Origin of the sequence: Neorhizobium sp. R1-B, assembly GCF_004368875.1 — a bacterium.
GTDB classification, from domain to species: domain Bacteria; phylum Pseudomonadota; class Alphaproteobacteria; order Rhizobiales; family Rhizobiaceae; genus Neorhizobium; species Neorhizobium huautlense.
In genome coordinates, this window is the sequence record NZ_SOEM01000008.1 from 108028 (window position 1) to 162910 (window position 54883).

General features: G+C 61.2%; 58 protein-coding genes and 1 pseudogene (1 of these 59 cut by a window edge). 22 read left to right on the plus strand and 37 right to left on the minus strand.

Translation table 11 applies throughout. The annotated features are described in order from the left end of the window. Positions 1 to 5: the 5' end (the start) of a metallophosphoesterase gene (locus tag EDE05_RS13660; protein WP_134101474.1), read on the minus strand. Its footprint begins 838 nt before the window's first position; 5 of the gene's 843 nt are visible here — the first part of the coding sequence; the start codon lies at positions 3 to 5; the stop codon falls past the left edge of the window. A 240-nt stretch (positions 6 to 245) separates the two neighbouring features. Beyond that, positions 246 to 848, minus strand: a complete 603-nt coding sequence (locus EDE05_RS13665) for a superoxide dismutase (protein WP_134101476.1) — start codon at positions 846 to 848, stop codon at positions 246 to 248. A gap of 172 nt (positions 849 to 1020) precedes the next feature. Here EDE05_RS13665 and EDE05_RS13670 point away from each other — a divergent pair, with 172 nt between their 5' ends. Together EDE05_RS13670 and EDE05_RS13675 are read left to right on the plus strand one after the other, a co-directional pair. Continuing rightward, complete coding sequence (locus tag EDE05_RS13670; RefSeq protein ID WP_134101480.1) at positions 1021 to 1344, plus strand: hypothetical protein; 324 nt, start codon at positions 1021 to 1023, stop codon at positions 1342 to 1344. 105 nt (positions 1345 to 1449) lie between these two features. Continuing rightward, positions 1450 to 2181, plus strand: coding sequence for a sulfite exporter TauE/SafE family protein (locus EDE05_RS13675; RefSeq protein ID WP_112802907.1), 732 nt, complete (start codon positions 1450 to 1452; stop codon positions 2179 to 2181). A gap of 174 nt (positions 2182 to 2355) precedes the next feature. On the opposite strand, the gene EDE05_RS13680 is transcribed toward EDE05_RS13675, so the two are convergent. After that, positions 2356 to 3243 carry a branched-chain amino acid aminotransferase gene (locus EDE05_RS13680; protein ID WP_112802683.1) on the minus strand — a complete coding sequence of 296 codons (888 nt, stop codon included), beginning with the start codon at positions 3241 to 3243 and terminating at the stop codon, positions 2356 to 2358. A 300-nt stretch (positions 3244 to 3543) separates the two neighbouring features. Here EDE05_RS13680 and EDE05_RS13685 point away from each other — a divergent pair, with 300 nt between their 5' ends. Further along, positions 3544 to 5001: a phospholipase D-like domain-containing protein gene (locus tag EDE05_RS13685; RefSeq protein WP_134101483.1), complete on the plus strand. Its 1458-nt coding sequence runs from the start codon at positions 3544 to 3546 to the stop codon at positions 4999 to 5001. Positions 5002 to 5034: 33 nt separating this feature from the next. Here the strand turns inward: EDE05_RS13685 and EDE05_RS26830 are convergent, their stop codons facing one another. Together EDE05_RS26830 and EDE05_RS13690 are read right to left on the minus strand one after the other, a co-directional pair. Then, positions 5035 to 5202, minus strand: a complete 168-nt coding sequence (locus EDE05_RS26830; RefSeq protein WP_165924158.1) for a hypothetical protein — start codon at positions 5200 to 5202, stop codon at positions 5035 to 5037. Between the two features lie 38 nt (positions 5203 to 5240). Next, positions 5241 to 6128, minus strand: a complete 888-nt coding sequence (locus tag EDE05_RS13690) for an alpha/beta hydrolase (RefSeq protein WP_134101632.1) — start codon at positions 6126 to 6128, stop codon at positions 5241 to 5243. 174 nt (positions 6129 to 6302) lie between these two features. Between EDE05_RS13690 and EDE05_RS13695 the strand changes: the two genes are divergently transcribed. The 3 genes from EDE05_RS13695 (at position 6303) to EDE05_RS13705 (ending at position 9180) form a co-directional block, all read left to right on the plus strand. After that, positions 6303 to 7025, plus strand: coding sequence for a gamma-glutamylcyclotransferase (locus tag EDE05_RS13695; protein WP_134101486.1), 723 nt, complete (start codon positions 6303 to 6305; stop codon positions 7023 to 7025). A 74-nt stretch (positions 7026 to 7099) separates the two neighbouring features. Continuing rightward, positions 7100 to 7759, plus strand: coding sequence for a glutathione S-transferase family protein (locus EDE05_RS13700; protein ID WP_134101489.1), 660 nt, complete (start codon positions 7100 to 7102; stop codon positions 7757 to 7759). A gap of 98 nt (positions 7760 to 7857) precedes the next feature. Next, positions 7858 to 9180 (plus strand): alpha/beta fold hydrolase, encoded by a 1323-nt coding sequence (locus EDE05_RS13705; protein ID WP_134101492.1) that lies wholly within the window; start codon positions 7858 to 7860, stop codon positions 9178 to 9180. Positions 9181 to 9198: 18 nt separating this feature from the next. On the opposite strand, the gene EDE05_RS13710 is transcribed toward EDE05_RS13705, so the two are convergent. After that, positions 9199 to 9534 carry a hypothetical protein gene (locus EDE05_RS13710; protein ID WP_134101496.1) on the minus strand — a complete coding sequence of 112 codons (336 nt, stop codon included), beginning with the start codon at positions 9532 to 9534 and terminating at the stop codon, positions 9199 to 9201. 86 nt (positions 9535 to 9620) lie between these two features. Next, positions 9621 to 10514: a LysR family transcriptional regulator gene (locus EDE05_RS13715; RefSeq protein ID WP_112802670.1), complete on the minus strand. Its 894-nt coding sequence runs from the start codon at positions 10512 to 10514 to the stop codon at positions 9621 to 9623. A gap of 157 nt (positions 10515 to 10671) precedes the next feature. Here EDE05_RS13715 and EDE05_RS13720 point away from each other — a divergent pair. The 3 genes and pseudogenes from EDE05_RS13720 (at position 10672) to EDE05_RS13730 (ending at position 13854) form a co-directional block, all read left to right on the plus strand. Further along, positions 10672 to 11864, plus strand: a pseudogene (locus EDE05_RS13720) (MFS transporter). A 22-nt stretch (positions 11865 to 11886) separates the two neighbouring features. Beyond that, positions 11887 to 12924 carry an aldo/keto reductase gene (locus EDE05_RS13725; protein WP_134101499.1) on the plus strand — a complete coding sequence of 346 codons (1038 nt, stop codon included), beginning with the start codon at positions 11887 to 11889 and terminating at the stop codon, positions 12922 to 12924. A 102-nt stretch (positions 12925 to 13026) separates the two neighbouring features. Further along, complete coding sequence (locus EDE05_RS13730) at positions 13027 to 13854, plus strand: aldo/keto reductase (RefSeq protein ID WP_134101502.1); 828 nt, start codon at positions 13027 to 13029, stop codon at positions 13852 to 13854. Between the two features lie 40 nt (positions 13855 to 13894). On the opposite strand, the gene EDE05_RS13735 is transcribed toward EDE05_RS13730, so the two are convergent. From EDE05_RS13735 to EDE05_RS13750, 4 genes are all read right to left on the minus strand, one after another. Continuing rightward, entirely contained in the window at positions 13895 to 15289 is a 1395-nt protein-coding gene (locus tag EDE05_RS13735) for an Ig-like domain-containing protein (RefSeq protein WP_134101505.1), read from the minus strand. Between the two features lie 167 nt (positions 15290 to 15456). Beyond that, entirely contained in the window at positions 15457 to 16518 is a 1062-nt protein-coding gene (locus tag EDE05_RS13740; protein WP_245519908.1) for a magnesium transporter CorA family protein, read from the minus strand. 205 nt (positions 16519 to 16723) lie between these two features. Further along, entirely contained in the window at positions 16724 to 17113 is a 390-nt protein-coding gene (locus EDE05_RS13745; RefSeq protein WP_105371760.1) for a hypothetical protein, read from the minus strand. Positions 17114 to 17194: 81 nt separating this feature from the next. Further along, on the minus strand, positions 17195 to 18196 hold the full coding sequence (locus EDE05_RS13750; protein WP_245519909.1) for a YihY/virulence factor BrkB family protein: 1002 nt from the start codon (positions 18194 to 18196) through the stop codon (positions 17195 to 17197). Between the two features lie 127 nt (positions 18197 to 18323). On the opposite strand from EDE05_RS13750, the gene EDE05_RS13755 reads away from it, so the two are divergent. Then, positions 18324 to 19892, plus strand: a complete 1569-nt coding sequence (locus EDE05_RS13755) for a helicase HerA-like C-terminal domain-containing protein (protein ID WP_132410536.1) — start codon at positions 18324 to 18326, stop codon at positions 19890 to 19892. A 288-nt stretch (positions 19893 to 20180) separates the two neighbouring features. On the opposite strand, the gene EDE05_RS13760 is transcribed toward EDE05_RS13755, so the two are convergent. The 4 genes from EDE05_RS13760 to EDE05_RS13775 all read right to left on the minus strand — a co-directional run bounded on the left by EDE05_RS13760 (position 20181) and on the right by EDE05_RS13775 (position 22803). Continuing rightward, positions 20181 to 20483: an alkylphosphonate utilization protein gene (locus tag EDE05_RS13760; RefSeq protein WP_132410534.1), complete on the minus strand. Its 303-nt coding sequence runs from the start codon at positions 20481 to 20483 to the stop codon at positions 20181 to 20183. 180 nt (positions 20484 to 20663) lie between these two features. Next, positions 20664 to 21479 (minus strand): VOC family protein, encoded by an 816-nt coding sequence (locus EDE05_RS13765; protein ID WP_134101510.1) that lies wholly within the window; start codon positions 21477 to 21479, stop codon positions 20664 to 20666. A 57-nt stretch (positions 21480 to 21536) separates the two neighbouring features. Further along, complete coding sequence (locus tag EDE05_RS13770; protein ID WP_132410726.1) at positions 21537 to 22007, minus strand: DUF1579 domain-containing protein; 471 nt, start codon at positions 22005 to 22007, stop codon at positions 21537 to 21539. A gap of 43 nt (positions 22008 to 22050) precedes the next feature. Next, positions 22051 to 22803, minus strand: a complete 753-nt coding sequence (locus EDE05_RS13775) for a thioredoxin family protein (RefSeq protein WP_132410530.1) — start codon at positions 22801 to 22803, stop codon at positions 22051 to 22053. Between the two features lie 54 nt (positions 22804 to 22857). Here EDE05_RS13775 and EDE05_RS13780 point away from each other — a divergent pair, with 54 nt between their 5' ends. Continuing rightward, positions 22858 to 23313 (plus strand): MarR family transcriptional regulator, encoded by a 456-nt coding sequence (locus EDE05_RS13780; RefSeq protein WP_166675462.1) that lies wholly within the window; start codon positions 22858 to 22860, stop codon positions 23311 to 23313. A gap of 49 nt (positions 23314 to 23362) precedes the next feature. On the opposite strand, the gene EDE05_RS13785 is transcribed toward EDE05_RS13780, so the two are convergent. Then, a complete protein-coding gene (locus tag EDE05_RS13785; RefSeq protein ID WP_105371767.1) occupies positions 23363 to 23785 on the minus strand; it encodes an organic hydroperoxide resistance protein in 423 nt (140 codons plus the stop codon). Between the two features lie 137 nt (positions 23786 to 23922). Here EDE05_RS13785 and EDE05_RS13790 point away from each other — a divergent pair, with 137 nt between their 5' ends. Both EDE05_RS13790 and EDE05_RS13795 read left to right on the plus strand, forming a co-directional pair. Then, entirely contained in the window at positions 23923 to 24387 is a 465-nt protein-coding gene (locus EDE05_RS13790; RefSeq protein ID WP_112802646.1) for a MarR family transcriptional regulator, read from the plus strand. 139 nt (positions 24388 to 24526) lie between these two features. Beyond that, positions 24527 to 25729 (plus strand): MFS transporter, encoded by a 1203-nt coding sequence (locus tag EDE05_RS13795; RefSeq protein WP_134101516.1) that lies wholly within the window; start codon positions 24527 to 24529, stop codon positions 25727 to 25729. Positions 25730 to 25736: 7 nt separating this feature from the next. Here EDE05_RS13795 and EDE05_RS13800 read toward each other — a convergent pair whose 3' ends face one another. The 4 genes from EDE05_RS13800 to EDE05_RS13815 all read right to left on the minus strand — a co-directional run bounded on the left by EDE05_RS13800 (position 25737) and on the right by EDE05_RS13815 (position 28979). Then, entirely contained in the window at positions 25737 to 26621 is an 885-nt protein-coding gene (locus EDE05_RS13800; protein ID WP_134101519.1) for an aminoglycoside phosphotransferase family protein, read from the minus strand. 51 nt (positions 26622 to 26672) lie between these two features. Further along, positions 26673 to 27395, minus strand: a complete 723-nt coding sequence (locus EDE05_RS13805; RefSeq protein ID WP_132410520.1) for a L,D-transpeptidase — start codon at positions 27393 to 27395, stop codon at positions 26673 to 26675. A 218-nt stretch (positions 27396 to 27613) separates the two neighbouring features. Continuing rightward, positions 27614 to 28327 carry a L,D-transpeptidase gene (locus EDE05_RS13810; protein WP_245505130.1) on the minus strand — a complete coding sequence of 238 codons (714 nt, stop codon included), beginning with the start codon at positions 28325 to 28327 and terminating at the stop codon, positions 27614 to 27616. Between the two features lie 184 nt (positions 28328 to 28511). Continuing rightward, positions 28512 to 28979 (minus strand): Rrf2 family transcriptional regulator, encoded by a 468-nt coding sequence (locus EDE05_RS13815; RefSeq protein WP_112802899.1) that lies wholly within the window; start codon positions 28977 to 28979, stop codon positions 28512 to 28514. A gap of 136 nt (positions 28980 to 29115) precedes the next feature. Between EDE05_RS13815 and EDE05_RS13820 the strand changes: the two genes are divergently transcribed. After that, positions 29116 to 30000: an NAD(P)/FAD-dependent oxidoreductase gene (locus EDE05_RS13820; protein ID WP_134101523.1), complete on the plus strand. Its 885-nt coding sequence runs from the start codon at positions 29116 to 29118 to the stop codon at positions 29998 to 30000. Positions 30001 to 30007: 7 nt separating this feature from the next. Here EDE05_RS13820 and EDE05_RS13825 read toward each other — a convergent pair whose 3' ends face one another. Then, positions 30008 to 30613: a LysR substrate-binding domain-containing protein gene (locus EDE05_RS13825; RefSeq protein WP_134101527.1), complete on the minus strand. Its 606-nt coding sequence runs from the start codon at positions 30611 to 30613 to the stop codon at positions 30008 to 30010. Positions 30614 to 30737: 124 nt separating this feature from the next. On the opposite strand from EDE05_RS13825, the gene EDE05_RS13830 reads away from it, so the two are divergent. Beyond that, positions 30738 to 31391 (plus strand): outer membrane protein, encoded by a 654-nt coding sequence (locus EDE05_RS13830; protein ID WP_105371775.1) that lies wholly within the window; start codon positions 30738 to 30740, stop codon positions 31389 to 31391. 502 nt (positions 31392 to 31893) lie between these two features. On the opposite strand, the gene EDE05_RS13835 is transcribed toward EDE05_RS13830, so the two are convergent. The 4 genes from EDE05_RS13835 to EDE05_RS13850 all read right to left on the minus strand — a co-directional run bounded on the left by EDE05_RS13835 (position 31894) and on the right by EDE05_RS13850 (position 37141). Next, the gene (locus EDE05_RS13835; RefSeq protein ID WP_132410514.1) at positions 31894 to 32847 is read right to left on the minus strand and encodes an alpha/beta fold hydrolase; all 954 of its coding nucleotides are present in this window, start codon (positions 32845 to 32847) and stop codon (positions 31894 to 31896) included. 85 nt (positions 32848 to 32932) lie between these two features. Next, a complete protein-coding gene (locus EDE05_RS13840; RefSeq protein WP_134101532.1) occupies positions 32933 to 34564 on the minus strand; it encodes a cisplatin damage response ATP-dependent DNA ligase in 1632 nt (543 codons plus the stop codon). Further along, a complete protein-coding gene (locus EDE05_RS13845) occupies positions 34564 to 35574 on the minus strand; it encodes a ligase-associated DNA damage response exonuclease (RefSeq protein WP_134101535.1) in 1011 nt (336 codons plus the stop codon). Before EDE05_RS13845 ends, EDE05_RS13840 begins: the two co-directional genes overlap by 1 nt. A gap of 43 nt (positions 35575 to 35617) precedes the next feature. Beyond that, positions 35618 to 37141 (minus strand): MDR family MFS transporter, encoded by a 1524-nt coding sequence (locus EDE05_RS13850; protein WP_134101539.1) that lies wholly within the window; start codon positions 37139 to 37141, stop codon positions 35618 to 35620. A gap of 117 nt (positions 37142 to 37258) precedes the next feature. Here EDE05_RS13850 and EDE05_RS13855 point away from each other — a divergent pair, with 117 nt between their 5' ends. Further along, positions 37259 to 37798, plus strand: a complete 540-nt coding sequence (locus tag EDE05_RS13855) for a MarR family transcriptional regulator (RefSeq protein ID WP_134101542.1) — start codon at positions 37259 to 37261, stop codon at positions 37796 to 37798. A gap of 21 nt (positions 37799 to 37819) precedes the next feature. Here EDE05_RS13855 and EDE05_RS13860 read toward each other — a convergent pair whose 3' ends face one another. Next, positions 37820 to 39337 (minus strand): diguanylate cyclase, encoded by a 1518-nt coding sequence (locus tag EDE05_RS13860; protein WP_134101546.1) that lies wholly within the window; start codon positions 39335 to 39337, stop codon positions 37820 to 37822. 225 nt (positions 39338 to 39562) lie between these two features. Between EDE05_RS13860 and EDE05_RS13865 the strand changes: the two genes are divergently transcribed. Together EDE05_RS13865 and EDE05_RS13870 are read left to right on the plus strand one after the other, a co-directional pair. Continuing rightward, positions 39563 to 40930 (plus strand): TIGR03808 family TAT-translocated repetitive protein, encoded by a 1368-nt coding sequence (locus EDE05_RS13865; protein ID WP_134101550.1) that lies wholly within the window; start codon positions 39563 to 39565, stop codon positions 40928 to 40930. Between the two features lie 103 nt (positions 40931 to 41033). Then, positions 41034 to 41681, plus strand: coding sequence for a glutathione S-transferase family protein (locus EDE05_RS13870; RefSeq protein WP_112802620.1), 648 nt, complete (start codon positions 41034 to 41036; stop codon positions 41679 to 41681). 6 nt (positions 41682 to 41687) lie between these two features. On the opposite strand, the gene EDE05_RS13875 is transcribed toward EDE05_RS13870, so the two are convergent. Beyond that, entirely contained in the window at positions 41688 to 42584 is an 897-nt protein-coding gene (locus EDE05_RS13875) for a LysR substrate-binding domain-containing protein (RefSeq protein WP_134101554.1), read from the minus strand. 104 nt (positions 42585 to 42688) lie between these two features. Here EDE05_RS13875 and EDE05_RS13880 point away from each other — a divergent pair, with 104 nt between their 5' ends. Beyond that, positions 42689 to 42889, plus strand: coding sequence for a hypothetical protein (locus EDE05_RS13880; protein WP_112802895.1), 201 nt, complete (start codon positions 42689 to 42691; stop codon positions 42887 to 42889). 1 nt (position 42890) lies between these two features. Here the strand turns inward: EDE05_RS13880 and EDE05_RS13885 are convergent, their stop codons facing one another. Both EDE05_RS13885 and EDE05_RS13890 read right to left on the minus strand, forming a co-directional pair. Beyond that, positions 42891 to 43514 carry a glutathione S-transferase family protein gene (locus EDE05_RS13885; protein ID WP_134101558.1) on the minus strand — a complete coding sequence of 208 codons (624 nt, stop codon included), beginning with the start codon at positions 43512 to 43514 and terminating at the stop codon, positions 42891 to 42893. Positions 43515 to 43583: 69 nt separating this feature from the next. Beyond that, positions 43584 to 43940, minus strand: a complete 357-nt coding sequence (locus EDE05_RS13890) for a DUF4406 domain-containing protein (RefSeq protein WP_134101561.1) — start codon at positions 43938 to 43940, stop codon at positions 43584 to 43586. A 126-nt stretch (positions 43941 to 44066) separates the two neighbouring features. On the opposite strand from EDE05_RS13890, the gene EDE05_RS13895 reads away from it, so the two are divergent. After that, positions 44067 to 44822 (plus strand): DeoR/GlpR family DNA-binding transcription regulator, encoded by a 756-nt coding sequence (locus EDE05_RS13895; RefSeq protein WP_134101638.1) that lies wholly within the window; start codon positions 44067 to 44069, stop codon positions 44820 to 44822. On the opposite strand, the gene EDE05_RS13900 is transcribed toward EDE05_RS13895, so the two are convergent. Continuing rightward, positions 44819 to 45826 (minus strand): asparaginase, encoded by a 1008-nt coding sequence (locus tag EDE05_RS13900; RefSeq protein ID WP_134101565.1) that lies wholly within the window; start codon positions 45824 to 45826, stop codon positions 44819 to 44821. The two genes, EDE05_RS13895 and EDE05_RS13900, sit on opposite strands and share 4 nt — an antisense overlap. 84 nt (positions 45827 to 45910) lie before the next feature. Here EDE05_RS13900 and EDE05_RS13905 point away from each other — a divergent pair, with 84 nt between their 5' ends. After that, positions 45911 to 46648: a DUF3750 domain-containing protein gene (locus tag EDE05_RS13905; protein WP_134101569.1), complete on the plus strand. Its 738-nt coding sequence runs from the start codon at positions 45911 to 45913 to the stop codon at positions 46646 to 46648. Positions 46649 to 46721: 73 nt separating this feature from the next. Here EDE05_RS13905 and EDE05_RS13910 read toward each other — a convergent pair whose 3' ends face one another. The 4 genes from EDE05_RS13910 to EDE05_RS13925 form a co-directional block, all read right to left on the minus strand. Beyond that, positions 46722 to 46868: a DUF1127 domain-containing protein gene (locus tag EDE05_RS13910; protein WP_105371790.1), complete on the minus strand. Its 147-nt coding sequence runs from the start codon at positions 46866 to 46868 to the stop codon at positions 46722 to 46724. A gap of 204 nt (positions 46869 to 47072) precedes the next feature. Further along, entirely contained in the window at positions 47073 to 48122 is a 1050-nt protein-coding gene (locus EDE05_RS13915) for a class I SAM-dependent methyltransferase (protein WP_134101572.1), read from the minus strand. 165 nt (positions 48123 to 48287) lie between these two features. After that, on the minus strand, positions 48288 to 49355 hold the full coding sequence (locus EDE05_RS13920) for an alpha/beta fold hydrolase (RefSeq protein WP_132410488.1): 1068 nt from the start codon (positions 49353 to 49355) through the stop codon (positions 48288 to 48290). A gap of 133 nt (positions 49356 to 49488) precedes the next feature. Beyond that, entirely contained in the window at positions 49489 to 49941 is a 453-nt protein-coding gene (locus tag EDE05_RS13925) for an Lrp/AsnC family transcriptional regulator (RefSeq protein WP_132410486.1), read from the minus strand. A 119-nt stretch (positions 49942 to 50060) separates the two neighbouring features. Between EDE05_RS13925 and EDE05_RS13930 the strand changes: the two genes are divergently transcribed. Then, entirely contained in the window at positions 50061 to 51041 is a 981-nt protein-coding gene (locus tag EDE05_RS13930) for a nucleoside recognition protein (RefSeq protein WP_132410484.1), read from the plus strand. 366 nt (positions 51042 to 51407) lie between these two features. Here EDE05_RS13930 and EDE05_RS13935 read toward each other — a convergent pair whose 3' ends face one another. The 3 genes from EDE05_RS13935 to EDE05_RS13945 form a co-directional block, all read right to left on the minus strand. Next, complete coding sequence (locus EDE05_RS13935) at positions 51408 to 52412, minus strand: NAD(P)H-quinone oxidoreductase (protein ID WP_132410482.1); 1005 nt, start codon at positions 52410 to 52412, stop codon at positions 51408 to 51410. Positions 52413 to 52490: 78 nt separating this feature from the next. After that, positions 52491 to 54296, minus strand: a complete 1806-nt coding sequence (locus tag EDE05_RS13940) for an EAL domain-containing protein (protein ID WP_112802599.1) — start codon at positions 54294 to 54296, stop codon at positions 52491 to 52493. A gap of 162 nt (positions 54297 to 54458) precedes the next feature. Next, positions 54459 to 54851: a VOC family protein gene (locus tag EDE05_RS13945; protein ID WP_134101576.1), complete on the minus strand. Its 393-nt coding sequence runs from the start codon at positions 54849 to 54851 to the stop codon at positions 54459 to 54461. Positions 54852 to 54883: the final 32 nt, after the last annotated feature.

A 54883-nucleotide genomic window follows, 5' to 3' on the forward strand; every position in this document is an offset into this window, starting at 1 on the left:
GGCATGAAGCGGGAATAGACCGGCGTTAAGACAGGTATGTGACAGGTACGTCGATAGCGGGGACGCAGCGCCGCCGCAACAGTCAGAAGGCAAGTTCGTCGGGCGACTTCACCGGCACCTCGAATGGCCTGAAGTGCTTCAGGTTACGGGTGATGATCGTCAACCGCCCGGAACAAAAACACCCGGCGTTGGAAAACGCCGGGTGCGGTCATCGGGGTCAAACCCGAGGTGACGACTTTTAAAGGTTACTTCGCCGCCGCTTCGTAGCGTTCCAGCACGTAATCCCAGTTGATCAGGCTGTCGATGAAGGCTTCGAGGTATTTCGGGCGGGCATTGCGGTAGTCGATGTAATAGGAATGTTCCCATACGTCGACGCCGAGGATCGGCTCGGCGCCGTGCACCAGCGGATTTTCGCCGTTCGGGGTTTTCGAAATGACGAGCTTGCCGTCCTTGACGGAAACCCAGGCCCAGCCGGAGCCGAACTGGGTGGTGCCGGCGGCAATGAGATCGGCCTTGAACTTGTCGTAGCCGCCGAGGTCGCTATCGATCGCGGCCTGCAGCTTGCCCGGCAGCGAGGTGCCGCCACCGCCCTTCTTCATCCACTTCCAGAAATGGATGTGGTTGTAGTGCTGGGCGGCGTTGTTGAAGAGGGTCTGATGGGTGCCGAAGGACTTCTTGACCACTTCCTCGACCGAAAGCTCGCCCATGCCGGCTTCGGCCGCGAGCTTGTTGCCCGTGTCCACATAGGCCTTGTGGTGCTTGTCGTGATGGAATTCCAGCGTCTCCTTCGACATGTAGGGCGAAAGCGCTTCGTAGTCGTAGGGGAGTTCGGGAAGTTCGAAAGCCATTGTCTTACTCCTTTTCGGCAAACACCTTGAATAGAGGTCGTGCGGGAACATAGGAGTGCTGCGGCCAAGAGGCAACGGTGAACTTGCCAAAAATCAAGCAGATCAGGCCACGACCTTGCGGAATTTAGGGCTTAGAAGAAAAGAGCCACATCACCGATTCGGAGCCCCCGCCATGACGTCTCGACTTGCCATTGCCACCCTCATGATCGCAGCCGGCCTCGCCCCTGCATACGCCTCCTCGGACGACGCGTGGACAGAGTTCTCAAAGGAGGTCGGGCAGAAATGCGAGGCCGCCGCCAAGGGCATGATCGAGGCCCCGAAAGCGGTCGTCGATCCCTTCGGCAGCGAAAAATTCGGCCTTGCGATCGTCACCGGCGAGGCGAAGGGCGCCAAGGTTCAGATCAGCCATATTTGCGTCATGGACAAAAAGACCAAGACCGTCGAACTCGGCAGCGAGCTGGGGCCGGACGTGCTCAAGGTGGCCCTGCCGAAATAAGGAGGGGCAATATGCTGGTTCCGCCAAACGGGAACCTTTGATCCTATCCGTGAATTGGGAGCGACCGCAGGCGATAAAAGAGGAGGCTGCATGCCGCTCGATTTCCTGACGTCGGACTTTCTGATTTTCATCGCCATCGGCTTCCTGGCGCAGATTGTCGACGGAGCGCTCGGAATGGCCTTCGGGGTGCTGACCACCACCAGCCTGCTCGCGGTCGGCGTGCCGCCTGCCGTGGCAAGCGCAATGACGCATGTCACCGAATGCTTCACGACCGCGGCCTCCGGGCTTTCGCATCTCTACCACCGCAATGTCGACTGGCGGCTTGTCGTGAGGCTGGCCCCGGCCGGCATGATCGGCGGGGCGATCGGGGCCTATATGCTCTCCAACATCGACGGCGAGGCGATCGAACCCCTGGTTTCGGCCTATCTGATCGCTGTCGGCCTGTTCATCTTGTACAAGGCATTTCAGCCGAGATGGCCGCGCGACGTGCGCGACTGGATCGTGCCCTTCGTGGGCGCCGGCGGCGGCGTGCTGGACGCCATGGGCGGCGGCGGATGGGGGCCGATCGTCACAAGCAGCCTGCTCGGCCGCGGCCATGATCCGAAAAAGGTCATCGGCTCGACCAATCTCACTGAATTTGCCGTCACCACCGTCATTTCGGCGACCTTCATTGTGGCGCTCGGCTGGTCGGAGCTTTCCTCGGCCGTCGGCTTGATCATCGGCGGCGTGCTTGCCGCTCCCCTTGGGGCACTGATCGTCAGGAGGCTGCCGGTAAAGCCGCTGATGATCGCTGTCTCGCTCATCATCATCGGGACGGCCGCCGTTCGGTTCCTCTAGCGGGAAAGCGCGCTGGGGGCGGCCGCAGGAATATGGCAGGTTGGCATGATGGAAAACAGCGCCGAAGGTCCGAGCCGCCGCATCGATCGGCCGTGGCGCTCAGGCTGACGCGGACAGATCATAGAAGATGCGCTGACGTACGCCGACGCTCTCTCGATCCGTCGCCGTCCTTCCTCAGACGTCGTCGCCCGTCGTGGAACGCGCCCAGTCCATGTAGACCTCCAGCGCCTTGCGGGCGACCGGGCCTTCCTGCAGCTGGCGATCTTCGAACCGGTTGACCGGAACGATCTTGGAATAGTTGCCGGAGGTGAAGATCTCGTCGGCGTCCGTAAAGTCCTCGACGGTCAGCGTCGTCTCACGGACGTCGAAGCCTGCCTTCCGCAACAGCCCGATGACGCGCGAACGGGTGATGCCGGCAAGGAAGGTGCCGTTTGCGACCGGCGTCATCACCACCCCATCCTTGACCATGAAGATGTTCGACGAGGCGGTTTCGGCGACATTGCCGTTCATGTCGCGGGCAAGCGCATTGTCGAAGCCGCGGTTGCGGGCGTCCAGGATCATGCGGCCGCTGTTGGGGTAAAGGCTGCCGGTCTTGGCGGCGGTCATCGCCACTTCCGGGCTGGGGCGGCGATAGGGCGAAACGGTGAGCGAGGAGGGTTTTGCGGTGTGCATCGGCGCCTCGAAGAGGCAGAGCGCGAAACGGGTCGATTCCGGGTCGGCCGTGACGACGCTGAACGGCATGCCATGCTCGCTCCAATACATCGGCTTGATGTAGATCGCGGTCCTGCCGTCGAACTTCTTCACCCCTTCCCAGGCGAGCGCCTCGATTTCCTCGGCCTGCATCACCGGTTTCATGCCCATATTCTTCGCCGAACGATTGACGCGCTGGCAATGCAGATCGAGGTCCGGCGCGATGCCGTCGAACCACCGGGCGCCGTCGAAAACCGTCGAACCGAGCCACATGGCATGCGACGTTGGGCCCACGAGCTTCGGATTGCCCTCGAGCCACTCGCCGTCCACAAAGGTCCAGGTGGTGGTGCGGGCGGATGTATCGACGGCCATTGGCATTCTCCTTGAGGTTCTTCGAATTGCGAGCCGAGTGAAGGCCTCAGCCATCCGGAACGTCAAGGAGAAATTTGTCGACCTGCCAGAGCCGAACGCCCTGGCGTCCATGTCAGTTCGTTGAACTCACAATGCTTTTTTGATAGCCAGCACCGCAGCGAATGGAAGCATCACAAAAAATCATGCGATCTTGAGGGCGGACGGGACAGGGAACCTGGGAGCTGGTGACGCGTTCCCGCTCCGCCGCGCGCCGGGCAAACACCCTCCGGGCGGAAGCGGCAGGAACGGAACCGGCTGGACATGACCTCCTTGTTGGTAGAAGGTGAAAGTTGCTGGCGGATTGCCCGCGCCGAACGGCTTTCGGTCATCATCGACGCAGCCGATTTCTTTCACTATGCCAAGCAGGCGATGCTCAAGGCGAAGCGGTCGATCTACCTGATCGGCTGGGATTTCGACACGCGCATCCGGCTGGAGCCCGGAAGAAAAGATGCGCAGCGGCCGGACAAGCTCGGACGCTTCCTCAACGCGCTCGCCAGGAAGAACGACAGGATCGACATCCGGATTCTCAAATGGGACGTCGGCCTTCTGGCTTCGCTGACGCGTGGCGAAACGCCCTTCTACATCCTTCGCTGGCTTTTCAACGACCGCATCCATCTGAAGCTCGATGGCGCCCATCCACTGACGTCGGCCCATCATATGAAGCTGCTGGTCGTCGACGATCGCCTTGCCTTCTGCGGCGGCATCGATATGACGGCCGGTCGCTGGGATACGCAGGACCATCGCGAGGACGATCCGGCCCGGCGTTCTCCGATGGGATTTGCGGAAGCGCCCTGGCACGACGCGACGAGCTGTTGTTCGGGACCGCTGGCGGCGGCCCTTGGAGAGCTTGCCCGCGAACGCTGGAAGATGGCAACCGGAGAAACGCTCGAACGGCACGTGGTGGAAAGCGACTCGTGGCCGGAAGATCTTGTTGTCGAATACGAGAATATCGACGTGGGGATAGCCCGCACCGCGCCTGAATATCTCGAGCGCAAGCAGGTCACCGAAATAGAAAATGCAACACTTGCGATCATCGCGGCAGCTGAAAAGACCCTTTATGTCGAGAGCCAATATTTTGCTTCCCGCCGCGTTGCAGAAGCCATGGCCAAGCGCCTCAGCGAACCGGACGGGCCGGAAATCGTGCTTGTCAATCCGGCCGGAGCGGAGGGCTGGCTGGAATCCAAGGCGATGGATTCAGCCCGGATACGCCTCATGAAACTCGTCCAGGACGCCGATTGCGGCAAGAAGTTCCGTATACTTTATCCCGTCAACGAGGCCGGCACGCCGATCTATGTCCATGCAAAACTGATGATCGCGGATGACCGCGTCCTCAAAATTGGCTCAGCCAATCTCAACAATCGCTCTATGGGTTACGATACCGAATGCGACCTCATCCTGGAGGCCAGGGAGGACCAGCCGGAGCTCCGCCAAAAAATTGCCGAGGAACGCGATGCGCTGCTCGCCGAACATCTCGGCTGCTCAAGGGAAGATGTACAGAACGGCCGTGAGCAGGCGAATGGGTCGATCCTCCGCGTCATCGACCTGCTCAATCGCGAGAAGGGCCGCGGCCTGCGCCCGGTCCCGATGCGCGAACTCACGCCGGCCGAAGAGCTTATGGCAGAATCCGACATGGCCGACCCGGAACGCCCCGCCGGCATGACTTACCGCACATCCGCTTTCCTGCGGAAAAGGCTGCACCGGCCGGCAGGGTGGTCATAGGATCGGGGCAGATGCGAACTCTGCCGGCCTTCCTTACGGATCGCGCGGCGAAGGCGCGCCCCGCAACAGATTGGCATGGGAAGGGTCGGGAGCATCGAGCCGACTGTCGCCCTGAGGCCATTGGCCGGGGTCGTTCATCCAGACGATACTCAAAACACACCCGATCAGGATCAACAACACCGCAATAAAAAGCCAACGCATCAGTTCGGGAACTCCACTTCTCCGGGAATGGACAGATTTCAGGCGGTATGGAACCGGCTGAGGAAGCCGCGGATCAGCGGCACGACTTCGTCGAGGTTGGTCTCCAGCAGCCAGTGGCCGCCATCGAGCAGGTGCAGTTCCGCCTTCGGCAGATCGCGCAGATAGGCCCGGCCGGATTTTTCCGGCATGTAGCCGTCCTGCGGCCCCCAGACGATCAGCGTCGGAGGCTGGTGATCGCGCAGATACTGCTGGTAACGGGGAAACCATTCGACGTTCTCGCGAAGCTTGGCGATGACGTCGATGGCAATCTTGCGCCGCCGTTCGTCCATCAGCGACCAATGCAGTTTCCAGAGGTCGGGCGAGATGCGCTCGGCAAGTTCCGGCCGCACCTCGTTCAGGAATTCCTCCCTGAACCCTTCCTCGCTCACCGCGTCGGCGATCTTCTGCCTCGCTTCCGCCGTGGGATTGCGCCAATACTCCTGGAGGCCTTCGTATTTCGGACCGAGAACATCCTCGTAGATATCGCCGTTCTGGATGACCAGCGCCGCGATGCGGTGCGGTTTCTTGATGGCCAGGCGAAGACCGATCTGCGAACCGAAATCATGGAGATAGAGGGCGAATCTCTGCAGGCCGAGTTTCTGGGTGAAGGTGTCCAAGAAATCGGCGAAACCGTCGAAATCGTAACGGAAGCCGTCCGGCGTGTCGGTATAGCCACTGCCAGGAAAATCCGGCGCGATGAGGTGCCATCGGTCGGCAAGCCGGGGCATCAACGCACGGAATTCATACGACGAACAGGGATAACCGTGCGGCAGAAGCAGAACGGGAGCACCTACCCTTCCCGCTTCCCGATAGAAAATTTTCATACCGGCAAGATCGAGCCATCTGTGTTTGACCTGGATCTCGTCGAGGCCGGCGTCTGGGATCATGTCCATGATCATCCTCCGTGACGATATTATTTCGGCATCTTTCAGTCGGAAATAATCCGTGACCTTTACAGCAGAACATCTTGGCGGTGATGCGGCAGCGCGGCAAAACGGATTGACTCGGGACGGCAGCAACTGCACCGTTGCAGCTTCCGTCCCGCTAAACTGTCTGGAACCATGCCGAAGATCCGCAGGATGTCGCTCACGCAGGAACTGGTCGATCTCTGCTTTCGCGATGAGACCGACCCAGGCCCTCCGCCCTCCTGGCAGCCGATGACCGAGGAGGATTATGCCTCGCTGACGGATCGCCTGACGCAGGAAGTCGGCGACGGGCCATTGTGGATCTTCGCCTATGGTTCACTGATCTGGAAGCCGGGCTTCGATTCCATCGCCTCGCGGCGGGCAACCGCATTCGGCTGGCACCGTTCCTTCTCGCTCAGGATCGAGCGCGGCCGCGGCTCGCCCACGCAACCGGGACTGATGATGGTGCTTTCACGCGGCGGGCGCTGCGACGGCGTGATCTACCGGGTGGCCGGCAACGAAAAGCGGATGCAGATCGAAAAAGCGCTGCGCCGCGAGGTCAGCAATCGCGACAGCCTCACCTCGATGCGTTGGCTGCCGGTCAGGACCGAGGAGGGTGACACCGTGCGGGCGCTGACCTTCTGGGTCGGCGGCAACAGCCAGCGGCTCATTCGCCCGCGCCTGCCGCTTCACGATGTTGCGCCGGTTCTCGCCCGTGCCTGCGGGCACCGCGGGTCTTGCGCGGAATACCTCTACAATACCGTCGTGCATCTTGCCGAGTTCGGCATCTACGACCGTAACCTCTGGCGCCTGCAGGAACTGGTGGCGGAGGAAATCAAGGCGCTTCACGCCCAGACCCCGATTCGCGAACACGCATAACCGGTTGCATTGTCGAACCGGTTAGGTTATTCAGATACCGGTTTTACAGTGCAATCGGTTTGGGAGGCCGCAAAATGCGTCCAGTTCTCTATTTTCATCCGTTCTCGTCCTACTGCCAGAAGGTTCTGACGGCGGTTTACGAAAACGGCACCGCTTTCGACGCCCGCATGTTGGGACCTGAGGATCCTTCCGCCTATCAGGAACTCACCGCAATGTGGCCGGTAAAACGCTTTCCAGTTCTGGTAGACGACGGAAAACCTGTCTTCGAGGCGACGATCATCATCGAATATCTGGGAGTTCACTATCCCGGACCGGTGAAGCTGATTCCGGACGACGTCGATCAGGCGCTGGAGGTGCGGATGCTCGACCGGTTCTTTGACAACTATATTTCAACACCACAGCAGCGGATCGTCTTTAATGCCATCAGGCCGGAAGATAAGCGCGATGCCTACGGCGTGCAGGAAGCGCGCGACATGCTGGATGCGGCCTATGGCTGGCTCGACCAGCGCATGGCGGGACGCGAGTGGGCGGCATGCGACCGGTTCAGCCTGGCCGACTGCGCGGCAGCACCCTTCCTCTTCTACGCTGACTGGACGCATGAGATTGCCGACCGCTTCGCCAATGTGCGGGCCTATCGTTCGCGCCTGCTTGCTCGTCCCTCATTTGCGCGGGCGGTGGACGAAGCGCGGCCCTACCGGCAGCTATTTCCGCTAGGCGCGCCGGACCGGGATTGAACCGGGCAGGTCCACCCAAAAGGTTGTCTTGACGCAGGAGAACTTGCCGTAGTTGTATTGGCCGTCATTTGTCGGCAAAGCGGCGCAAGGTGACTTCGATGCTCGATGGACTGTCTTACCCGGTGATCGTCGTTCCCGGAATCACCGCAACCTATCTCGAGGATCACTATACGCTGCCGCCCGACAAGGTCTGGTCGGTAATCAATAAGGATTACGACCGGTCCGCTCTGCATCCGGACAACCTGCGCTTCGAGGCGACCGAACCGGCGCTGGTGCGAGGCGGCCAGCTCTTCGAGATCTGCTACCGGGAACTCCTCGAGGAGCTGCGCTACAATCTGAGAGCGAGGGAGACCGAACCGGTGCCGGTCTATCCCTTTTCATACGACTGGCGGCAACCGCTCGACGATACGGCCGAACAGCTCGGCCGGATGATCGACGAGGTGATCGCACGCACCTTGCTGATGCGCCACTACGACAAGAAAAACTACGGGGCCGATCCCAAGGTCAATCTTGTCGGCCATTCCATGGGCGGGCTGGTGATCACCAATTATCTGCGGAGATTCGGAAGCGCGAAGAAGGTGGCGAAGGTGGTGACGCTCGCAACTCCCTATCGCGGCTCCTTCGAAGCCGTGATCAAGATTGCGACGGGAACGGCAAATCTCGGCACCTCGCCGCCAAGTTCTCGCGAGCGGGAGGCGGCGCGCATGACGCCATCGCTCTATCATCTCCTGCCGGATCTTCCAGACGCCATGACAATCGAAGATGCGTCGCTGCCGAAAACCCTCTTCGACCCCGCCGTCTGGCAACCCTCCATCACGGAAACGATCGCGGAATACATTCGTCTGCGCGGGCTGAGGCAGGCGGACCGGCAGCAACAGGCACGGACGCTTTTCAAGGCCCTGCTCGACGACGCGAAAGCGACCCGTCAGGCGCTTGCCGGGTTCAAACTCGACGATACCTCGCTTTCAGAGGAGGACTGGCTTTGCGTTGTCGGCGTCGATGCAGACACCCGCGTCGCGCTGAAGATCGCGCAACGCCAGGGGCATCCGGAATTCGAGTTCAGGAGCAGCGACCGGGACAACAAGTGGGGCAATGCGGATGACGGAATTCGGCGCCGGACGGGCGACGGCACCGTGCCCTATGACGGCGCCATTCCGCATTTCCTTCCACTGGAGCGGTTGGTCTGCGTTCGCCCGCACGATTACGGCTATTGGGAATTGACCGATCGGGCCGCCACCCAATTCGCCGGCTTCCACGGCATCCTGCCCAACATGGATATGCTGCACCGACTGATCGTGCGTTTCTTCAAGAAACAGCGGGATACGCATGGTAATACCTGGGGCTCGCCACCTGTCGGCGTCAGCAAGGAAAGCTGGCGGCCTCCGCTCGTCGGAGGCCTGGAAGCCAAGAACAGGGCATAGCGTTGCCGGCGATAGACGTCAGAAGCTGCTGTCGGTCGCAACCGCATGGCCGTGCATGGCGGCCCAGATCATCCGGACCTCGCGCCGGAGAACCGCACTGGGGCGCACGCCCCCGCTCGAATAATTGCTGTATTTCTGCCGATAGGCCTCGATGAAGGTCGTCACGGCTTCCATCACATCGTCGTGCTGAATCACCTTGCGGCGCAGCTCCTCCCGCTCCGAATGCAGCATTTCAAAGGTTTGGACCAGCAACCTCAGGTCTTCCATGGGGATGCTGAGATGCGGCCGCTCGGCGGAAGCGGCGCTGACTTCGGCGCGGAGACGGTCGAGGATTTCGTTGAGTTGTTCGGACATGGTCAGATTCTCCTGAGCCCACCGGATATCCCAAGAAAATCGGCCAAACCATGGCAGGAATGAGGCGATTGGGACACAGTGCGTGATCAAAGACGCGCCGCCAGGAAATCGATATAGGCGCGGATACGCACCGCCAGATGCTCGTGGCCCGCGTAAACGGCGTGGATTTCCTCTATATCCTCCGGGTTGAAATCCTCAAGGACCGGAATAAGGCGCCCCGCCTGGATATCCGGCTCCACATGGAAACGACCGACACGCCCGATGCCGAGGCCGGCAAGGCAGAACTGCCGGATGATGGAGCCACTGCTGGCCTTCAGGCTTCCCGAGACGGGGCGGATATCACGCCGCCCGGTTTGCGGATCACGAAACGGCCAGCCCTCCACCGCGCGGCGGAAATTGAAGTTGATGCAATTGTGGCGGGAAAGATCGGCCGGCGTTTCCGGCGTGCCGTGCCTTTGAAGGTAGCTGGGCGAAGCCATTACCACCTGCCGGCTTTCGCCGAGCTTTCTGGCCACCAGGGCCGAATCGCGCAACGTTCCGTGGCGGATCGCGATATCCACCCGCTCGCGAATCAGGTCGACGACATCGTCGGTCAGCGTGATATCGAGCTGCACCTCCGGAAAGAGCTGCAGGAATTCGTCCGCCAGCGGAAGGACGTATCTTTCCCCGAAGCCGACCGAGGCATTGATGGAAAGCGGCCCGCGCGGCAGCATCCGCCCGCCGCCGGCCACGACCTCTTCGGTATCGGCGATCTCTGCAAGGATGCGCTGCGCGCGCGCCAGATACGTTTCGCCTTCCGGCGTGAGCTGCAGCAGGCGGGTTGAGCGAACCACAAGACGCGTTCCGAGACGGTTTTCGAGACGCGTCACGAGCTTGCTCACCGCCGACGGCGAGAGCTTCAGCTTGCGCCCGGCAGCGGAAAAGCTTTTCAGCTCCGCGGCGAGCGCGAAGACTTCCATTTCGCCGGCACGGTTGTCCATTGCTCATCGCCTGTGACTTAAATTCACAAATGATTATCCGCTTGTGCGGCTACACAGGCAAGTCCTAGGTGACGATATTGCAGTGCAGAAGGCCTCCTGGTCATCCGGGGGCCAATGACCATCAACTCCTTTCTCCCAAGGACGAGGATCCAAGCCAATGCCTCTCGCTCTCTACGCGTTGACGGCCGGTGCCTTCGGCATCGGGGTCACCGAATTCGTCATCATGGGCCTGCTGATCGACGTCAGCAGCGACCTCGGCGTGTCGATCTCCGCCGCCGGCTTGCTAATTTCCGGCTACGCGCTCGGCGTCGTGGTCGGTGCGCCCATTCTCGGCGCGCTCGCCGGTAGGTGGTCGCAGAAAACCCTGCTGGTGAGCCTAATGATGGTGTTCACCATCGGCAATCTCGCCTGCGCGCTCGCACCCGACTACTGGACGCTGATGGCCGCGCGTGTCCTGACCGCATTCGCCCATGCCTCCTTCTTCGGCGTCGGCTCTGTCGTCGCCACCAGCCTTGTTGCTCCGGGCAGGCAAGCCTCCGCCATCGCCGTCATGTTCACGGGCCTGACGGTCGCAAACGTCCTCGGCGTGCCCTTCGGCACCTGCTCGGTCAGGCCTATGGCTGGCGCTCGACCTTTTTTGCCGTGACCGCAATCGGCATTGTCGCGCTCGCAGTCATCGCGCTTCTCGTTCCGAAGGACAAGCCCTCCGAGGACAGGCAAGAGGCTTCACAGAGCGTGCTGGCCGTGCTCGGCCGCCGCTCCGTCATCCTCGGCCTGCTGACCACCGTGCTCTCCTGGGTCGGCGTTTTTGCGGGCTTCACCTATATCGCGCCGATCCTGACCGGGATCACCGGCTTTTCCGAAGCCGCCGTCTCGCCGATCCTGCTCGTCTTCGGCGGCGGACTGGTCATCGGCAATCTCCTCGGCGGCCGTTTCGCGGACCGGTATCTCGTGCCGACGATCGTTGCGAGCCTCGTCGCGCTCTCCGCCGTCCTAATCGCCATGACTGCGGCGATCCACCAGCCGGTATTTGCCGTCATCGCCATCGGTCTGTTCGGCGCTGCAGCCTTCGCCACAGTCTCGCCTCTGCAGATCTGGGTGCTTCAGAAGGCCGAAGGCGCCGGCCAGGGGCTCGCCTCCTCCTTCAATATCGCAGCCTTCAATCTGGGCAACGCGATCGGCGCCTGGCTCGGCGGCGCGGTGATCGATGACGGCCCCGGCCTCGGTTTTGTCACTCTCATTGCCGGGCTTGTCCCGCTTGCGGCTCTGGCCGTGGCGCTGATTGCCATCCGGCTGGACCGCCAGAACACCGATACGCCCGCTGCCGCGCTTGCCTGCCCCGCCGAATAGAACTTCAACAAGGATAGAAGCCATGGAATATCGTAATCTCGGTGCATCCGGCCTCCAGGTGCCGGTCTTGAGTTTCGGAGCCGGCACCTTCGGCGGCGCCGGCCCCCTCTTCAGCCATTGGGGCACGACCGATGTGACAGAAGCCCGCCGCCTCGTCGATATCTGCCTTGAAGCCGGCGTCAACCTGTTCGACACGGCGGACGTCTATTCGAACGGCGCTTCGGAAGAGGTGCTCGGGCAGGCGATCAAGGGCCGGCGAGACCAGGTGCTGATCTCCACCAAGGCCAGCCTGCCGACCAGCGACGGGCCGAACGACTGGGGCTCCTCCCGCTCCCGCCTGATCGCTTCCGTCGAGGCCGCATTGAAGCGGCTCGATACCGATCATATCGACATCTTCCAACTGCACGCCTTCGACGCCTCCACGCCGGTCGAGGAAGTGGTTTCGACGCTCGATCAGTTCGTGAAGGACGGAAAGCTGCGCTATATCGGCGTCTCAAACTTCTCCGGCTGGCAGATCATGAAGTCGCTCGCCGCCGCCGAAAAACATGGTCAGACCCGCTATGTGGCGAACCAGGTCTATTATTCGCTGGTCGGCCGCGACTACGAATGGGATCTGATGCCGCTTGGCCAGGACCAGGGGCTCGGCGCGCTCGTCTGGAGCCCGCTCGGCTGGGGGCGGCTCACCGGCAAGATCAGCAGAAACAAGCCGATCCCGGCCGGCAGCCGTCTGCACGAGACCGCGGATTTCGGCCCGCCCGTGGACGAAGAATTGCTTTACCGCGTTGTCGACGCGCTGGAAGAGGTGGCTACCGAAACGGAGAAATCCGTGCCGCAGGTGGCGATCAACTGGCTCGTCAGCCGTCCGACCGTCTCTTCCGTCATCATCGGCGCCCGCAACGAGGAGCAGCTTCGCCAGAATCTCGGGGCCGTCGGCTGGTCGCTGACGAAAGAGCAGGTCGAAAAGCTCGATGCGGCGAGCACGGTGACGGTTCCCTATCCGCATTTCCCCTATCGCCGGCAAGAAGGTTTTGCCCGCCTCAACCCACCGATTGCGGGGTGATATCCGAAAGAACGGAGGTTGATCCGGCAGAAAATCGGTCCATTTAATACGGGCCTTTCGTTTCAGGCCCGGCGCATGTCGGGCTTCCCACAGGAGTTCCAGATGTTCACAGTCAGCGCCAACGGCGCCAATATTCCAGCCCTTGGCTTTGGCACCTTCCGCATGCCCGACGAAGACGTTTTCCGCGTGTTGCCGGAAGCCCTGAAGCTCGGCTTTCGCCATGTCGATACGGCGCAAATCTACGGCAACGAAACCTCCGTCGGCGAGGTCATCGCCAAGTCCGGAATTCCGCGCGCCGACATCTTTCTCACCACCAAGGTGTGGGTCGACAAGGTGGGGCACAACGCCTTCATCGCTTCGGTCGACGAAAGCCTTCGGAAGCTGAAGACCGACCATGTCGATCTGCTTCTCCTCCACTGGCCGCAAAGCGAGATGCCGCTTGCCGACCGCATCGGCGCACTGAATGACCTCGTCAAAGCCGGCAAGGTGAAGAATATCGGCGTTTCCAACTTCTCGACCCCGCTGATGGCCGAGGCCGTGAAGCTTTCAGATGCGCCGATCGCCACCAACCAGGTGGAGTACCATCCGTATCTGAGCCAGGCGAAGGTGCTGAGCGAGGCGCGCAAGCATGGCATGTCTCTGACCGCCTATTACCTGATGGCAGACGGCAAGGTGCCAAGTGACGCGCTTTTGAAGGATATCGGCGCCAAGCACGGGAAGACGGCCGCGCAGGTGGTGTTGCGCTGGGCGATCCAGCAGAAGGACGTGATCGCTCTTTCGAAGACCGCCACCGTTTCCCGCCTGGCCGAAAACTTCGACGTGTTCGATTTCGCCCTGTCGCTGGACGAGATGGAAGCGATCCACGGCCTCGCCCGCCCGAACGGCCGCATCGTCAATCCGGGGCATCTCGCGCCGGAATGGGATAAGTGAGCGTACCATCTCCCTCGCGCGAAGGAGACGGTATGCATCCTCAAACGAAATAGAAGTCCTCCGCGGCAACCGCCGTGCCGCGGTTGACGGCAGCAAAGATGACCGCCGCTCCGTCGCCGGAGCCGTCAGCGTCGAACAGGAGACGACCGGAGCAGGCGTCGTAGATGATCCGGTCGCCCTCGTCCAAGGCGCGCCTGCCCTCCACGAAGGCATCAGCGTCGAGTGCGCCCGGTGCGGCTCCGCCGAAAACCGAACCCGCCAGACTGAACACATCGTCGGCGGAGAGGAAGTCTTCTATCCGGTCGCGATTTTCCGGCTGCAGCGCGCCATCGAAGAAGAAGGTATCGCGTCCCTCCCCGCCGACGAGCACATCACGGCCGGCACCGCCGGCGAGGACATCATCGCCGGCGTCGCCGTAGAGGTGATCCCGGCCCCCGCCTCCGACGACCTCGTCGTTGCCCGCGCCGCCGTGCAAGCGATCGTTGCCTGCGCCGCCATCGAGCAGATCGCCGAACCGGCTGCCAGTGATCCGGTCGTCGCCGCCGAGTGCCGCAAGCAGCACCGGATGATCGCTGGCGTCATAGCTGAAGACATTTCTGGCATCGGTGAGCGTGATCTCTTCGGCGGGCGGTTCGATCGTGATCGTGATGGTCGCCAGATTGCTGTTGCCCTGGCCATCGGTGGCATAGACGGTGAAGCTGTCGGTGCCGATGAAGCCGGCGGCCGGCGTATAATCGAAGACATTACCGTTCAGATAGACGAAATGATGATGCAGGCTGCCGCCATAACTGCCCTGCGGGAAGGGATAATACCCTTCGTCGAATTGCGTCTCCTGCTCCAGCGTACCGTGATCAGGACCATCCACGACGACGAAAGTCAGGAGATCATAGTCGATATCCGAAGCACTGAAGCGGACGTCGATCAGGGTTTCGCCCGGCGAAAGCTGAAAGTCCATGTCGTTGACGGTCGGTGCATGGTTGACGAAGGTGTCGGGCTCGATCGCGCCGCCTTCCAGAATGATCTGGTGCTCACCATACTGGGTGTTCTGGCCGCCATAATATTCGTTGGCGCCTAGCCAGGTCACCGTGATGTCGTCCGGGCTGGCCGCGGTGACCGAAATGACCTCGGTCGAAAGATAGGCGGCCTGGGCCGAGAGAGCCCGGATGAAATTGCCCTCGTTGTCGAAGACGAAGGTTTCGAGCGTCGTGAAGAGCTCCGTTCGGCCGTCATTGGTGAAGGTCGTGACGGTAAAGAAGCCTTCGAACACGTCAACGGAGGCGAGATCGACCCAGCCGTAGGGGAAATCCGTGCGGGCGCCGACCGGTCCGAGCACGTCACCATCGGTTTCAGTGATGTTGAAGAGGATCGCGTCCGGGCTCTGGTTGTCGGTGTCTTCCCATATCTCAAGCTCACTGCCGTTGCTCAAAGTGGGCATGGTCTCGTCCTTCGCTGTCGGGGAAACGGATCTGCAGATGTCCCAGCCAGAAGCGACATAGGCCGGCGGATGAGGAGATCAAGAAGCGGCAATCACGGCCGGACATTTGTTTCGTCCGGCCGCCACGTCGCTGGCGGTCGACGCTCTCCCCGTTCCGCAAAAGCCGGTCAGAGCCACCCTCTCCGCTTGAAATAGAGATAGGGCAGCGCCATGGAGACCACCATGGCGACGATTGCCAGATGGTAGCCGTAGTGCCATTGCAGTTCCGGCTGATAGGCGAAGTTCATGCCGTAGATCGAGGCGACCAGCGTCGGCGGCAGGAAGACCACCGAGGCGACCGAGAAGATCTTGATGATCTGGTTCTGCTCGAGATTGATCAGCCCGAGCGTCGCATCGAGCAGGAAATTGATCTTGCCGGACAGGAAGGCGGAGTGATCGCCGAGCGAGGTCGCATCCCGCTGCAGCAGTTTCAGCCGCTGGCGCAGTTCCTTGGAAAGCTTGCGGTCGACGCCGTCGAGCGCCGCGTAATAGGCGACGGCGCGCGAAACGCTGACGAGGCTTTCCCTGACGACGGTGATGAACTCGCCCTTCTGTCCGACCTCGCGCATCAGGTCCTGCAGGTCGCGGGTCTTCTTGTTGGCCTTGGTCGCCTTGGCGCTGAAGACCTCCTGCGAAATCTGGTCGATCTCGGTGCCGAGCCGCTCCAGCGTATCGGCCATGCGGTCGATGATTGCCTCGATCAGCCCGGTCATGATGAGTTCGCCGTTGTTGCAGTGGAGCCCGGTTCCGTTCGGCTTGCGGGCACGCGCCATGAACGCGTCGAAAGGGCGCGGCTCGGAATGGCGGACCGTGATGAGAACCTGGCCCTTGACGATGAAGGTGACGGGCACCTTTCGCGGTGTGCCGGCATCCGGCCTGATCAGCACCGTCATGGTCATGAACTCGGCGCCGTCCTCCTGGTAGAGGCGGGCGGAAAGCTCGATATCCTCCATCTCGTCCATGGTCGGCACGGCGATGCCGAGGATCTCGCCGACGGTGCGCTCTTCTTCTCTCGTGGGATTGACGAGATCGTACCAGACGGGGGCCGGCTGCACTTCGGCCGGCAGATCGGACGCGGGCGCACCGATTGCGACGGGAGTCGGCGCCACAACGGGAACGGAAGCGACCGGAACAAGGCGATCAAGGTCGTAGGCATGGATACGCAGCATGACGGCTCCTTTTTGGACCATCGGTCCCTCCGGAGCGCGTATCCTTGACGAGAAGGATCAGAGCCCCGAAAAAACGGGTCGGTATGTTGACGTCGAACTTCGACTGTCGGGGTTCATCTCTGTTTGTCCTTTGAAAGAGCGACGCCCGGACGGGCATCGCTTTGCGCCTGAAATGGGCCTTAAACCGCCAGAAGTCAATGGCCTGCCGGGCAGTCGCCCATCTGCCTCAGACGAACTGGGAAAGGCCCGGAACGGAAGCGACGACCGTGTCGACCACCTCGTCGCCGGCGTGCTCGCGGGCGACAGCCATGGTCTCCTTGGCGAGCCCCGTGATCTCGCCCATGCCAAGGCCCTGGCTCATCAATTGCTGGCCGAGCGCCATGACGCCGCCGCCGAAGCTTGCCATCAGGCCGCCCAGCAGACCACCGCCGCCGGCGCCTTCGCCGTTAAACTTGGCGACGAGTTCCGGCGCGCCGGGGATCGCTTCGATCATCTTCGCAACCGCGCCGTCATCGGCCTCGCGCTGCAGGAAACCCAGCATCATGCCGATCGCCTTTTCAGCGACATCGGGGGCAATGCCGACATTCTCGGCCACGCGGGAAACCAGTTCGTTCATCAATCTCTCCTCAGGTTTTGACGTTCACGTCAAGGTAATACACAGAGTCCCGGCCGAAGCCAACAGGCCGCCGGACCGATCTCACGCGTCGCTCGCCGGTTCGCCCACGGTATCCGCCATATAGGCGCCGCGTGTTCCCATGGGCTCGGGCGGACCAGTGGTCGAATCGCGGGCGGTCTGATGCTCCAGCTCCGCATTGATCTCGGCTCCGACGATGACGATGATGACCGAAACCCATGTCCAGACCATGAAGCCGATCAGCGCGCCAAGCGTACCGTAGGTCGCGTTGTAGTCGGCAATATTCGCCAGATAATAGGAAACGGCAATGGAGCCCAGCAGCCAAGCGAGGGTCGCAAATGCCGCACCCCAGGTCAGCCACCTCAATTTGGCCGGCTCGCGGCTCGGGCCGAAGCGGTAAAGAACCATGATGCCGCCGGCCACGAACAACATCATGATCGGCCAGCGGGCCAGGCGGATGATGATCTCCGTCCATTGATCGAGCCAGAGATAGCTGAGAAGTGCTGGCACGCCGCCCATGGCACTCAGTACGATGATGGTGAGAACCAGCGCGCCGAGCGTGAAGAGCAGCGAGATGAGGTTGAGCCGGACGAGGCTGCGCTTTTCCTGCTCCGCATAGGCGACGTTCATCGCCTCGAAGAGCGCCTTCATGCCGGCATTGGCGCTCCAGAGCGCCAATGCCAAACCGCCGATCAGCGCGATCGACAGCGTCGTGTTGCGCTCCGAGGTCAAGGCACGGAGCTGGTCGAGGAAGATATTCAGCGCGTCCGCGGGCATGACCGAGCTCAGGAATGAGATCCTGTCGGCGATCGCCGCCGGATCGGAGACGAAACCGTAGATGGATACGAGAGCGCTGGCTGCCGGAAAGAGGGCCAGCAGGAGATAGTAAGTGACACCGGCGGCAATCAGCATCACCCGGTCTTCGCCGATCGCCGCGTAAAGGCGCCAGAAAACGTCCTTCAGGCCGCGGGCCGGAATATCGCCGGGCGTCTCGGCCTCCCTGCCCCTCCCGTCGACTGACCGTGAGGAGCTTCCGGCGCGCAGCGCCTTTTCGGTCGAAGCCATGGATTCGCTGATGCTCATGTCTGCAGCCTCCCGCGCCCTCGTTTGGCGGACGAGTTCCCGTTGCCCGCCGCCGCGGCGCATCCTATAAACAGCTGGCGAACAACGCGGCGAGGGAGCGCATAGTTGCATGGACGAAACGGGAAAGCTCTTCATCGGCGGCAGCCGCAATCCGGACGATTCGCTCAACAAGGCGGAACATCTAGAACTGAAATTCGGCAACCGTCACGGGCTGGTGACCGGCGCCACGGGCACCGGCAAGACCGTCACCCTGCAAATCCTGGCTGAGGGTTTTTCGAAGGCCGGCGTTCCGGTCTTTGCAGCCGACATCAAGGGCGATCTTTCCGGTATCGCCGCCAAGGGCGAGCCTAAGGATTTCCTCCTGAAGCGAGCCGAGCAGATCGGTTTTGCGGATTACGAGTTCGAACAGTTCCCGGTGATCTTCTGGGATCTCTTCGGCGAAAAGGGCCACCGGGTGCGCACCACGATTGCCGAAATGGGGCCCCTTCTCCTTTCCCGGCTGATGGATGCATCCGAGCCGCAGGAAGGCGTCATTAACATCGCCTTCAAGATCGCCGACAAGGCGGGCCTGCCGCTGCTTGACCTCAAGGATTTTTCGTCGCTCCTGAACTACCTGGCAGAAAACGCCTCCGAATTGTCCGGTCAGTTCGGCCTTATCTCCAAGGCTTCCGTCGCATCGATCCAGCGAAGCCTGCTGGTGCTTGAACAGCAAGGCGCCGAACACTTCTTCGGCGAACCGGCGCTCAAGATCACCGATGTGATGCGGGTAAACCCGAACAACGGCTATGGCCAGATCTCGGTGCTTGCCGCCGACAAGCTGATGATGAACCCGAGGCTCTACGCGACCTTCCTGCTGTGGCTGCTTTCCGAGCTTTTCGAGGAACTGCCGGAAGTGGGCGATCCGGAAAAGCCGAAGCTGGTCTTCTTCTTCGACGAGGCGCATCTGCTCTTCAACGACGCGCCCAAGGTACTTGTCGAACGCGTCGAGCAGGTTGTCCGTTTGATTCGCTCTAAGGGCGTCGGCGTCTATTTCGTCACCCAGAACCCGCTGGATGTGCCGGAGACGGTGCTTGCGCAACTGGGCAACCGGGTGCAGCACGCGTTACGTGCCTACACGCCGCGCGAACAGAAGGCGGTGAAGACGGCGGCGGATACCTTCAGGCCCAATCCGGCCTTCGACTGCGCCACGGCGATCACCAATCTCGGCACCGGCGAAGCGCTGGTCTCGACGCTCGAGGGCAAGGGCGCTCCCTCCATGGTGGAGCGCACGCTGATCCGTCCCCCTTCCGGGCGCATCGGGCCGATCAGCGACCAGGAGCGCCAGCTGGTCATGGACAAGAGCCCCGTGCTCGGCCTCTATGACGAGACCCTGGATCGCGAATCCGCCTTCGAAATGCTCACTGCCCGCGCCAAGGTGGCTGCCGATGCGGCCGCCGCGAAAAAGGCCCAGGACGAACTCGCCCCCTCCCCGCCCGCAGGCTCCGGCGAAACGACCGGCTGGACGCTGCCGGGCTTTGGCACCGACAAGGACGACGACCAGAGCCGCGCCCAGCCGCGCCGCTCCGGCTACCAGCGCGAGACGCTGGTCGAGGCGGCCATGAAAAGCGTCACCCGCACGGTCGCCACCCAGCTCGGCCGGGCACTGGTGCGCGGGATTTTGGGGAGCTTGAAGCGGTAGAGGCAAGGGATACAACTGCGATCGAATCTTGTTGCAAATCCCATGTCTTCGAGATCCTGGTGCAGAAGGTCGTGTTCAACCCGTCCGTTCTCAACAAGGCCTATGACGAGACTTCCCGAACCGGCCGCAGAGCCGCAAGCTCAGGCTGTTCTATTGGTCGATCCGCGGCGAACGGCAGCAGGAAGTCTGGCAGCCGCCGACAGATCAACGAACCGCGCCGGAAGCGAACAAGCCGGAGCCGGCCAGTTCTCAGCTTCCCAAGCAATGAGTTTCTGGAAACAGCGGCGTTTACCGCTTGCGGACGAATTCCGTTCGCAGGACGAGGCCCTTGATGGCGTCGTAGCGGCAGTCGATCTCTTCCGGATTGTCGGTGAGGCGGATCGACCGGATGACCGTGCCCTGCTTCAGGGTTTGCCCCGCGCCCTTGACCTTCAGGTCCTTGATGAGGGTGACGGAATCGCCGTCCTTGAGGAGGTTTCCCGAAGCGTCGCGGACTTCCGCCGCCGCCTGCGCGGCCGCAGCTATTTCGGACGCCGGGCGCCATTCGCCCGTCACCTCGTCATAGACGTAGTCGTCGTCATCGCCTGCCATGGCCGTGTGTCCCCGAAACCGGAATTTGCGCTTGATAGCCTGCCGCTTATAGCAGCAGGACTATCTACGCAAGCTCACGGCGATGAACCTTCCCATCCGTCCTTCTGCAGAACGCCGACGGCGGATAGGCTAGAGCTCCGCCATAAGGCGGAGGCCCGTCCAATAGGCGGCCAATCTATCTCAGCGCCTGGGTGCCACGAGGCAGAAGAAGGCGCCCTGGGGATCGATGCACTGGATGATCCAGCTGCCGCCGGGAACCTCCATCGGACCATTGACAACCTGTCCGCCGCCCAAGGTGACGCGCGAGGCCGCGGCATCGATCGCTTCCACATTGAAATAGTAGCACCAGCAGGGCATGGGCACGCTTTCCGGCCGCGTCATCATGCCGCCGATCGGCGTCCCGTTATGGGCGAAGATCTTGTAGACGCCCATCGGCCCCATATCCATGTCGTGGTCGAGCGTCCAGCCGAAGACTTTCGAATAGAAGTCGAAGGCCTGGTTGCCGTCGCCGGCATAAAGTTCACGCCAGCCGACATTTCCGACAGCCTCCGGTGCCAGTTCCTGCGGCGGGTTTTCCATCGGAAACGGCTTCATGATGCAGATGACGGCGCCATGGGGATCGGCAACGACGGCAAAACGGCCGATACCCGGGATATCTTCCGGCTCGCGCTGCACCTGACCGCCGTTGGCGGTGAAATCCTTGGCGGTCTGGTCGCAATCGTCGACCGCGACATAACCGGTCCAGTTCGGCGGGATCTTTCCCTCAAGTTCAGGCGGGAAATTCATCATGCCGCCGACGCCCGGGCAGTTGTCGCCCTCGCCCATCTCGAACAGGAAATAGGGAAATTCGAGGTCCGGCATTTCGACCGGCTTCACCTTCCAGCCGATCACCGACGAATAGAACCTGCCGGATGCGTCGGTATCTGGCGTCATCAGTTCGCACCAGATGAATTTGCCATGGGTCTGCGAACGCGACCCAGAAACGGACTGCAACATTGTCCTCTCCTCAAACGGTTAGTGCGTCTACCGACGCGGTGTCATTAAGCGCCGGCATCAGCCCTTGCGTGCGTATCGGGCTTCCATGAACTGCTTCCAGGTGCCGTCCGGCTGCTTGACGCTGGAATTGAAGATGCGGTTGTCGCGATCGGTGAAGACGATCTGCTCGCGATATTCGCCGATCTTGCCGGGCTCGGCGAAATCCGGGCCGGTCGTGTAGAGATTGAGGGTCGTGCCGTCATCGGAGACGTCACCTTCATAAACCCACATGTAGTTCATCATGCTGCCGATCCAGCTGCCGACATATTTGCCCCGGGCCGGATCGTATCCCAATGTAAGAACGGTCGTCGCCGGCCCGCCGCCGCCCGGCATCTCGCCATTGCCTTCCGCGACGAACCAGATGCCGTTCAGCGAGCGGACGACTTCCGTCCAGGTCTCGTCGTTACCCATGCTGGACGAGGTGACGTCCCAGGTTCCCACGAGCTTTTCGAGAAAGCCGTGCTCCGCCTGGGGTTTGGCCATTTCCATGCCCATGATCTTTCCTCCCTGTGATCACTGATGATGACGCCAGTTAATGGCAACAGGATGAAGCTTCCGCCTTCGGGGCCGGTTCATATTCGTCATGCCGTTTGACGAAATCCATTGTCGAACCCTCGTTGCGGCCGAAGGGGGCGCGGTCGAGGATCATCAGCGTTCCGATCAGTTCTTCGCCGCCGCGGGCGTAGCTCGAATAGGTATGGAAGATCTCGCCCTTCTCGTTCTTGTAGAATGCCGAAAGACCCGGCAGTTCGTCATGCGCCTGCTCCGGCGGGATGGCCGAGAAATTATAATAGACCTTCTCCTTCGCCAGGTCTTCCTTGGTGAAGGAGACGTGGAAATCGAAATTAAAATCGTTGCCGAAGGACGAGACCCACGGAAATTTCCAACCCATGCGCTTCTTGTAAGCCTCGATCTTGTCGAGCGGAGCGCGGGAGACGGAGACCCAGGTGACGTCGTGATTGTTCAGGTGCGGCAAAGCTCCGTCGATGTGGTCCGACAGGAAGGAGCAGCCGGGGCAGCCGGCATCCCAATCCGGGCCGAGCATAAAGTGGTAAATGAGAAGCTGGCTACGACCGTCGAAGAGATCGGCAAGGCTCTTTTTACCCGCCGGGGTATCGAAGATGTAGTTCTTGTCCATTTTGACCCAAGGGAGCGTCTGGCGGGCCGCTCGCACCTTGTCGCGCAAGCGGGTTTCTTCCTTTTCCAACGCAAGCAGCTTGCGGCGCGCTTCCAGCCATTCCTCTCGGGATACAATGGGATTTTTAGGCGATGCGGTCACGTCCATTTCAGCCTCCTTCTGATTGACAATTTACGTTGATATCAACATATTAAACCTATGCTGTCAAACACCGAAACTATCGAACTGATTCCTTTTTCCACCACGCTGCTTGTCCGCGACACGTGCCTCTGCCTTCACGTGCAGCGCGCCGCGCGAGCGCTGGCGCGTCGTTTCGACGTAGCCATGAAACCCATCGGACTTACAAATGGGCAATTTTCGCTGATGATGGCGCTCAACCGGCCGCAGCCGGCAACCATGGGCCAGGTCGCAAGCGTGCTTTCGATGGATCGCACGACGCTGACGGCGGCCTTGAAGGTGCTGGAAAGGCGCGGTTTGGTGAAGACCGAAAACGATCCGAAGGACCGGCGCGGCAAGCTGCTGAGACTAACGGCAGACGGCATGAGCATGTTGTCCGCCGCCCTGCCGATCTGGAAGAGGGTGCATGCGGAAGTCGATGCCGAACTCGGAGACGGTGGCTCGGAAGGGCTGCGCAGGACGCTGGTGGCGGTCAAATAACGAAAAAGCCGGCGCGAAGGCCGGCTCTTCCTAAAAAAAACTGGTCGGATCAGGCGACGGAGACCGGAACTTCCGTCGAGGTGCGCATCGCGTGGCTATAGGGGCAAACGATATGCGCCTTGGCGACGAGGTCTTCGGCCACCGACTTCTCGACGCCCGGAATGTCGACCAGCAGCGATACCTCAATGCCGAAGCCGGTGCCATCGTCACGCGGGCCGATGCCGACCGTTGCCGTCACTTTGGCATCGTCCGGAATCTTAACCTTTTCCTTGCCGGCCACGGCCTTCAAAGCCCCGAGGAAGCAAGCGGAATAACCGACTGCAAAGAGCTGTTCCGGATTGGTGCCGGTGGCGCCATCGCCGCCCAGCTCTTTCGGAACCGTCAAGGTCACATCCAGGACGCCATTTTCGGAAGCGCCGTGGCCTGCTCGGCCACCGGTGGCGGAGCCCTTGGTCGTGTAAAGAATAGGCATGCTACATACTCCCTTTATAGTAATTCGTTCGCAATTCAATTGCGCGCAATCTAATTACGCGCATTGCAAATTCCCGTCAAGCCTGCGATTATGCGGTCGAGAAAAACATAGAGCACGAAAGCGTGAAGTCAGGACCGATGAAGGAGAAAGTGTCAGCCGCCGCTTCTCAGGGATTCGAGATCAAGCTCGATACCCAGCTCTGTTTTGCCATCTATGGGGCAGCTCACGCCTTCACGCGCACCTATAAGCCTTTGCTTGAGCCGCTCGGCCTCACCTATCCGCAATATCTCGTGATGATCGCGCTGTGGGAGGACGACGACCAGCCGGTGAAGGCGATCGGCGACCGTCTGGGGCTCGATTCCGGGACGCTCTCGCCGCTCCTCAAGCGACTGGAGCAGAGTGGCCTCGTCTTGCGAAAGCGAGATCGGGACGACGAGCGGCTGGTGAGAATTTCCCTTACCGAAAAGGGTTCCGACCTCAGGCTGAAGGCACTGGACGTGACCGAAGCGATCGGCAAGGCGATCGGTTGCGGCCTGGAAGAGGCCGCAGCGCTGCGGGATGCATTGATTTCGCTTCGCGAACGCATGGACGACAGGGACTGACATCCGCGCGGAGTGATCGGAGGGCCTGGATCCCTCTGTATTCCATGTCTTGATTTCTGCTGAGGCTACCTCTAGCGCATCGTCCTGGTTTTCAAGACAAGCCGCCGACGGGATCGGTGCTGCTTCAAGAGATCTGTTGATGATGTCCAACACGGCGCCTCCTCGGCAATCCATTGCCATCCCCCGCACGGTCTGGGTGCTGGGCGTGGTCAGCCTGCTGATGGATATTTCGTCGGAGATGATCCAGACGCTGTTGCCGCTTTACCTGGTCGCGGGCCTTGGCGCCTCGGCCATAGCGATCGGATTTATCGAAGGTCTGTCGGTTGCGATCGCGACCATCACAAAGCTGTTTTCGGGAATGATCTCGGACTGGACCGGACGGCGAAAACCGCTTGCCGTGCTCGGTTACGGGCTCGGCGCGCTTTCCAAGCCGATCTTTCCGCTCGCGAGTTCGATCGGCTGGATCGTGGTGGCCAAGGCCGTCGATCGCGTCGGCAAGGGCATCCGCGGCACGCCGCGCGACGCGCTAATCGCCGACGTGACGCCGCCGGAGATCCGCGGTGCAAGCTTCGGCCTGCGCAAATCCCTCGACACCGTGGGCGGGTTCGTCGGCCCGCTTGCGGCAATCGGATTGATGCTCGCCACCGATGGCGACATGATCGTCATCTTCTGGATCGCCGCGATCCCGGCTTTCCTGGCGGTCGCCCTGCTGATCATCGGCGTCAAGGAGCCGGAGCAGCCGCCCTCCTCCTCCAAGGGCATGCCACGCTTCAGGGATGCGGGGCGCCTCAACCGCGCCGTCTGGATCGTCATCGGGGTCTCGAGCCTGTTGACGCTTGCCCGTTTCAGCGAGGCTTTCCTCCTCCTGAAATCGCAGCAAGCCGGTCTCTCGCTCGCCTGGATCCCGGTCACCATGGTGGTCATGCACGCGGTCTACGGCCTGACGGCCTATCCCGTCGGCTATCTTTCGGACCGCATCGGACGCCGAAGCATGATCGCGCTCAGCCTTGTGTTCCTCATCGCCGCCGACCTAGCGCTCGCCACGGCGCAAACGCTCCCGATGCTTTTTGCCGGCATCGTCCTCTGGGGCCTGCATATGGGATTTTCGCAAGGCATTCTTTCGACGCTGATTGCCGACAGTGCGCCGCAGAACCTGAAGGGTACGGCGTTCGGCGTGTTCAACCTGGCGACCGGCCTGACCGTGATCCTCGGCAATGTCGCGGCAGGCTTGCTTTGGGAAACCTGGGGTTCCGCCTCGACCTTCCTCGCCGGCGCCGTGGTGGCGCTCGCATCCCTCGCCGCCGTGCCGCTGCTATCAGCGGCGCGCCAGCCGGCACAATAGATCCGGATCAGATTCCACCAAGAGGATCGGCCACGATCCGGTCGATCCAGCGGCGGTGAGTGTCGGCCTTCTCGCGATCTTCGTGCCGGTGTTCGGCAATGGTGATGAGCGCCTTCCAGAGGCACCAGCCGCGTGCCCTCTCCCATGTCTGCCGATCAAGACCGACACGAGCGCGAAAGGCATTGCGGGCCGGCTCGTCAAACAGCGTCCAGGCAATCACCAGATCGGAAGACGGGTCGCCGACGCCGGAACTGCCGAAATCGATGACCGCGGAAAGCCGCCCGTCCCGGACGAGCAGATTGCCCTCGGCGATATCGCCATGGACCCAGACGGGTTTCTCCCGCCAGCTCGAACCCAGCGCACGCTCCCATATTTTTGTCAGCAGAGAGACGTCAAGTTCATCCGCCAAGTCATTAAGCGCCTGCCGGGTTTCCCCATCATAAACGGCAAGCGATCCTCCGCGGTGGAAATTATGCGCTCCGGCAAGCGGGCCATCCGAGGCATCTATTCTCCGGAGAGCGACCAGGAAATCCGCAAGGTCTTCGGCAAACGCCGTGAGATCGGAAATCGCACCGCGGCTCGCACGATCTCCCTCGATCCATCCATAGATCGACCACGGCCACGGATAGCCCGCGTCGGGCCTGCCGATGGCGAGCGGTGCAGGGATCGGCAGCGGCAGTTGCGAGGCCAAGGTGGGAAGCCAGCGATGCTCCTTCTCCACCTGGGCGACGTAACGCTCGGCGCTCGGCAGGCGCACCGACATGGCGTCGCCGAGATGGAAAGTGCGGTTGTCCCAGCCGCCCTCCGCTACGGCCCGCACAGGCAGGTCTGCCCATTGGGCGAATTGCCGAGCTACGAGGGTCCTGACGAGGGCTGCATCTATTTCCGGCATCGCGAGGAGCCCAATCAGCCGTTTATTCCGTCACGAGACATAGCGGCGGGCCTACTGCCAGACGACGATGCGAGCCTTGTTCGGCACGCGGTCGTAGAGGTCGATGATGTCCTGGTTCATCAGGCGCACGCAGCCGGAAGAGACCGCCCGGCCGATCGAGTTCCATTCGGGGGAGCCGTGCAGGCGATAGAGTGTGTCCTGCCCGTTCTGGAAGATGTAGAGCGCGCGGGCACCCAGCGGATTGCTCAACCCCGGCGGCATGCCGCCATTGTCCGCCGAATATTTCGCGAGTTCCGGCTGGCGGGCGATCATCTCGTTCGGCGGCGTCCATTTCGGCCATTTCTGCCGCCATTGGATGACTCCATCGCCGGACCAGGAAAAGCCCTCGCGGCCGATGCCGACGCCATAACGCATGGCAGAACCGCCGGGCTCGACCAGATAGAGGAAGCGCGACGGGGTGTCCACGACCACGGTGCCGGGCCGTTCGCCGGTCGGATCCACAACCCGCTGGCGATAATAGCGGGGATTGATCTGCTGATAGGGAATGGCAGGAATGACGAAGCCGCCGTCAACCGTGGTTCCGTACATCGCATCCAGTTCGGCCGAGCTGCCAGGAAGGATTTCCGGCCGGCGAACGCTGCCGCCGTCACGATAGGCGACGATCGGATCGCCTCGTCCGGGCGCCGTCGACGCGCAACCGGCCAGAGTCGAGGCTGCACCGGCGCTTAGGAGAGACAGAAAGCTCCGGCGGGAATAGGATTTTTTCAGGATCATGTGCGGCAGGACCGTTCGATAAACACGCTACAGACGACAAAGCATAAATCAATGGAAGGATGACCGAAAGGTTCCGAATCCCCTGCCGAGGCCGCAACCATAGGCCTGCTGCATTTGGGCAACTATTCACGACCGCCACACGGGATTTCACACCCACGGCATCAAAAAACGAAAAGAGCGGCCGAGGCCGCTCCCTTCAAACTCAAACGCCGACTAGTTCAGAGCACGACGATCGGGGTGCCTGATGGAACCCGGTCGAAAAGGTCGATTACGTCCTGGTTGAGCATACGGACGCAACCCGAAGAGGTGGCCTTGCCGACCGACTGCCAGTCGGGCGTGCCATGGACACGGTAGAGCGTGTCCTTGCCGTCCTTGAAGATGTAGAGCGCTCGAGCCCCCAGCGGATTGTTGAGGCCCGGATCGGCGCCGCCTTCGGAAGCGGCGAACTGGCGGAGTTCCGGCTGACGCGCGACCATGTCCTGCGGCGGCGTCCAGCGCGGCCATTTGGCCTTGCGTTCGATCACGCCGCGGCCTTGCCAGCCGAAGCCGGCCTTTCCGAGACCGACACCGTAGCGGATCGCCTTGCCGCCCGGCTGGACGAGATAAAGGAAACGCTGGCGGGTATCGACGACGATCGTTCCGGGCGCCTCGTTGCTGCGGTATTCGACCTCCTGGCGCAGATACCGGGCGTCGACGCGCGAATAGGGAATGGCCGGAAGCGTGTGCCCCTCGTCGCGGATCACCCCATACATGGTTCGATGCACCGGGTTCGATACCGGCAGGCCATAGGTCTGATGGAAGGTTGAGGGGTAGAGCTGGCGCTTGTGCGGAATTCCGCCCGGCATCGGAGGCGGCTGGTTTGTCGGGGGATCTTCATAAGGAGGGATGTAAAAGACCGGCGCCGTCTCCTGAACGAAGACATCCGGGTTCATGCGGCTCGTGTCGGTCACGAAAGGCACCTGGCAGCCAGCCAAGGCGGCAGCCGCGGCAAACACGAAGGAGAGGCCGGGGATTCGGCGGAAAGGCTGAGAAAAGAATGGCATGGGACCCGCTTCCGGCAGATGACGTCGAGACCAGGATGGCAGGCCCGGCTGGCGCGAAGCTGGTGAAAAGATTTCAGGACGAGCAGGCGGACCCGGGATGCCCGGCAAGCGCCGGATGCCGCACCATGCGGCTGTCGAAGTCGGCGGCTATATCTGCCAACGTCACATGGGCAAAGCGCTCCAGCAGCAGTTTTTCGGCTTCGGCAAAAGCATCGGCAAGAGCGCCGTTAACCGCCTGCTCCACCAGGCATTCCGGCCTGTCGCAAGCCGGACCTATGGCAAAGAGCGGCGGCTCTCCTACCGCCCGATAGACATCGAGAAGCGTCATCTCCTCCAGCCTCCGGCTCAGCGTCCAGCCCCCTCCATGGCCCTTTTCGGAACGGACATAGCCCTGTTCCCTCAAGCCCGCCATGGTGCGGCGGACGACGACGGGATTGGTGTTTAGCATCTGGGCGATCAGCTCGGATGTGGCAGCTCCTTCATGCCGGGCCATATGGATCAGCACGTGCAGCATGCGCGAAAGACGGCCATCATAGCGCATCGAACTCATCCCTCCTTCAATCGGCAAATCCCATCCTAGTGGATGGAACCTTATGCAACAAGCAAAGTTACAAACTCTTGACGTGGAGACATCATGTAACTTACGATGTAGCGAGAAATTCTCAAGGAGCCAAACGATGTCCTACGATGCGATCATTGTCGGCGGCAGCTATGCCGGACTTTCGGCGGCGCTCCAGCTCGCCCGCGCCCGCAGACGGATCCTGGTGATCGACGAAGGCATGCGCCGAAACCGGTTCGCCGCGACCTCACATGGATTTCTCGGCCAGGACGGACGCGCTCCGGGCGCAATCGCTGCCGATGCCCGCGAACAGCTGCTGCGTTACCCGACGGTCGAATGGCGAGATGCCCGCGCGGAAGAGGCGGAAAAACAGGGCGAAGGCTTTTCCATCCGAACCAGCGACGGGCGGCAGCTTTCCGCCCGGCGGCTGGTGCTGGCAATCGGGGTGACCGACGAGCTTCCCGAGATTCCCGGACTTGCAGAGCGCTGGGGACGCACCGCCTTCCACTGCCCCTATTGCCACGGATACGAGCTCGACCAGGGCGAAATCGGCGTGATCGCCAGCTCGGAAGCCTCCATGCACCACGCGCTGATGCTGCCGGATTGGGGCCGGACGACCTTGATGCTCGACGGCTGCTTTTCACCGGACGCAGAACAGCAGGCAAAACTCGATGAGCGAGGCGTCACGATCGAGACGGCAAGGGTCAAGGAGATCAGCGGACATGCCGATGTCGTTTTCGAGGATGGCCGCACCTTCAGCTTTGCCGGGCTTTTCGTCCTGCCGAAACCTCGGCTCGCCAGCACCATCGCCGAACAGCTCGGCTGCGACTTCGAGGAGGACGGCCTCTATCCGTTCATCAAGACCGACCTTACCAAGGAAACGAGCGTGCCGGGCGTCTTCGCCTGCGGGGACGCGGCGAGAGCGGCAGGTTCGGTCGCGCTAGCAGTTGGAGACGGCAATATCGCGGGAGCCGCCACCCACCAGTCATTGATCTTCAGGTAGGAGATCTTCAGGTGTGACTGGCAACCGCTCGCCTGCAACCGGCAAGCGCCACCGCCCGGATGCCCTCCGGGCGATATCGATGAAGGCGCGCAGTTTTGGCGCCATGAAGCGCTCGGCGCGGATAATAAAGGAACAAGCCGTCTTCTTCGACGGCTGAATCCGGCAGCACCCATTTCAGCCGCCCCTCGCGAATATCGGAACGGACCAACGGTTCGAAGCCATAGGCAATGCCGATGCCCGAAAGGGCCAGATCCCGCGCATAGGTAGCGTCGGTCACCACGGCGGTGCCGGCCGCCCGCACCGAAACATCCTTGCCCTGGTCGTTGAGATCCCATTCATACAGCCCGCCCGAACCCAGCATCCGGAAGCCGATACAATTGTGGCTCGACAGATCGGCAATCGCTTCGGGTTCGCCCCTCGCCTCCAGGTAATCGGGCGATGCGGCAAGGATCGCCTTGAAAGCCGGCGTCAGCCGGACGGTCACCATGTCCTGCTGCACGGCCTCGCCCAGCCGAATGCCAGCATCGAAGCCCTGCGCGACGATATCCACGAAGGCATCGTGGATATGGATCTCCACCGTCAGGCGGGGATAGGCGCAGGCCAGTTTTGCCATGATCGGCGTACGCAGAACGCCGCGGGTTTTTCTTTAGGCGTTCCCCCAGTCGGTGTGGTTAAAAAGTCACAGCCAATATCCCCTGAATTAGCTATCGTTAAGCATCAAGATGACGGAGTCTCATATGCGTTCTTTACTTTTCACATCTGTTGCTATGCTCGCACTCTCCACCGCAGCGCAAGCAGCCGATGCAGTTGATCAGGTGCCAACCGCACCTGTTGCAGAAGAAGTGCAGGTTTTCACCTGGTCGGGTCCGTACGTTGGTATTCAGGGTGGCTACGCATGGGGCGATGGATCCTTTGACATCTCTGGTGGTGCCGGCACGTTCGACGCAGACCTTGACGGTGGCCTCCTTGGCGCATTCGTCGGATACAATCATCAGTTTTCCAATAACTTCGTCCTCGGCATCGAAGCTGACCTTGAGCGTAATTGGAACGAAGATGAAATCGTTGCGGGTGCTGAAGCGAAGACGGAATGGCAAGGCTCAGTCCGCGCTCGTGTTGGCTACGCCATTGATCATGCCCTCCTTTACGCCACTGCTGGTTGGACCGGCGCTCGTGGCGAGGTGAGTGTACCTGGATTTGGCACCGAAGAAGAAATGTTTAGTGGTTACACCGTTGGTGCCGGCGTGGATTACGCGTTTACCGACAACATCTTCGCTCGAGTTGAATACCGATATAGCGACTTCGGTAGCAAGACGTTCGACTTCGGAGCGGGTACTATCGACGCGGACCTGGACCAGCACGCTATTAAGGTCGGCCTAGGTGTGAAGTTCTGACCCCAAAGTTTTGCCGAATCGATGCCGAGATCTCTCGAGGTCTCGGCATTTTTGTTTAAGGGTTAGGTTTCGACGTGTTAGGGGGCGAAGGTGGCGGAATGGATGGGAACGCTCGGCTTCGAACTCGACATCCTTGCCCAGACTAAAGAGGCCGAGCTTGTCTTCGCTGCGACTCGTCGCTGGCTTCCAGCCCCTGAAAGCCGCTGGCGCTCCATCCGATCTATCCGCTCCCGAAGGTCAAGCAGAATGTCGACCTTCCCGAACTTGATCTGCAGTCCTTCAATTGAAGGATTGTCCTCTGCCCGTACTGGTCGATTCGAAAATCCCTCAGCGTTTTACGGGAACCGGGAGAAGCTGTTCCGCCGCCAAACCAGCATTGGTTGGAACACAGATAGGTGGGATCCATCAACTACAAAGCTTTGTCGATGATCCTGGGCTCTGCGCGCCCCAGTCTCCGTCGCCGGAATACAGTGTGGAAAACACAGAAAAGACAGCCCGCACTTCAGGCCGCGACCTCGTTGAAAAAGCGGATGCTTTCAAGTACAGCGGCGGGAACGACGCCATTGTGGTTTCCCGGCAGGAGCTTGGCGTCGATGGAAACGCCGGCAGAGCGGGCCCGATCGATCAGGAGCTGATGATCCTTGTCGAAGGGTCGCTCTTCAGTGCCGCGCAGCAAAAGGGCCGGGCATTTGAGGCTCGGGCCGAAGCAGACCGAAGAGCGCATGATGAACTCCCTCGGATCAGCCGCATCGAAGCGGATTTCGCGATCGTAACGGCTGAAGAAACGCCATGCATTGACGCCGGCCGAAACCGGCGCGGCAGCGCGGAATTTGCGCGTCATCGCGGCGAGGATCGCCAGCGTGCCGCCATTGCTGTGGCCTGCAAGGAAGAGGCGGTCCTTGTCGATCCCCGGTAGGGCCTCCAGATAGCTCGCAGCCGCCAGCGCATCGGCCGTCTCGTCGTAAAAGCCGGAAAAGTTACCCGCCTGGCCGTTTTCGCCACGGAAGGATGGATGCAGCACAACGAAACCTGCTTCCCAATAGGGCTTCATCAGCTCCCAGTGGCCTTCGCCGGTCGCATTGCCGCCGTGAAGGAAGAGAACCGCGGGCTTCAATTTGGCCGACGGCTGGTAGTGGGAAAGCCAGGCGATCAACTCGATCGAGCGATCCGGACCGCCGCGATAGAAGACGCGCCTTGCACCGGGCGGCGTGCCGAGCGGCTCCGACTTTTCCGGGGATGCCCCTTTGTTGACGAGATTGGTCCGAAAGCGCCGGCGGGCGTCCGCATAGTCTTCTCTTTCAAGCGGCAGCATTTCGGGAACGGGAAAAGCGACCGCGCTTGCCGATGCCGGCAGAAGCGCCGCCGCCGACAGGCCGGAGGTTGCAGCAAGAAACGCGCGGCGGGTGAGCCCGCCTTGGAAAGAACGCGTGAAGGAAGTCTTCCGGCCGTCTGCCATGTTTTCCGAGTCCTGAAAAATATAACCCTCAGCGATCTCAGCATTCGGTCACGGCGCTGTCCATTCAACGATTTGAGATCGGCGATCAGCCTTGTCCCGTTTTCGCACCTAACATCGCCGTCAGCGTCGAAAGCCGGTCGGCATCGCGTGGCAGCTTGTCCTGTCTCAGCCGGGCGATGCGCGGGAAGCGCATGGCGACACCGGATTTGTGGCGGGTGGAGCGGTTGATGCCTTCGAAGGCAACCTCCAGCACGAAGCCGAAGCCGGGCTCCGCCCGCACTGCCCTCACCGGCCCGAAGCGGTCGACTGTGTTGTCGCGCACGAACTTGTCGAGCACTTCGAGCTCCGCATCGGTGAAGCCGAAATAGGCCTTTCCGACCGGCACCAGCTCTTCGCCATCCGGCGTCTCGGCCCAGACGCCGAAGGTGAAATCGGAATAATAGCTCGAGCGCTTGCCGTGGCCGCGCTGGGCATACAGCATCACCGCGTCAATGTTGTAGGGATCGCGCTTCCACTTGAACCATGGCCCCTTGAGCCGTCCGGCCTGATAGGGACTGTCCTTCCTTTTGATCATCACGCCTTCAATGACCGGGTCCGGCGGCGCGATCCGCAGGCTGTCCAGTTCCTCCCACGTGGTGAAAGGCACGAGCTGCGAGAGGTCGAACCGATCGTGCGGCGCGCCCTCTATGATACCGGCAAGACGATCGCGGCGTTCGAAGAAGGACCTGGCGCGGATATCCATATCGCCCTGGAAGAGCAGGTCGTAGGCGCGCACGAAGGCCGGATATTCGTCCAGCATCTTGCCCGTTACCGTCTTGCGGTTCAGCCGCTGCTGCAGGTCAGAAAACGTGCGGGTTGGGCTGTTGGAACGCAAAGTGCCGCCGACGAGCAATTCGCCGTCGATGACGCCTTCGAAATTGATCGCCGCAACGATATCCGGAAAGGCGCCGGTAATGTCGTCGCCGGAGCGGGAATAGAGTTTCTTCGTGCCGCCGTAGCTGGACATCTGGACTCGAATGCCGTCCCATTTCCATTCGGCGGCATAGTCGAGAGGATCGATCTTTTGGAGATCGCCCTCTTCGACCGGATTTGCCAGCATGACTGAATGGAAGATGGCGGGGGTTGCGAGCACCGGCTTCTCCGCCCGGCCCTCCAGCCAGGCGAAGAGAGGCTCGTAGGGCGGCGCCAATCCGTGCCAGAGGGTTTCGATTTCAGTCACGTCCTTGCCGCTCATATCGGATAGTGCCTGTTTCGCAAGCCGGGCCGAGACACCGATGCGGAGCGATCCTGTCGCGAGTTTCAGGAATGCGAAGCGGCTCGACGGATCAAGCCTGTCAAGCAGGTCGCGAACGGCCGAGCGCACTTCGGTGCGGCCGAGCGAGTTCATGCGGGTGACGACCTCGCCGAGACGCGGCTGGTGCTCATCATCGATCGTATCCTTGGCGCCGCCATCCCAGACCAGCGAAATCGTCTCGGCGAGATCGCCGACATAATCGTAGGAATACTGGAAGAGGATCGGGTCCATGCGCTCCAACACCAGGTCGCGCAGCATCGCGGGTTTGACACTTTTCAAGTCGAGCCCGCCGGCCAGCGCGGCAAGGCCATAACCGCGGTCGGGATCCGGCGTATTGCGGAAATAGTCGGCAAGCAGGGTCAGCTTGCCGTTGCGCGAGGGGGTGAAGACCAGCCGGTCGAGGAGTGTCGCGAAGGCTTTCATCAATCCCCCTCGTCCTCGTAGCCGACGAGATGCAGAGGCCGGGCCGGGATGTTCTTCAGCTCGCACCAGCGCACCAGCGCCTCCTCGCGGCCATGGGTGACCCATACCTCGGACGGGGCGATCTCCTCGATCGTCGCCAGTAATTCCGGCCAATCGCAATGGTCGGAAATGACGAGCGGCAGCTCGACCCCACCCTGTTTCGCCCGCTGGCGCACCATCATCCAGCCTGATGCAAAAGCGATCAACGGCTCGTTGAAACGCCGCGCCCAGCGATCCTGAAACGCGGACGGCGGCCCCACCACGACAGCGCCCCTGAAGGCTGCGGGACTGCTCTTCTCGATCGTTGCCGGACGGATGTCGCCAAGATCTATCCCTTCGCCGACATAATACTCACAGAGCTTTGCAAGCGCGCCGTGAATGAAGATCGGTTCGGAATAGCCGCAATCGCGGATCAGCCGGATGACGCGCTGCGCCTTGCCAAGCGCATAGGCACCGATCAGATGGCTGCGCTCGGGAAACTGTTTCAGCGAGGTCAGCAGCTTGGCAATCTCCTCCTTGGGATCCGGATGATGGAAAACCGGCAGGCCGAAGGTCGCCTCGGTTATGAAGACATCGCAGGCAACCGGCACGAAGGGCGCGCAGGTGGGATCGATGCCGCGCTTGTAATCCCCGGAGACGACGATGCGCAGGCCATCCTTCTCGATGGCGATCTGCGCCGAGCCGAGCACGTGACCGGCAGGGTGGAAGCTTACCCTGACGCCTTCGATATCGATCTCCTCGCCGAAGGCGGCTGCCTGTTCCCCACCGCAAAAGTCATCGCCATAGCGCAGCCGCATGATATCGAGCGTCTGGCGTGTCGCCAGGACCTTTGCGTGGCCGGCGCGGGCATGGTCGGAATGGCCGTGGGTGATCAAAGCCCGTTCGACGGGGCGTACCGGATCGACGTGAAAACGACCGATGGGGCAGAACAGCCCGGCTGGGGTAGGATGAAGCAGGGCCTCTGGTTTCATGCCCTTGAAGATAGGGCAAAAATGGCACGCCGCCAGATCAGCGTCACTTCACGTCGGCCTTGTCCGCATGCCTTGCCGGCGGAAGACGGACGGGCTTCAGGAAAAGGCCGGCAAGGAGGCCTGCCGCTGCAATTATCGCCGCCGTTGTGAACACGGATGTGAAAGCGCCGGCATAAACATGCTGCACGGCAAGGCGGGCGGCAGCCGGAAGATCAAGGAGCATTTGCGGCGTCAGCGAGCCTATCTCGGCGACACCCGGGATATTTGCCTCCACCCCGCGCAGCCCCGCTGCAACGATCGCGCCATAGAGCGAAATGGCAACCGAAGCCCCGGCCATGCGCGTCAGGGTTACGGCACCGGTGGCGGCGCCGACATCGTCATGCGGCGCGGAATTCTGCACGCCGATGATCGGCGCTTGCTGACCAAAGCCGATCGCCAGGCCCTGCAGGAACATCAGCGCGAAAATGATCGAAAGGGGTGTTCCTGCGGCCAATTGCGAAAAGAGGAAGAGTGCCGCGATGTTCAATGTCATCCCCGCGATTGCGAACGGCTTGTAGCGCCCCGTAATCGAGATCAGCCGGCCCGCCGCCAGGGAGCCGATAACAATGCCGGAGGTCGCGCCGATGAAGAACAATCCCGCGCTCGATGGCGAGAGTCCGGTTGTCGTCTGCAGGAAGAGCGCGAAATAATTGACCATGCCGATCGCGACGCCACCCGAACAAAAGGCGATGATCAGGAACAAGGAAAAGGTGGAATCACGGAAAAGCTTTAATGGCACGATCGGCTCGGGCACGCGGGCCTCGACGACTATCCAGAGAGCCGCGCAAAGCATGCCCGACGCCACGATCATCAAGGACTGCCAGGCAAACAGCGAGCCGAACAAAGTGACGCTGTCTGCCCATCCCACAAAGCTGGTGACCGTCGCCGCCAGCAGGATCGCGCCCACATAATCGATCTTCGGCCGGCGGACGGGACGGCGGTAGGGCAGAAGCAGCAGGATGCCGGTCAAGGCGATGATGCCGATCGGCAGGTTGATCAGGAATATCGAACGCCAGCCGAAGAGCTCGCTCATCGTGCCGCCGAGCAGCGGTCCCACGCTTCCCGAAGCCATGATCACCAGGCTGGAATAACTCTGGTATTTCGCCCGCTCGCGCGCTTCGAAAAGATCTGCGTTGATGGAGAAGATCGAGACCATGATGCCGCCGCCGCCCATGCCTTGCAGGACTCGGGAGGCGATCAACGAATCCATTGACCATGCAAGGCCGCAGGTCAGCGAGCCGACGGTGAAAATCACGATCGCTGCGATCATCACGTATTTTCGCCCGAATAGATCCCCCAGCTTGCCGTAGACAGGCATTGTCGCACTGGTGGCGAGAAGATAGGCCGATCCGACCCACCCGAAACGTTCCAGCTGTCCGAATTCAGCAGCAATGGTCGGCAGAGCCGTGGAAACGATCTGGTTGTCCAGCGTCGCCATAAATAGCGCGGTCAGGAGAAAACAGAAGATCGCCAACCGCTGGCGGTGGCTGGCAACGAGCGGCGCGCTGGCCGGGCGGGTCATATCCATGAGACAATCCACATGGAGGAAATTTTATCTGCCTTCAGCATATAATTGTCAACCGCACCTTGATGTAAACAGCAAAGAACTATTGGCCGGACGAAAACGCTCTGATATCTTCACGCAATGACGACCCAAAACGACCAAAGGCAGGACATTGCGGCCTCTCCATCACCCGAGGACGTGGCACGTATCGGCGAAACGCTTGCGCGCATGCGTCTCCTGATCGGCCGGCGGATCATCGGGCGAACAGCTATCGCCCGGATCGTTCCCGGTCTGGAAATCTCACATCTCGACGTGCTGGACGTGATCCGCCGCATAGAGGGGGAAGCGACAGTGGGAGCGATCGCTGAAGCCATGCGCATCGACCCCTCTCGCGGCAGCCGGCTGGTCGCAGACCTCGTCGCCCGCGGCATTCTGCGCCGCGACGCCTCGCAGGCCGACGGGCGACGTTCGCTGCTGGTGGCGACGGAACTGGGGGAAAGTCTTTTTGCGGAAATCCGCTCCGTCAAGCGCTCGCTTCTCGCCCATGTGCTCAAAGGCTGGCCGGACGACGAGATCAACGCATTTTCCGTCCTTTTCGAGAAGTTCGTTTCCGGTTTCGAAGTGATCTACATGGCGGCGGAGAGAGTTCGCGATCCCACGGAGACAACGAGTGCCGAATAATCCGCGCCACGGTGGCGGAGGCTAAATTCCCTCGCCGCCGGATACGCGCAGTTTGTCGCGACCCATGTCCTTGGCTTCGTACATGGCGCGGTCCGCACGGGCGAGCAGGGCCTCCGGCGTATCGCCGTCCTGCGGAAAAAAAGCGACGCCCATGCTGCAGGTCGCAACCACGGAGTGCTCTTCGATGAAGAATGGCCGGGAAATCCCGGCCCGCAGTTCCTGCAGGCGGCGCAGCACGCCGAGATCATCGTGATTTGGATTGCTGAAGACGATCGCAAATTCGTCGCCGCCGAGACGGACCAGGAGGTCGCTCGCCCTGATGCAGCGGGCCATGCGGGATGACAAGGTCTTCAGAACTTCGTCGCCGGCGGCATGGCCGAGCGTATCGTTGATCTGCTTGAAATTGTCGAGGTCGATATAGGCGACGGTGACCTTGCGGTTTTCCCGACGCGCCTCATGCAACGCGCGGCCGAACTGCGTCCAGAACAGCGTCCGGTTCGGCAGGCCGGTCAGCGGATCATGGTGCGCCATATGCCGGATACGGTCTTCGTTGCGGGCGCGCTCGATGGCGATGCCGGCGATATCGGTCGCCATGGCCGTCAACTCCCACTCGAGTTCCGTCGGTTCGCGGCCGGCCTCTGAATAAAGTCCGAAAGTGCCTAGGACGACGCCGTCGGGGGCCATGATCGGCGTCGACCAGCAGGAACCCAGGGAAAATGCCTTCGCAAGCTCGCGATAATCCTCCCACAGCGGATCGGTCATCACATCCTTGACCACCACAGGGGCGCGTCTCCAGGCGGCGGTGCCGCAGGAGCCGACCTTCGGTCCGATCTGAATGCCGTCGATGAGTTTGGTATAGGCGGGCGGCAGATTTGTCGCCGCGCCGTGCCGCAGCCGGTCCGTTCCTTCCTCCAGAAGAAGGACCGAGGCGGTGACGCCGTCGAGTTCCTCCTCGACGGTGCGAACCAACGCGTCCAGCACCGCCCGCAGCGGCTGACCGCGGGCGATCATTTCCAGGAGGCGCGCGTGGCCGTGCCGGCGATCGTCCTGACGCTTGCGCTCGGTGATGTCCCTGGAAATGCCGACAAGGCCGACGATGTATCCATCCGCGTTGCGTAGCGGCATCTTCGAGGTAGTGAGCCACAATAGCCGGCCGTCCGGCAGCGTGATGCGCTCCTCGCGCCCTTCCACCGGCGTGCCGGTGGACATCACCTCCTGCTCGATCGCAAAGAGCTCACGGGCGGTCGCTTGATCCAGGATGTCGAAATCGGTCTTGCCGATGAGGTCAGAGCCGTCGTGAAACCTGCTGTTGCGACCGGCCGCGGCATTGGCAAAAACGAAGCGGCTGCGGCGGTCTTTCACGTAGATGAATTCGGGCAGTTGGTCGAGCAGGGTGCGCGTCTCGAGCTCGCGGGTCACCAAGGCAACGTCCAAATCGATATCGCTGTCGGTAGAAATACGCAGGAGGCGGCTGCAGAGTTCATCGAGCGGATCGGCCGCGTCGCTCCCAGCGACGCTATGCAACAGGGTTTCCACCATCCCTGTATCTCCTTTCAATCCGCTTCAAAATGCACAAGACCCAACGCCCCACTGCGGACAGTATGGCGGGAAAATCCTTAGCGGCGCTTAAGAACATTATGAAATTGCCATTCTTGAAGCCTCTAAAAAAGCCTTTTCGCCCCACTCTTCCAAGTCTATTTCGTAGTAAACCCATGCAAAGAACGCGCATGGCAAATGCTTTGCTAACGACGGGGAGCACGCCGGATGATTTCAAGACGCGCGGCATTGACCTTGATAGGTGCAGCCAGCGCCGGAATGGCGTCACATACCTTCGCAAATTCGTCGGGCCTGTCGCCCATGGACCTGCGGGGTTCGATCGATGTCAGCAAGCACGGCATCACGCCAGGTGGTGGCGACAGGCAGAGGCGCAAGCTCAACGAGATCATCGCCACGGCCGCCCGCCAGAACATGGCGGTCTTCCTGCCACCCGGAGACTACCAGGTCTCCAATCTCGATCTGCCCGATGGCACCCGCATCGCCGGCATGGCAGGTGCATCCCGCCTCGTCTATTCGGGCGGAGGGTATCTCATCAGGGGCGACGGCGCGCGGCGGATCGAACTTTCCAATATCGTCATCGACGGTGCGAACGGCCGGCTCGACGACCAGAGCCCGGCGATCGTTCGCCTGACCGGTGTCGAAAACGCGATTATAGACAGTTGTGAGATCATCGGATCAGGCAAGACGGCCATCTATCTCGAACGTTCCGGCGGCAGGATCGAAAGATGTCGTATCTCGGGCGCTGGGGAATACGGTCTTTTCGCAGTCGAAAGCAGCGGCCTTTCGGTCACCGGCAATACGATCTTCGACTGCGGCAACGGCGGCATCCTGATCCACCGCTGGAACAAGGGCAAAGACGGAACCATGGTCACCGGCAACCGTCTCTACCGGATCGGCGCCACCAATGGCGGCACCGGGCAATATGGTAATGCCATCAATCTCTTTCGCGCCGACAACGTGATGGTGGCGGGTAACCACATCTCGGAGTCGGCCTTCTCCGCCATACGCGCCAACAGCGCCTCGAATGCGCAGATCGTCAACAACCAGTGCTTCGGCTCCGGAGAGACTGCCATCTATGCTGAGTTCGCCTTCGAAGGCGCGATGATTTCGGGCAATGTCGTCGACGGTGCGGCAAACGGCATCTCCGTCGTGAATTTCAACGAGGGCGGCCGACTGGCGACCATCGCCGGCAACATCGTCCGTAATCTCAAACCCATTGGTCCCTATGTGCTGGATGAGGCGATCTTCGGCGTCGGCATCAGCGCCGAGGCGGATACGGCCATGACCGGCAATGTCATCGAGAATGTCCCGCTGTGGGGATTGGCGATCGGTTTCGGCCCTTACCTGCGCAACGTGCTCGCCAGCGGCAACATCGTGCGGCAGGCGAAGGTCGGCTGCGCCGTGACCGTCGTCGAGGGTGCGGGCAACGCCCTGATCGCCGGCAATCTCTTCGAACAGGTCAGGGACGGGGCCGTGGTCGGTCATCGCTGGAAACAAGCCGCCACAGCCGAACTCGGTCGTGGCGATAATACTGGATTTAAACATCTGACGATCGAGGGAAACAGGATCGTCTGAATTTCCATCGATCTAAAACTTTCATGACTGTCCAACGCGGATTGATCTTTTGTTTTTCGCAAGCGCGCCATAGCTTGCGCCGACATTTCAAAGAGGGACGATCATGCTGAAAATCTATGGGGTCTATCGCTCGCGGGCCACCCGCCCGCTCTGGCTTGTCGAGGAACTGGGCATCCCGTTCGAGCATGTGCCGGTGATCCAGGCCTACCGCCTGCCGGAGCCGATGGCCTCTGAGGCGCCGGTCAACACGCTCTCGGCCGAGTTCCTGGGCCTCAACCCGATGGGCTCAATCCCTTCCATGGATGATGACGGTTTCGTGCTGCATGAATCGCTCGCGATCTCGCTCTATCTTGCCCGCAAATACGGCGGGGATATCGGTCCGAAGGACATCAATGAAGAGGCGCTGATGATCCAGTGGTCGCTTTTCGCCGCCACCAGCATCGAGACGCCGGCGCTCAAAATCCAGCAAACGAAAGCGGATACAGACGACGGCAAATCGGAGATTGAGGTCGCAGCCCGCCTGCTCAAGCGGCCGTTCGATGTGCTGGAAAAGCACTTCTCCCAAAACAGCCATATGGTGGGCGGCCGATTCACCGTGGCGGACATCAATGTCGCGGAAATCGTTCGCTATGCCCAGGGACACTCGGCGCTCTTCGACAACCGCCCTGCGCTGAAGACGTGGCTCGAAACGTGCCAGGCCCGCCCGGCCTTCAAGGCAATGTGGGAGAAGCGTCTCGCCGAACCGGCGTAAGACCAATCATCCTTGCGTTTCCACGGGGGACGGCAGTTCGTTCTTCAGCCACGCCCTGAACGCCTTCACCTTCGCCGGCAATCGTGCGCCGGCGCGGGTGACGAGATAGTGCCCCATGCCAGTGCGGGCGCGCACGGAAAAAGGCTCGACCAGCCGGCCCTGCTCCAGCGCGTAGGTGGCAAGCGTATGCCAGGCGAGCATGACGCCCTGCCCCGCAATCGTTGCGTCGAGGCAAAGCGAAGCATCGTTGAAGACGTGGCGGGTGGCCATGCTTGACCCGTCAAGCCCGGCCTCCTTCAGCCATATGTCCCAGGAAAACATCGAGGGGCCGTCGATGATCGCCGGCAATTGCAGGATATCGCGCGGCTCTTTCAGTCTCTCGGCCAATGCCGGCGCACAGACCGGAAACACCGTCTGCTCGATCAAGAGCTCGGCATCGACACCGGGCCAGGTGCCGGGCCCGACGCGGATGGCGAGATCGATATCGTCGGTGCCGAGGTCAGCAAGCCTTGTGGTGGCATCGATCCTGAGGCGGATATCCGGATGCAGCGTGGAGAACCGGTCGAGCCGATGGACCAGGAAACGGGCCGCAAAGACCGGCGCTACCGAGATGGTCAGCAGCGTATCGTCTCGCCGCCTCCCGAGCCCGACCGCCTCTGACAAGGAGTGAAACCCGTCCGTCAGGCGGGCGAGCATGGGGCGCGCGCCGTCCACCGCCACCATGCCCCTCGGCAGGCGCTGAAACACCGGCTGGCCCAGCTGCGCTTCGGCCTTGATGACCTGCTGGCTGACGGCACCGATGGAAACGCCTAGCTCTTCCGCAGCCGCCTGCAACGAGCCGAGGCGGCCGACCGCTTCCAGCGCCCTCAATCCGTTCAGATGCACGAGGTTCAGGTTCTTCATATAGATTTTCTATATCGCTTGGTTTAAGAACTCAATTGCAAGCCATGCCTGCGGCGAGGATACTTCACCTGCAAATGATCACAAATTTGCGAAAGGTGACGATCATGACACGCCTGAAGATTTTCTTGAAGCTGAGGACCTGGTTGGAAACGACAGAAGCGTTTGCGGAGACGCAGACCTACGACCCGCTCCGCCACCCGGATATCCAGACCATGGATCTCAGGCAGCTTGCGGACCTGCCCTTCCCTGGGACCTATCACGCCGAACCGGCAACGGAGAGACCGCAATTGGCCGAATGCGCCTGAACTAGGCCGCAGTTTCTTCCGCCAGCGCCTTCTGAACGGCAGGCCGCGCCTTCATCCGCTCGAAATGACTCTGGACGCGCGGAAATTCGGCGATATCGACCTTATCGCCCTCAAGCCAGCCGGCTATCGTGAAAAGATAGGGATCGGCGACCGAATACTGCTCACCCAGCACATAGGGGCCGGCAAGAAAGTCGTTCTCGATCAGGCGGAAGCACTCGGCCATCGTCTGCGGAACCTTGCGCAGCATGTCGGCATGCGAGGACGGTTCATCGGCCCAACGGGCGCCGCGCCGCCCGTGAGCATGGGCGACGTGGACTGTTGAAGAGAGATAGGCGTTGAAGGCCTGCATGCGGGCAAACAGGAACGGATCGTCGAGCGGGGCCAGTCCGGCCTCCGGCACCGTCTGGGCGATGAAGGCAAGGATCGCCACCGTTTCGGTCAGCACCCCCTTGTCCGTGACCAGCGCCGGTACCCGCCCTTTCGGATTGATCTTCAGATAGGCCTCGGAGCGCTGCTCGTTTTCGGCAAACCTTATCCGCTTGACCTCATAGGGCAGGCCGGATTCGGCAAGGGCGATTTGGCTTGCGAGCGCACAGGTGCCGGGAGCGACATAGAGCGTGTACATGGCATCCTCCGTTGGGGGCATCCTACGTTTGAGGATGCCCTTTTAGCACGCCCCGGCCTGACGGAAAGGTCAGATCACGCCCGGAACGTCTTCCAGCCGGTACCAGACGGGACTCCCCCGCTCTGTCGCGATCCGCACGTCGTTGTCGGCACCCTTGGATTCGCCCGGCAGACGCAGCACGCCCTCGCAAAGCTGAAGCAGACGCTCCGCCGTTGGGTGGAAAATCTCCTCGTAGAGATCGTCGCCGACCCTCTCGCCGCCCGCCGCATGCCAGACCGGCAGCGCCACCCATTCGCCGATCATCGGCAGGTGACCCGCCTGGAACAGGGCGTAGGACGGGGCTTCCAGCCGCTTGAGGTTCTCGGCCATCTTCGCCGGATCGTCACCCGTTCCAGAACGATAGGGGCCGGCAATCAAAATCAACATCTTCGTTTCTCCACCTTATCCGCTCACATCGCAGAACCACACAAAATTGCCTGAATAACTTTACTTTCTGCCCATAATCAGGCATTCTTGCGCTTATTCATGCAATATCGTGCAGAGTCAAGAGCCATACTCACCAGCCAACGCAAAAGCCTCATCCTCGACATGCTGCGCCGGGAGGGGCAGGTGATCGCCAAACGGGCAGCGAAAGAGTTTGCGCTGTCGGAGGATACAATCCGCCGCGATCTGAGAGAGATGGCGGCCGAAGGCCTGCTCCGGCGCGTGCATGGCGGCGCCATGCCGGTATCGCCGGACCTGCCGGATTTTTCTGCCCGGCGAACGGTCTCATCCGACGTGAAGCAACGGCTCGGGGTCCGGGCGGCCGGATTGGTGCGGCAAGGCCAGATGATCTTTCTCGATGGCGGCACGTCGACTGCAGAAATTGCGCGGGCTCTCCCACGCGACATCCCCTTCACCGTCGCCACCCACAGCCCGACGATCGCGGCCGAGCTCGAACATCATCCGACGGCGGAAGTGATCCTGATCGGAGGCCGGCTCTACAAGCATTCCATGGTCGCAACGGGTGCTGCGGCGATGGCGCAGATCACGCAACTGCGGCCGGACATCTTCTTTCTTGGAGCCACCGCCCTCCATCCGGCGCGCGGCCTTTCGACGGGCGATTTCGAAGAGGCTGCGATCAAGCGGCACATCGCCGCCTCATCCGCGGAAACCTACGTCCTGATCACCGCGGAAAAGCTCGACGCCTCCTCACCCTGCACGATCATGCCAGTCTCCGATCTCGCGGGCATGATCGTGGAAAAGGGGATCCAGGAGGAGCGCCTGGCGCCCTATCGCGCGCAGGGCGTCAACATCATCGAAGCTTAGGCGAACAGTGCATCGGTGACGCGGATGTCGCCGACATGCATGCCGTTCCAGTTTTTCATCGAGCGGTTCGCCATCGCCATCAGCTTCGTCTCAACCTCGCCGCCCTTTTCGAAATAGCGGGAGACCAAAGCAAATATCATGGCCTCGGCGGCGCGCGTGGTGCCGTCCTCGCACTTGACCGCCATGGCGATCCCCTGCTCCGGCAGGGCCGCAACGAAGACACCTTCTGCACCCGTCTTTGCGAAGATCCTGCCGGGCGCGACCTGCATCAGCTTGGTGCAGGCCCGGCCGGTGCCCGCGACATAAAAGGGCTCGGCCATGCAGGCGTCGATCAGGCGGCGCGACGCCCTGGCTCGTTCGGTCGAAAGGGTAGCGCCTGTGGCCATCTTTGCAAAACCGTGGGCGAGCCCCTTCAGCGGCACCGCGTAACTTGGGATCGAACAGCCGTCGGTGCCGCAATTGTCATGACCGAGCACGGTGCCGGTCAGGCTTTCCATGACGTTGCGGATCTCCCGCTGCAGCGGATGATCGTAGCCGACATAACCCTTCACGTCCGTGCCGGCGTGGACGCAGGTGCAGACAAAACCGGAATGCTTTCCAGAGCAATTGTTGTGGAGCGCGCTCGGCTTGTCGAGCGAGCGGGCCTGGTGGATCAGCACATTCTGGTCGAAGGCCCAGTGCGCGCCGCATTCCAGGGCGGAGTGATCCCGGCCGGCTTTGGCAAGCATGGCGGCAGCGGTCGCCACATGGGCGTCCTCGCCCGAATGGGAAGAACAGGCAAGCGCCAGCTCGACATTGCCGAAGCCGTAAGCGTCCGCCGCGCCGCTTTCGATGAGAGGCAGAGCCTGCATCGCCTTGCAGGCCGAGCGCGGAAAGACACCCGCATCCGCATCTCCGAAGGAAAAGAGGATCTTGCCCTCCCCATCCACGACCACGCCGAGGCCACGGTGGCGGCTTTCGACCAGGTTGCCTCTGGTAACTTCGACGGTAACGGGGTTTTGCATGGCCTGTCCTGAAATTGCTGTTTTCAATGATCCATATCACCGGCTCATAAACCAGTCCGGCGGGACTTGCACGGGGCGCTTAGCATGAAATCCGTTAAACGGTTGTTTCTGATTATCTTCCTTGTCTACCTGCTGCCGACCTTCGCCTCGGCGGGATTGTGGGCGATCAAGGAAAGGCCGGCCAGGTGGAGCGACGCGCGATGGTCGTCGGCGGGCATACTGCCGGGGGCCGGCACGAGCGAGGACGCGGCGATCTACGTGTTTTCCGCCATGACCGGCGGATTGAAGGGTGCCGTCGCAAGCCATGCCTGGATCGTCACCAAGGCGAAGGGCGCGAAAACCTATACCCGCTACGACAAGGTGGGCTGGGGCTCGCCGATCCGCAAAAACCACCGGCCAGCGGACGCCTACTGGTATTCTAACGCGCCACAGCTCGTGGCCTCGGTCAAAGGCGCGAAAGCGGAACTGCTGATTCCGAAGATCGAGGGTGCGATTGCCGCCTATCCCTATGCGGAGCCGGGAGGCTACACGATCTGGCCAGGGCCGAACTCCAACACCTTTGTCGCCTATGTGCTGCGAACGGTACCGGAACTCGGCGCGGTATTACCGCCGCATGCGGTCGGCCGCGACTATCTCCCGGACGGGGAATTCGTCCATCTCGACGATGACTGGCGGGACCTGCATGTCACGCTGCGCGGTCTCGTCGGCTTTTCCGCCGGCCTGCGCAGCGGTTTCGAAGTGCATTTTCTGGGTCTGGTGGCGGGATTGGATTTTCCGCGGCCGGGCATCAAGGTGCCGGCTGTCGGGCGCATCGGAATTTGACGATCAGCTATGCGCAAAATGCAAAACGCCCGCGAACAAGCGGGCGTTTGACATACATGCAGTCAGATGGCGATCAGAAGCCGACGGCTTGGCGAGCAACGCGGCGGATATCGCTCTGTGCGATGCCGAGGTCGTTGAGTTCGCGCGGGGTCATACGGCCCAGTTCGGCAACCGTCTGACGGTACTTGCGCCAATTGTTGAGAGTGCGTGCGACGTTCATGATGGTTCCCCTTTCCTGGGATTTTCGAAGCCCAGCTGCCAGTCCTTGGCGCTTTCGTTTGCTTCGATGGCTGTTATATAGGCCCTCCCCGGTTGAACTGAAAGCGCACACTTGACACGTCACCCATGCGTTTTGCGCATGGGTCCTCAGATCGGGATGAAGCACCCGCCTTTCCATAATCGAAGGCGGGCGCCCCATCTCGTCTCAGGTCGCTTCAAGCACCATGTTGAGCGGCGTTTGAGCGGCCCGCCGGACATGCGTGAAGCCGCCCGACCGGATCACCTCGGTCAACCGGCGTTCGCCCGCTTGAGCGCCAAGTGCCAGTCCGGTCTCCTGGGCCAGCGAGGTGGGGACGCAGATCATCGTCGAGGCGGAGTAGTAGAGCCGGCCCACCGGATTGAGGTTTTCCTCAAGCGTGTCTCCGGCGGCAGGCTCAACGACCATCCACGTCCCGCCCTCCTTGAGGGCCTTACGGATATGAATCGCCGCAGCCTCCGGGTCGCCCATGTCGTGCAGGCAGTCGAAGCAGGTGATCAGATCGAAGTCGCGCCCTTCGAAGTCCTGGGCCCTCGCGACCTCGAAGTGCAGGTTCGCCAACCCGTGCGCCCGCGCATGGGCGGTCGCAGCAGCAATCGAGCCCGGATGGAAGTCGTAGCCCGTAAACTGCGAGCGGGGAAATGCCTGCGCCATCAGAATCGTCGACAGCCCATGGCCGCATCCGACGTCGGCGACCGTCGCACCCGCTTCGAGCTTGTCGATCACGCCGTTCAGCGCCGGCAGCCAGTCCTGCACCAGGGCATTGATATATCCCGGCCGGAACAGCCGCGCCACGGCACAGAACATGCAACTGGCCTGATCGCCCCAGGCGACGCCCCGGCCGGTCTTGAAGGCGGACTGCACCTTCGGCTGGTTCTCCACCATGGCGGCGGCGGTATCGAAAGCGCCGATCAGGTTGACCGGACTGTCCGGTTCTGCAAACACCAACGACTGCTCAGGCGTCAGCGAGAACCGCCCGCGCTCGTGATGCACATAGCCCGAGGCTGTTTGCGCCCCCAGCCATTCGCGCACGTAGCGAGGCGCACAACCGGCAGCCTCGGCAAGCTCGTCGGGTTTCGCCGGCCCGATCTCCTTGAGCGTCTTGTAGAGACCGAGCGCATCGCCGATCCGCACCAGCGGCACGCTGACTGCACCGCCGAGGTCGCCAAGGACGCGGCCTACCAGTTCGTCCAGCGTGGTTTCGTTGAGTTCTGTCATGTCGAATTCCCTCCCGGTTTTCGGGCGGCGTCCTGCTGCCCGTGGCCGGAGGATGCGCCCCGCCGCGACGGCGGGCATGAGGCGGCTGTCCCTTGCCGGCTGGAAAGTTCCCGGCTTGCAGGGACAGATGTCCCGTCGGCGCCGGGTAGCGACGGCAACCCTCGATCAGCCGGACGAACCGGACAGTGCTATGACGATCGCCTGGGAGCGGTTGTGCACCCCAAGTTTGCTGAAGATCACCGACAGCTGGTTGCGCACGGTCTTTTCGCTCTTGCCGAGGCGTCCCGCGATCGCATGGTTGTCTAGCCCTTCTGAAACGAGGTCGAGGAGCGCCGCCTCGGCCGGTGTCAGCCCAGCCTCGCGAATGGCGCGCGGCCGCATGGACTGGCCCTGCCCGAGGAAGGCGGCAAGTTCGGCCTGAAACACGACCCAGGCCGGTTCGTCCGGCAACAGCACATGGTTTTTGCTCTCAAGCGGCACGAAGCGTGCATCAGGGATCGCGGCTGCGAGTTTGCAGCCCTGATCGAACGGAACGCGTAAGTCACCACGGCTATGGGCGATCAAAGTGGGGACGGAAAGCGTGGCAGCAAGCTCCAGGACATCGATCCCCTGCATCTGCCAAAGCAACTCCGCGGCGACCTCGGCCGTTGCCGTTACCCGCTCGAGGTCGCCCCACCAGCGATGCTGTTCGGGCGTTCCGTTAGGGATGAAGAGATTGGTGAAGAACTGACAGAACGCCGGATTGTCGCGTCCCCAGCCGATGCGGATAAAATTGACAAGGGTTTCGGCTTCAAGCCGCTCAGCGTCGGTCTGAGCCCTGGTCCGGGCGCCCTGAGCGTAGGCATTCAGCAGCACCAGATGCGATACGCGTTCGGGATGCCGCCGGGCATAGGCGATCGCAAGGGCGCCGCCCTGCGAAAGACCGAGGAGGACAAAGCGCGGATCCTCGATCGAGGCCGCAACGGCGTCCAGATCCGCGTGCCAGGCGGCGATCGAGAGGTCGGCGACATGACGGTCCGAGAGACCGCAACCACGCGGGTCGTAACGCACAAACCGGTTGTTGGCCGAAAGCGCCTGGACCCAGGGCCGCCACACCGGGCTTTCGAGATCGTAATCGACATGGCTCAACCAGTGCGCGGCGCGCAGGATCACCTGCCCCTTCCCACATGACGCGACGGCGATCCGCGTGCCATCCGCCGAGGTACAGAACCTTATGGTCTGGCTAAGCTTCATGGGCCGAGAATATCGCAGCGCAAAGGTGCGTAACAGGCCCATCTCCCGAGCCAGATCGAAACGGTGCCCTGTGACGGACAGTCTAGATCGAAACGATGAGCCTTGTCGGCCGGATAACGCCACTCTGCCCGGGCTACAAAGGAATTGCGGTTTCATTCTTTGCAGTGCGAATGATCATCATCGTGAAGAACCTGGCCACATTTGTCTCGTCCCGAAAGAGACGATCACAAAGCGCATCGTATTCCTCCATATCGCGAAGATGCAGCATCAGGACGACGTCAACCTCCCCCGTTACCGCATAAGCCTGCGCCACCGCATCCTCTCTGGTTGCCCGATCGAAAAACTGGCGCATCTGCTGCTCGCTGTGCAGCTTCAATTCGACCGTCACCATTGCTTTCAACGTGCGCCCGGCACTGGCTGGATTAAGGATTGCGACAATCCTGTCGATGACACCCGTCTGGCGTAGCCGTCGAATGCGGCGCAGGCAGCTCGACGGTGAGAGCCCGACCTCGTCGGCCATATCCGCGTTCGTTCGCGATGCATCGCGCTGCAAAAGATTGAGGAGCTTCCTGTCTATCCGGTCCATACGCTTCTCCAAGGAGGCGCGAGAAGAATGCAATAAAATTGCATAACAGCGCAATATTTGACCGCAAATGCGAACGGCTCCGGTTTACACGATGGCTATAGCAGCATCAGGAAACAGGCATGTCAGCGCTCGAATTTACTCTCCGCAAGACCCGGGAAACCTTGCAAATATATTGGGAACTCGTTCGTATCATCGTTCCGGTCACGATAATGACCGAAGTGATGTTACGCATGGGCTTGATCGAGGCCATTTCGCCTGCCCTGGCACCAGTCATGGAGCTTTTCGGCTTGCCCCCGGAACTGGGATTGGCCTGGCTGACAGGCATGTTGGTCGGTTTATGGGGCGCGATTCCGATGATCTTCACGTTGGTGCCGCCGTCATCCTTGACGGTCGCGGACATCACCGTTTTCTCAGCGCTTTTGCTTTTCGCGCATGGTCTGCCGATCGAGCAGAAGATCATTCAAAAGGCGGGACCGGGATTTGCCATAACCACGCTGATCCGCGTCGCCGGCAGCGTGGTTTACGCCATCATGCTTCATCATCTTCTTGCCGCGACCGGCTGGCTGTCGCAGACCTTGGATCCGGCCTGGATCCCGACATCCGCCTCGACCGACTGGTGGGGATTCCTTACAGGCCTGATCGAGGCGCTCGTCTTCATGTTCCTCATCCTGACGGCGCTCGCCTTTGGACTGGAGATACTGAAACTGTCCGGGCTCATGGCTTTGCTGATGAGAACGCTCGCACCCTTTCTGCGCCTCGCCGGAATAAATGCCGAAACCGGGCAGTTCACCGCCGTCGGCCTGTTTCTGGGCATTTCCTATGGCGGCGGGCTGCTCATTCGCGAAGCGCGGTCAGGCCAGGTTTCGCCTCGCCAGGTGTTTATCTCATGCGTCTTTATGGGATTTGCCCACAGTATCATCGAAGACACTTTGATCGTCATGGCATTGGGTGCGGATGCCATAGGCGTGTTTGTCGGAAGGATTGTTTTCGCAATTTCTGCGACCGCCCTGATTGCCTATGTCGTTCGGTCAATTCCGGATCAAAGCTTTTTTGCATGGGCATTTCGGCGAGCGGACTGCCAGACGGCAGCAGGTCTTTAGAGGGGATTAAGCCTCCGCGGACGTTCCTCTATCGCCCAGAAATGGAAAAGGGCCGCTGCTGGCGACCCTTCCATGAGTTTTGGTCCGGTTGAACGAACCCGGGCGCTTTGTAAGCCGCCCGAAGGAAGATGAAGTTCAGGCCGAGGGCTGCCCCGTCAAAACCATCACCTTTCCATTGCCCGTTACGCAGACCGAAATCTCATTAGACATTGGATCACCTTCCTTTCATTACGTTGACGATGGGATGAAGGTAGGGGCCAGGCCCTGAGTCTGCAAGGCAAGTTATGTGAACGATTGCGTATATAATTGAGTTGCCAAACGATTTTCTGGCGCTATCATTCGCGAGCTTTCAGTCGAGAGCCCCTCTCAGCCGTCCAGGTTCAACACGATCTTTCCGATATGGCTGCTGCTTTCCATCAGCTGGTGCGCCTCTACGACGTCTGCGAACGGCAAGGCAGCGTGGATGACCGGCGCGACCGTCCCCGCCTCCAGCAGCGGCCAGACCTGGCCTGAGAGATCGTCGCGGATCGCCCGCTTTTCTTCCGCCGTTCGCGGCCGCATTGTCGAGCCGGTGACCGTCAGGCGCTTCACCATGATCGGGCTCAGGTTTACCTTTTCTGCCACATTGCCGCCGAGGAAAGCGATGATCGACAGGCAACCATCCTTGGCGAGCACGGAAAGGTTCTTTTCGAAATAGGCAGCGCCGATCATGTCGAGGACGACGTCGACGCCCTTGCCGCCGGTTTCCGCCTTGACGACCTCGGCAAAGTCTTCGGTTCTGTAATCGATACCCCTGACGGCGCCGAGCCTTTCGCAGGCCTGGCACTTTGCCTTCGAACCCGCGGTGGCGTACACAGTTGCGCCAAAAGCGCGGGCGAGCTGGATCGCCGTGGTGCCAATGCCGCTCGTGCCACCATGGATCAACACGGTTTCGCCCTCGGTAAGCCCAGCCATCTGGAAAAGGTTGGCCCAGACGGTAAAGAAGGTCTCGCAAAGGGCCGCGGCCTTGACCGCGTCATATCCCTTTGGCCAGGGCAATGCCTGGCAGGCCGGCACGGCGCAGAATTCCGCATAACCGCCGCCATTTGCCAGCGCGCAGACCTTGTCGCCGATCCCGAAATCGCTGACACCGTCACCCAGCGCGACCACTTCGCCGGCAATCTCCAGCCCAAGAACGGGGCTGGCGTCCTTGGGCGCCGGATAATTGCCGCTGCGCTGCGCTACATCCGGCCGATTGACGCCCGCCGCCTCGACCTTCACCAGGATCTCTCCGGGCAGCACCGCCGGCAGAGGTCCGGTCGCAAGCACCATCACTTCAGGCCCGCCGAAAGTCGGCAGATCGACAAAACGCATTTGCGCGGGAAGCGACATGGCAGGACTCCTCTCAGTGGCTTGCCACTGACTTAGGACAGTCTGCCACCGACGGGAAGGCGACGTTCCGCCGCGCGGCTACTTTGCATCGCCGAAAATTGCAAAAACGAGGCCGCCGTCGTTGTCCTTCGCCTCCGCCTTGACGGCGGCAATCTCGGCGCCGATGCGGCTGACATCATCAAGCAGCAGGCCCTGCGGCAGTTCGAGCACGCCGATCGAACAGCGAAGCAGGGGGAAGTCGCGTTCTTCGCCGAAACGGTCGTGCCCGCGGATTTTCCCAGCCGCCCGTTCTTCCGACGAATAAAGCTCGATCACATCGTCATGGAAATCGGACAGAAGGCGCTCGAGGATCTCCGTCAGTTCGTCCCGCGTCCAGTCGCGCACGCCGATGAAAAAATCGTCGCCGCCCACATGGCCGAGGAAATCGTCATCCGAGAAAAAGTAGCGTCTGACCAGCGCTGCAAAAAGCGAGATCGCGTGATCGCCCATATGGAAGCCGTAATGATCGTTGAACGGCTTGAAATGGTCGAAGTCGCAATAGCAGAAGAAGCGGGTCTGTTCGTCGTCGCGGCCGGCTTCCTGCATGAAGTCGCGGATGGCGCGGTTGCCCGGCAGGCTCGTCAGCGGGTTCTGGTCCTGCGCGATCTTCAACTGCTTTTCGTTGACGACCTTGATGAGCGAGGCAGCCGAAACGACCCCGGCGTAACGCATGTTCTCCGTCAGGATGACGCAGGCGCTGTTGTCCATATTGGCAAACAGGCTCATCAGTTCCTCGGCTTCCGCGTCGAGCCCGATGATTGGCGCGCGGTCGACGAAATGGGCGATGGTGCGTTCGTAGACCTTGTTCTTCAAAAGATCGCGGCCGAACGGCTGATAGATATATTCCTTGAGGTGATATTCGTTGATGACACCGCGCGGTTCGCCATTGGCATTGAGGACGGGAAAGAAGGCCTGCCGGGGATTGCGGCGGAAAAGTTCGAAAACGCTGTCGATGCTTTCGTTCTCGTAGACGGTCGGCAGGTGTTCGATCTGCTTGCGGATGAGGATCTCGTCGAGCGACTGGCTGGAGCGGCGGGAACGGCCGATATCGGCAAGATAGGGAAACGACGGCTGTAACTCGCTGACAAAGGTGGTCGGCCGGGCGATGAACCAGCCCTGGACGAGGTCGACGCCATATTCGCGGCAGGCGAGGAATTCCGCCTCAGTCTCGATGCCCTCGGCAATCACCCGGATGCCGAGTACATGCGCGATGTTGACGATGTTCTTCACCAGGTGCCGCTTGCGCGGATTGCGGTCGATGCCGGCGACGAAATGGCGGTCGATCTTGAGATAGTCGACCGGATAGTCGCAAAGCAGCTTCATCTCGCCATGGCCGACGCCGAAATCGTCGATCGCAAGCTTGAAACCCTCCTTGCGCATCTGCGTCACCAGATCGGCAAATTCGGGTACGCTGGTATTGTCGAACCGTTCGGAAAACTCGAAACAAACCGAAGACGGCGCGATATTGGCCATCCGCAGGTGCTGGACGACCTTTTCGAGGAAGAGCTGGCCATGCGGGATCAGCCGGACATCGAGATTGAGGAAAAGCGTTGCGGAAGAATAGTCGGGAACGCTTGCAAACTTTGCAAGAGCCCGGGTCGCCATCATCTGCTCCAATGCCAGAAGCTGGCCGATCTCATGCGCCTGGTCGAGAAGTTCGGGCGGAGAAGAAAAGCCGATCCGCTCCTGGCCCCGCAGCAGGGATTCATAACCAAAGACGGAGCCCGTGCCGATCTCGACGATCGGCTGGAAAGCATTTTCCAGAACCAGCTTCCCCAGCGCGACCAGCTGATCGCTTGCGTATCGACGGAAGACGCCCGGTTCCAAAATGGCCGCAGACGACATTACTCATTACCCCACGCGCAATGGCCTAAAATTGCAGGTGAAGCTCCCACCAATTCCTCAAGAATCCCTTTCCCGAGGATGAAAGTTTTGTGACGATGAAAGATGTTTTTATTCAATATTTTGGGGAGTTTGGCAAGCGTGGCATCCGGCTATGGGCGGTTGCTAAGCGCCCGACGTAATATCGTCAGATGCAGGCTGCTCCTTCGTCGGTTCCCAAAGCTCGACCGGATTGCCTTCGGGGTCGTGAATGCGAGCAAAGCGACCAACTTCCGAATCCCACTCGGTGCGAGTTTCCACCGTGATCCCGCTCGCCGTCAGGCTTGATATGAACCCATTAAGGTCATCAACCCGAAAGTTGATCATCCATTGCTGTCCTGCTCGTCCAAAATAGTCGGTATTTTCAGAGAACGGACCAAAAATTGTTGCTCCTGCCTGTTGTTGCCATACCGACTTGTGCAGGTCGTCAATTCCAAGATGTTTCTCGTACCATTCGGCAAGCCCTACCGGGTCGGCCGCTTTGAAAAACACACCACCAATTCCAACGATCTTCGGCACGCAATTTCTCCCCTAACGTGGGAAGACAATGC

Coding starts and splice junctions, on each gene's coding strand:
- EDE05_RS13750 (WP_245519909.1), bottom strand. CDS start 18,196: ATGGCTTCGACCGAAAAGGCGCTGCGCGCCGGAAGCTCCTCACGGTCA.
- EDE05_RS13810 (WP_245505130.1), bottom strand. CDS start 28,327: ATGAACCCGGATGTCTTCGTTCAGGAGACGGCGCCGGTCTTTTACATC.
- EDE05_RS13710 (WP_134101496.1), bottom strand. CDS start 9,534: ATGTCCGAACAACTCAACGAAATCCTCGACCGTCTCCGCGCCGAAGTC.
- EDE05_RS13690 (WP_134101632.1), bottom strand. CDS start 6,128: ATGATCCCAGACGCCGGCCTCGACGAGATCCAGGTCAAACACAGATGG.
- EDE05_RS13880 (WP_112802895.1), top strand. CDS start 42,689: ATGACACGCCTGAAGATTTTCTTGAAGCTGAGGACCTGGTTGGAAACG.
- EDE05_RS13840 (WP_134101532.1), bottom strand. CDS start 34,564: ATGAAAGCCTTCGCGACACTCCTCGACCGGCTGGTCTTCACCCCCTCG.
- EDE05_RS13905 (WP_134101569.1), top strand. CDS start 45,911: ATGAAATCCGTTAAACGGTTGTTTCTGATTATCTTCCTTGTCTACCTG.
- EDE05_RS13825 (WP_134101527.1), bottom strand. CDS start 30,613: ATGGCAAAACTGGCCTGCGCCTATCCCCGCCTGACGGTGGAGATCCAT.
- EDE05_RS13845 (WP_134101535.1), bottom strand. CDS start 35,574: ATGAAACCAGAGGCCCTGCTTCATCCTACCCCAGCCGGGCTGTTCTGC.
- EDE05_RS13695 (WP_134101486.1), top strand. CDS start 6,303: ATGCCGAAGATCCGCAGGATGTCGCTCACGCAGGAACTGGTCGATCTC.
- EDE05_RS13680 (WP_112802683.1), bottom strand. CDS start 3,243: ATGGCCGTCGATACATCCGCCCGCACCACCACCTGGACCTTTGTGGAC.
- EDE05_RS13875 (WP_134101554.1), bottom strand. CDS start 42,584: ATGAAGAACCTGAACCTCGTGCATCTGAACGGATTGAGGGCGCTGGAA.
- EDE05_RS13790 (WP_112802646.1), top strand. CDS start 23,923: ATGAAGGAGAAAGTGTCAGCCGCCGCTTCTCAGGGATTCGAGATCAAG.
- EDE05_RS13915 (WP_134101572.1), bottom strand. CDS start 48,122: ATGACAGAACTCAACGAAACCACGCTGGACGAACTGGTAGGCCGCGTC.
- EDE05_RS13715 (WP_112802670.1), bottom strand. CDS start 10,514: ATGGACAACCGTGCCGGCGAAATGGAAGTCTTCGCGCTCGCCGCGGAG.
- EDE05_RS13725 (WP_134101499.1), top strand. CDS start 11,887: ATGGAATATCGTAATCTCGGTGCATCCGGCCTCCAGGTGCCGGTCTTG.
- EDE05_RS26830 (WP_165924158.1), bottom strand. CDS start 5,202: ATGCGTTGGCTTTTTATTGCGGTGTTGTTGATCCTGATCGGGTGTGTT.
- EDE05_RS13855 (WP_134101542.1), top strand. CDS start 37,259: ATGACGACCCAAAACGACCAAAGGCAGGACATTGCGGCCTCTCCATCA.
- EDE05_RS13795 (WP_134101516.1), top strand. CDS start 24,527: ATGATGTCCAACACGGCGCCTCCTCGGCAATCCATTGCCATCCCCCGC.
- EDE05_RS13920 (WP_132410488.1), bottom strand. CDS start 49,355: ATGAAGCTTAGCCAGACCATAAGGTTCTGTACCTCGGCGGATGGCACG.
- EDE05_RS13685 (WP_134101483.1), top strand. CDS start 3,544: ATGACCTCCTTGTTGGTAGAAGGTGAAAGTTGCTGGCGGATTGCCCGC.
- EDE05_RS13850 (WP_134101539.1), bottom strand. CDS start 37,141: ATGGATATGACCCGCCCGGCCAGCGCGCCGCTCGTTGCCAGCCACCGC.
- EDE05_RS13805 (WP_132410520.1), bottom strand. CDS start 27,395: ATGATCCTGAAAAAATCCTATTCCCGCCGGAGCTTTCTGTCTCTCCTA.
- EDE05_RS13885 (WP_134101558.1), bottom strand. CDS start 43,514: ATGTACACGCTCTATGTCGCTCCCGGCACCTGTGCGCTCGCAAGCCAA.
- EDE05_RS13815 (WP_112802899.1), bottom strand. CDS start 28,979: ATGCGCTATGATGGCCGTCTTTCGCGCATGCTGCACGTGCTGATCCAT.
- EDE05_RS13935 (WP_132410482.1), bottom strand. CDS start 52,412: ATGTCGCTTCCCGCGCAAATGCGTTTTGTCGATCTGCCGACTTTCGGC.
- EDE05_RS13760 (WP_132410534.1), bottom strand. CDS start 20,483: ATGGCAGGCGATGACGACGACTACGTCTATGACGAGGTGACGGGCGAA.
- EDE05_RS13670 (WP_134101480.1), top strand. CDS start 1,021: ATGACGTCTCGACTTGCCATTGCCACCCTCATGATCGCAGCCGGCCTC.
- EDE05_RS13800 (WP_134101519.1), bottom strand. CDS start 26,621: ATGCCGGAAATAGATGCAGCCCTCGTCAGGACCCTCGTAGCTCGGCAA.
- EDE05_RS13820 (WP_134101523.1), top strand. CDS start 29,116: ATGTCCTACGATGCGATCATTGTCGGCGGCAGCTATGCCGGACTTTCG.
- EDE05_RS13755 (WP_132410536.1), top strand. CDS start 18,324: ATGGACGAAACGGGAAAGCTCTTCATCGGCGGCAGCCGCAATCCGGAC.
- EDE05_RS13830 (WP_105371775.1), top strand. CDS start 30,738: ATGCGTTCTTTACTTTTCACATCTGTTGCTATGCTCGCACTCTCCACC.
- EDE05_RS13775 (WP_132410530.1), bottom strand. CDS start 22,803: ATGGACGTGACCGCATCGCCTAAAAATCCCATTGTATCCCGAGAGGAA.
- EDE05_RS13705 (WP_134101492.1), top strand. CDS start 7,858: ATGCTCGATGGACTGTCTTACCCGGTGATCGTCGTTCCCGGAATCACC.
- EDE05_RS13665 (WP_134101476.1), bottom strand. CDS start 848: ATGGCTTTCGAACTTCCCGAACTCCCCTACGACTACGAAGCGCTTTCG.
- EDE05_RS13930 (WP_132410484.1), top strand. CDS start 50,061: ATGTCAGCGCTCGAATTTACTCTCCGCAAGACCCGGGAAACCTTGCAA.
- EDE05_RS13900 (WP_134101565.1), bottom strand. CDS start 45,826: ATGCAAAACCCCGTTACCGTCGAAGTTACCAGAGGCAACCTGGTCGAA.
- EDE05_RS13785 (WP_105371767.1), bottom strand. CDS start 23,785: ATGCCTATTCTTTACACGACCAAGGGCTCCGCCACCGGTGGCCGAGCA.
- EDE05_RS13890 (WP_134101561.1), bottom strand. CDS start 43,940: ATGTTGATTTTGATTGCCGGCCCCTATCGTTCTGGAACGGGTGACGAT.
- EDE05_RS13770 (WP_132410726.1), bottom strand. CDS start 22,007: ATGGAAATGGCCAAACCCCAGGCGGAGCACGGCTTTCTCGAAAAGCTC.
- EDE05_RS13910 (WP_105371790.1), bottom strand. CDS start 46,868: ATGAACGTCGCACGCACTCTCAACAATTGGCGCAAGTACCGTCAGACG.
- EDE05_RS13925 (WP_132410486.1), bottom strand. CDS start 49,941: ATGGACCGGATAGACAGGAAGCTCCTCAATCTTTTGCAGCGCGATGCA.
- EDE05_RS13765 (WP_134101510.1), bottom strand. CDS start 21,479: ATGTTGCAGTCCGTTTCTGGGTCGCGTTCGCAGACCCATGGCAAATTC.
- EDE05_RS13730 (WP_134101502.1), top strand. CDS start 13,027: ATGTTCACAGTCAGCGCCAACGGCGCCAATATTCCAGCCCTTGGCTTT.
- EDE05_RS13860 (WP_134101546.1), bottom strand. CDS start 39,337: ATGGTGGAAACCCTGTTGCATAGCGTCGCTGGGAGCGACGCGGCCGAT.
- EDE05_RS13865 (WP_134101550.1), top strand. CDS start 39,563: ATGATTTCAAGACGCGCGGCATTGACCTTGATAGGTGCAGCCAGCGCC.
- EDE05_RS13940 (WP_112802599.1), bottom strand. CDS start 54,296: ATGTCGTCTGCGGCCATTTTGGAACCGGGCGTCTTCCGTCGATACGCA.
- EDE05_RS13735 (WP_134101505.1), bottom strand. CDS start 15,289: ATGCCCACTTTGAGCAACGGCAGTGAGCTTGAGATATGGGAAGACACC.
- EDE05_RS13870 (WP_112802620.1), top strand. CDS start 41,034: ATGCTGAAAATCTATGGGGTCTATCGCTCGCGGGCCACCCGCCCGCTC.
- EDE05_RS13745 (WP_105371760.1), bottom strand. CDS start 17,113: ATGAACGAACTGGTTTCCCGCGTGGCCGAGAATGTCGGCATTGCCCCC.
- EDE05_RS13740 (WP_245519908.1), bottom strand. CDS start 16,518: ATGGTCCAAAAAGGAGCCGTCATGCTGCGTATCCATGCCTACGACCTT.
- EDE05_RS13835 (WP_132410514.1), bottom strand. CDS start 32,847: ATGGCAGACGGCCGGAAGACTTCCTTCACGCGTTCTTTCCAAGGCGGG.
- EDE05_RS13700 (WP_134101489.1), top strand. CDS start 7,100: ATGCGTCCAGTTCTCTATTTTCATCCGTTCTCGTCCTACTGCCAGAAG.